The sequence below is a fragment of the Kitasatospora acidiphila genome, assembly GCF_006636205.1.
GTDB lineage: Bacteria > Actinomycetota > Actinomycetes > Streptomycetales > Streptomycetaceae > Kitasatospora > Kitasatospora acidiphila.
In genome coordinates, this window is record NZ_VIGB01000003.1 from 2,746,791 (window position 1) to 2,804,461 (window position 57,671).

The following is a 57,671-nucleotide window of genomic DNA, read 5'->3' on the forward strand; positions in this document are numbered from 1 at the left end:
GTGACCGCGTCGAGGGCCGAGCCCGCGCCGACCACGCCACCCCCGACCACCAGCACGTCGAGCTCGCGCCCAGCCATCCGGGTGAGCGCCTCGGCCCGGGCCTGCGGGGAAAGCGGCACTGGCTTCGCCATGGCCTAGCCCTTCCTTCTCTCGTTGAGGTGCTGCTTGCTCTCGTTGAGGTGCTGCTCGGCGTACTACTTGACGTCGACCCAGTCGAGGGTGCGCTGCACGGCCTTCTGCCACCCCGCGTACCCCTCGGCCCGCCGCTCCTCGGTCCACGAGGGCTCCCAGCGTTTCGACTCCTGCCAGTGCAAGCGCAGTTCGTCCTCGTCCCGCCAGAAGCCGGTGGCCAGGCCGGCCGCGTACGCGGCGCCGAGCGCGGTGGTCTCGGCGACCACCGGACGGCTGACCGGGACGCCGAGCACGTCGGCCTGGGTCTGCATGCACAGGTCGTTGGCGGTCACCCCGCCGTCCACCTTGAGCACGTCGAGGTGGACGCCGGAGTCCTGCTCCATCGCCTCGACCACGTCCCTGCTCTGGTAGCAGATCGCCTCCAGCGTGGCCCGGGCCAGGTGCCCGTTCGTGTGGTACCGGGCCAGGCCGACGATCGCGCCGCGGGCGTCGGAGCGCCAGTAGGGCGCGAAGAGCCCGGAGAAGGCGGGCACGAAGTAGACGCCCTCGCTGTCGTCGACCGTGCGGGCGAGCCGCTCGACCTCCGGGGCACTGTCGATGATCTTCAGCTGGTCCCGCAGCCACTGGACGGCCGAGCCGGTGACCGCGATCGACCCCTCCAGCGCGTACACCGCCGGGCTGTCGCCGAACTGGTAGGCCACCGTGCTGAGCAGGCCGTGCCGTGAACGGACCAGCGTGGTACCGGTGTTGAGCACCAAGAAGTTGCCGGTGCCGTAGGTGTTCTTCGCCTCGCCGGGCGCGAAGCAGACCTGCCCGACGGTCGCCGCGTGCTGGTCACCGAGCACCCCCGTGATCGGTACGGCTGTGCGCAGCGGCCCCGAGGTGCGGGCGGTGCCGTACGCCCCGGCGTGCGAGGACGGGCTGATCACCGGCAGCATCGCGCGCGGAATGCCGAACAGCGCCAGCAGTTCGTCGTCCCAGTCCAGCGTCTCCAGGTTCATCAGCATGGTGCGGCTGGCGTTGGTCACGTCGGTCGCGTGGATCCCGCCGTCCGGGCCGCCGGTGAGGTTCCACAGCACCCAGCAGTCGGTGGTACCGAAGATCGCGTGGCCCTGCTCCGCGTCCGCCCGGACGCCCTCGACGTTCTCCAGGATCCATTTGATCTTGCCGCCGGAGAAGTACGTGGCCGGCGGCAGCCCGGCCTTGCGGCGGATCACCTCGCCGTGCCCGTCGCGCTCCAGCGCGGCCGCGATCGAGTCGGTGCGGGTGTCCTGCCAGACGATCGCGTTGTAGTACGGTCGGCCGGTGCGCCGGTCCCAGACGACCGTCGTCTCACGCTGGTTGGTGATCCCGATCGCCACCAGGTCGGCCGGCGACAGGCCGCCCTGCCGGAAGGCGTTCTGCATCACCGAGTCGGTCCGCTCCCAGATCTCCACCGGGTCGTGCTCCACCCAACCGGGGCGGGGCAGGATCTGGGTGTGCTCCAACTGGTGCATCGCCACCTGGTTGCCGGCGTGGTCGAAGATCATGAATCGCGAGCTCGTGGTCCCCTGGTCCACCGCTCCGACGAACTCTGGCATGGCTGCCGCCTCTGCTTCTGTGCTTCCGTCTGTGCTTCCGCTTCCGGTTTCGCGTCCGCCGGGTGGGGCTGGCACTGCCGGCCGGTACGAGTACGACTCAGTCGATCGGCTTGATCGGCTCGATCGGGGCCCGGCCGGGCTCTGCGGGCCCCTCGGCCCCGAGATGGGGAGTGACCAGGTAGCGGTACGCGACACCGCCGACCAGACAGCCGATCAGCGGGCCGACGATCGGTACCCAGAAGTACAGATGGCCGTACTGGTCCCGCCAGGCATGCGAGTATCCGGTGAGGTAACTGGCCAGGCGCGGTCCGAAGTCGCGGGCCGGGTTGATCGCGTAGCCCGCGTCGGTGCCCCAGGCCATGCCGATCCCCACCACGATGAGGCCGACGATGAACGGGCCCATGTTCGCTTCGGGCGGCGTGTTGAGCACGTCGGTCACCGCGAGCACCAGGAAGACCAGGATGGCGGTGCCGATGATCTGGTCGCGCAGCGCACCCCAGTCGCTGACCGGAAGCGTGCCGTTGCCCGGGAGGGTGGAGAAGACGCCCTGGGTCTTGAGGGTGTGGCCGGGATCGACCTTGTTCAGCACCTCGGTGTAGTTCCAGCGCACCAGCAGCGCCGCGACGAACGCCCCGGCGATCTGTGCCAGCACGTACGGCAGCACCTTGCGCCACTCGAATCCCTTGAACACGGCGAGCGCGACGGTGACCGCCGGGTTGAGGTGGGCTCCGCTGATCCGAGCGGCCGTGTAGATGCCGAACGTGACACCGAGGCCCCAGGCCCAGGCGATGCTGTCGTGGTTGCCGATGCCGCCGGCGACCACCTGGGCCACCACGCCGACACCGAAGAGGATCAGGATCATCGTGCCGGCGAACTCCGCGCTGAGTTCGCCGAGCAGTCTTCGGGTGGAACTGTGCGTGGCTCTGCTCGCGCTCGGCGTCTTGCCCGTGTTCTCCGTCATGGAATCCGATTCCCGTCGACCGGGGTCACCCGTGAATGCTGTACGGGACCCAGCCTCTGCGAGAACCGGCACAGTGGCCTGCGGAGACGGCCGTTCGAGCCACAGACGCCGCTCGGGGTTGCAGGGATTGCTCGGCGTCGGTCAGACGGTGGCGGCCGTATCCGGCTCGGCAACCCGGACCCCACCCTCCACTGCCGCGCCCGCCAGACCGATCGCCACCGCACCGCACACTGGCTCTGGTTCAGTTCATAGGTATTGGCCTCGCCACGTACAGTGCATGGCGGACTGTGAAGATCGCGTGATCGTCCATTGTGGACGGTCGATCGGAACTACTCTGTGAGCCGCTGCTTGGAGGGGGCCGAGGTGGAACTGCTCGGGGCCGGTGATCCGCGACGGATCGGGCCGTATGCGTTGATGGGTCGTCTGGGGGCCGGCGGCATGGGGGCGGTGTACCTCGGCCGGTCGGCCGGCGGGCGCACCGTCGCAGTCAAGGTGGTGCGGACCGGGCTGTCGCAGGACCCTGGGTTCCGCGACCGGTTCCGCCGCGAAGTGCAGGCTGCCCGGCGGGTGTCGGGTGCGTTCACCGCCCCAGTGGTGGACGCCGATCCGGAGGCGGAGACGCCGTGGATGGCGACGGCGTTCGTGGTCGGCGTATCGCTGCACCAGACGGTGGCGCGGCACGGTCCGCTGCCCGAGGGGACAACACGGACCCTGGCCGCCGGGCTGGCCGAGGCGCTGGTCGAGGTGCACAGCGCCGGGTTGATCCACCGTGACCTGAAGCCTGCCAACGTGCTGCTGGCGCTGGACGGCCCGCACGTCATCGACTTCGGGATCTCGCAGGCGGCCGACGGCACGGCGCTGACCACGGGCGGGGCGGTGATCGGTTCGGCGCCGTACATGTCGCCCGAGCAAGCGCTCGGTCACGAACTCACGGCGGCCAGTGACGTGTTCTCGCTCGGCGCTACCCTGGCGTACGCGAGTTCGGGCCGAAACCTGTTCGGTGACGGTGCGTCTGCTGCGGTGCTGTTCCGCGTGGTGAACACCGCTCCGGACCTGACCGCGATACCGGGATCCCTGCGCGAGCTGGTCGCCTCGTGCCTGGCCAAGGATCCGGCGCACCGCCCGACGCCGCGTCAGGTCATCGAGTTCGTGTCGCGGGACGGCCGCACCGGCCCGACGGCGAACTGGCTGCCCCCGGCGGTAGCCGGCGACGTGGCGGCGCTGCGTTCGGTACTGACCTCGCTGCCCGAGCCGCCGGCCAACGACGGACTGACGGTCCCGCATCCCTCCGGGGACACCGTACGGCCCCCGCGGGTGCCTTGCCTGCCCGCGGCCCGCGTAGGCGGACGGTGCTGTTAGGCCTTGGAGGCGTGGTGCTGGCCGCGGCCGGGGCCGGGACCGCCGTCACCCTGTCGGCCGGTCGCGGCACGGCGGGCACGGGTGATGCCAAGAGCGGGTCCCAGGCGGTCCCGGGTCCTGTGGCCACCACGCGCCCGACCTGGTCGGACGTCCGCGAAGGGGTGCTGTCCTGGAAGGTGAGCCCGAGTCAGGCACAGGGCGACGGGCCGCGCCAAGTGCTTGCGGCCGGCGGTCTGGTGCTGGTCGTCTCGTTCCAGCATGTCCGGGCACTGGATTCCCAGGGAAACACCAAGTGGACGGTGCGGGCCGCCGACCACGGCGTGGGGTTCACGAGTACCGACGGGCCGCAGCAACTCGCAGCGGTCGACAACGGCGTGGTGTACGTCGGCGCCACCGCCTGGCCGCCGGTAGCCATCCCCATGCCGACCCCGGCGCCCGGCATGCAGAATGGCGGGCTCGTCCTGCTCGCCATCGACCTGGCCGACGGCACCGTGCGCTGGAGCGCCGTCTGCGACCAGCAGGGCCTCATGGGCGCGTACCGCATGATCGGCGTCATCGGGAACCGGGCCCAGCTGGTCGGCCTCGGCGACGGTCAGGTGCACCCCGGGCCGGTGGCGGTCGGTAGCAGCACCAATGTCTGGGCGGTGGATCTTTCCTCCCGGCAGGGCGCCTGGTTCCACGGCGACCCCGAGACGCTGGTCTACGAAGCGCTGCAGCAGGGCGGCGACCACTCGGTGGTTGCCAGCGGCGGCCACTGTCTGGCCCTGGATGCGAACGGCAAGGTCGTCTGGACGAAGAACCAGGCCGCGAGCGTGGTCGCCGCCATCGGCAAATACTTCCTGCTCGCCGACCAGAACGGCGCGCCCGTCGCGGTCGACCCGCTGACCGGCAACCAGGTCTGGTCGGCACCCGGCCCGCTGCGCCAGTCCATCTACAACGACGCGATCGCAGTGAGCCCTGACGGCAGCACCTTCTACGGACTCTGGAAGGACAAGGACAACGGGCAGTCGCTCGCCGCCGTCGACAGCGCGACCGGCCACGACCGCTGGCGCACGCCCCTGCCCGCGGACGCACCGGACACCAAGAACAGCTCCGGTGCCCGCCTCCTCCAGGCCGACGGGAACCTCTACTGGATGGCCGACGACGCGGTGGTGTGGGCCTTCGACCCCGCTGCCGGCAAGCCCCGCTGGCGGTTCTCCGGCTTCAAGGGCACCAATCCGGCCGCTCTCGGGTGGTCGGCCGGCGACAGCCGGCTCTGCATCGTCGACCCCAACGGCATGGCGGTCGCCGTGCTGCCGTCGAACGGAGTGTGACGTGAAACCGCTGGAGCCGGGGGACCCGCTGCGGCTGGGCCCCTACACGCTGCAGGGCCGGCTGGGCACGGGCGGCATGGGGGCGGTGTACCTCGGCCGGTCGGCCGGCGGGCGCACGGTCGCGGTGAAGCTGGTACGGCCCGACCTGGCCGGTGACAGTGGATTCCGGGCCCGGTTCCGGGCCGAGGTGTCGGCGGCGCGCGCGGCGTCCTCGGCTTTCACCGCACCGGTGGTGGACGCCGACCCGGACGGGCCGGTGCCGTGGCTGGCGACCGCCTTCGTCCCGGGTGTCTCGCTCCAGCAGGCACTGGACCGGTCAGGGCCACTGCCCGAGACGACACTGCGGGCGCTGACCGCGGGAGTCGCCGAGGAATTGAAGAACATTCACGCGGCCCGGCTGACGCACCGTGACCTGAAGCCCAGTAACGTGTTGCTCGCGCTGGACGGCCCGCACGTCATCGACTTCGGGATCGCCCGGGCTGCCGACGGCACCGCGCTCACCACGGCCGGGGTGGTCCTCGGCACGCCCGCGTTCATGTCGCCCGAACAGGCCCTGGACGAGGAGGTCGGCCCGCCCGCCGACGTGTTCGCGCTGGGCGCCACCGTCGCCTGCGCCGCGAGCGGTGCGAGCCCGTTCAGCGGCGGCACGGCGCTGGAGATCATGCAGCGCGTGGTGGACACGGAACCCGAACTGGGCAGCGTGCCGGCCAGTCTGCGGCTGCTGGTGGCGGCCTGCCTGGCGAAACGGCCGCAGGACAGGCCGACGCCGGCCGAGATCGTCGCGGCCGTCGAGCGATCGGGCGGCGCCGCCGCCTACGGCAACTGGCTGCCGCCGGTCCTGATCGCCGCCGTCGAGGAGGCCGCAGCGGTGATCGGCCCGCTGCCACTGCCTGCCCCCGACCTCATCACCTCCTCGACCGGTCTCACCGAGCCGCTCGCCGCAGCAGGCGGGCCACCGCCGGCCGGCCCGGGGGCCACGCTCGGCCCCACCGTCGATCTGCGCCCGGCAGCGGGCCGAACAGAGCCGCTCAGCCGGCGTCGGCTCCTGCTCGGCATCGGCGGCGGGCTGCTGCTGGCCGGGGCCGCAGGGTCGGCGGCCGCGCTGGTGCTGCGCCACGGTCCGACGACGGCGACCACTCCGTCCGCCGCTCCCGCTGCCACCGACCCGAGCCGGTCACTCGACACCAAGGTGACCGCCACCCCGATCTGGACGGTCCCCAGCGAGCCGCCGGCCCAGATCCTGACCACGAAGGACAAGGTCATCGCGGTCGGTGAGAAGCAGATCTGGGCATACGACCGTTCGGGCAAACGAGTCTGGGGGCCGATCGCCAACACCATCAACGACGCGAAGTTGGGAACGGGCGGTCTGTCGGCGCTGGTGACCGGTGACCTGCTGTTCACGGCGAGCCACCTGACCGACCACGCGCTCAGCGCCATCGCCCTGGACACCGGCAAGACAGCCTGGACCGTCGGCAAGCCCGGCCGGCCCGTCCAGGTGGCCTGGCTCCCGGGAGCCCTCAACGGCATCGTCTACGTCACCGGCAGTCTCGATGCTGCGATACCCACCTCCGGCTCGGGGACGTACACCCCGCCGTCCGACTTCCTCTGGGCGGTGGACCCGTCGACGCGTCAGATCCTCTGGGAGACCCCGCTCGGTTCCCAGTCCTGGCTCACCCGGCGGATCCTGGTGCCGTCCTCCGGCACCCGCCTGCTACTGACCAGCTCCAACACCGACCGGACCGCCCCCAAGCTGACCGACATCGACACCACCGGGGGCGGCAGGAGCAACTGGACGCAGAACGCCCCGGGCGCCAGCACCATCGCCGACATGTCCGACTTCCTCGTCCCCTTCAACGATGGACCGCACTGCTCGGCCAACGGCCTCTTCCTCTACGCCTCGGACCACCTCTACGCGGTCGATCCGGCGAGCGGGAACCTGGTCTGGCACACGCGTCAGCAGACCATGTTCACCTCCGTGGTCGCGGCCCCGGACGGCAAGACCGCCTACGCGGCCTGCACGGACGGCAAAGGCAACACCCAGGTCCACGCCGTCGACACCAGCAACGGAGAGATCCGGTGGGCCGGTTCGGTCCCCGTGTCGCTGCTCGCGCCGATCGCCGCCCTGCAGTACGCGGACGGCACCCTCTATCTGTGGGTGAGCGGCAAACTGTGGGCACTCGATCCCGCTACCGGAAACGGCCGCTGGACCTACGAGTTCGGCGGTGCCGACCAGTACGCCGTGTCCATTCCGCTCGGCACCGGTGGCGGCCGGGTCTACGCGATGGGCGACAACGGCCTGGTGGCACTGAACGCGACCGGCAAAGCAGGCTGAGGCTCGTACGCATCGATCCGACAGAATTCACGGGCGGGAAGTCCGGGCCCTCTCGGCCTGCCGGCTGGGCCAGCTCTCCACGATCTACGGAAGACGCCAATCCACCGGCGCGGCCCCCTGGCCCACCAGCAGCTCGTTGGCCAACCACCAGCTGGTGATGGGCCGTCGGCCGATCAACGGCTGGCGGCCCATCGGCGTCATCAGCTGTGACAGTCTGCGTCAGTCGGGCCTTTCGAAGGCATGGGCGCAGGCTGTGCGCTGCGCATGCGATCACCAGTCCAGTACGAGGCGGCTGCTGACGGATCCTCCGTCACAAGATGGCTTGTCGCGGCACCGGGACCGGAGGCGCTCGTGACAGCGGACGAACGGCAGGCGGTTGCGTGGCCGGCAGCGAGGTGACCGCACGCGGAGGTCGCGAGCACTGCGATCGAGGCTCCTGCCAAGGCGATCACCCGGACCGCGGCTGAAGCATTCGCAGGCTGGAGTGACATCCGGATACCCCCTGCGGTTCAGGCGTAGACGTTGCCTTGGATCCCACCGTAGAGGCTGCTCACCGCAGAGGTGAAGGGCGGACTGTACATCGTCGACCCGTCGCTGGACTCGCCGCCCGTCAGCGAGCAGGGCATGCCCAGGGTGTAGTCGCTGGTATCCAGAGATCCAGCGATGCAGAAGGGTCCAACGGTCGCCACGAGGCGACTCCGGCCGCGTGGAATCGGACGCCGTACGGCTCAGTCCTCGTGGACCGCAGCCCGGCCGGACTCTGTGAACCGGCGACGGGCTCTGAACTGCGACGATTCCTAACCTCTGGCTGTCCGACAGGTGGCGTTCGGGACTTGCGCCGTGGCTGTCGTTGAAGCAGAGTTTCGGTCGTGATCATCCTGGGCTTCGCGTTCCCCCTTGTGTGCTGGGCATTGGCGGCCCGAACGGCCAGGGTGGGCTGGATCACCGCGACCGTGCTTGTGCTGTGCGCGGCGGCCGGGATCGCGCTGGCGGAGGAGTGGATTTTCGTCGGCGCGAAGGTCACGCTGCTGCTGGTGTTCGCGTTGGCGACCGTGGCGGTCCTCATCGCGGGCATCGTTGTCGAGGGGCGTCGCGTCGGAGTGCGCAAGCTGAGATCGTCCGGGGTTCGGGGCGTCCTCGGCCTGATCCTCTCGACCCTCTACTGCGTCATCGGCCTCGGCTACATCCTGCTGACCGCCTTCCTGCTCGTGGTCAACGGGCCGTTGGCCTCCACCCCTTCCAGTGCGGAGGTACTGCCCCTGCCCGCCGGGCTGGCCGTCACGGAAAACCGCGAGGGCTGCGACTCCGGTTCGCAGACGATCTGCTCGCGGGAAATCCAGGTGCGGAGCACGACAGGACTCCCTGATGACGCGGTGGTCCGACAGCTCCAAGACCACTTGACGCAGACGGGCTGGCAGTTGGCCCCGGACACCCCGGCCGGCAGCTGGAACGGCTGCCGCGCCGAAGGCTGGCTGCTCGACCGGCAGCAGGTGTGCGTCGACGTCCAGGACGGTCAGCGCGGGGTGTCCGTGCTCGTGGAGACCACCGATTCCTGGTAGACCCCGTCGGTCCCCTTCGAACCGGATCGGGCCGTTGCGGACGACCCGATCCGGCCTGCGGACGCCGGGCCGGCAGCCGACTCAGTAGCCGACGGTGAACCGGCGTTGGACGAAGCGAGGCAGCTCCGTCTCGTCCAGCAGGGCGACTGCGGCGTCCTCCGCCGAGATCCGGTTCAGGCCGCCGGCGTCCCGTACGGGCTGGTCGCCGCCGATGCGGAAGCGACCGGTGCGCTCGCCGGGGGCGATCTGCTCGGCGGGGCTGAAGTAGGTCCACAGCCGGTTCGATGTGCGCAGGACGTTCAGCGCTTCTCGGTGGCGGCGTACGGCTGCGGCGTACTGGCGGGGCAGGCCGGGCCTGGTCACGCTGGAGATCTACGGCCACCTGCGCGCCCAGACACTCTCGCCGGACAAGCTCTTCCAGGCCGAACTCGGCCATTTGGTGAGATCGTTGGGTCTCGACCCCAGTGCTCCGGTGTGACCTCGCGATCTCGCGCCGGTCGCTTCCCCGGTCCCGCCGGATCCCCGCACAACAGGTCCGAGCCAAAACCATCGTCGGCCGGCACCGCGGCGCCTGAGGTTGCGAAGGTCCGACCGGCTATGCCCGGGCGGCGTGACCACCCACCGGCGCTCAAGTCAGGCTTCCTGTTGGGCTACCGGAAGTGAGAATCTCACTTTGGGCCGGGCTTGGGCCCCCGCGCGGTGGTAGAAGCGGATGGCGTCGGTGTTCCAGTCGGGCGTCTGCCACTGTATTCGTGCGGCGCCGCGGGCTGCTGCCGCGTCCCTCACGGTGTTGAGCAGGGCGTGCCCCCAGCCCTCACCCCGGTGTGGTTCGGTGACGAACAGGCAGTCCAGATGGACGTGGTCGCTTGCCTGCCAGGTGGAGAACTCCCGGGAGTAGGTGGCGTAACCGATCAGTTCGCCTCCGTGGTCGACTACGAGGCACCAGGCTCTCGGGTCTGCCGAGAACAGCACGGGTTCCAGGCGGGTGGCGAGATCAGCGGGCACGGGGTCGGCGCGTTCGAAGGCTGCGTGGGCGGCGCACAGGCGGGCTATCGCCGGCAGGTCGGCCGCGGTGGCCGGACGGATCACGCCGCCCGGCCGTACGTCGTCCCTCAGCATGCGCAGGAGATGCCCGAGCGCGGGGCGGTCAGGTCGTCGACAGGGCGCTGCTCGGCACCGGTGGCGCAGTCGTAGGCGAAGCCCTCGCGTGCCCAGTACTCGAAGCCGCCGAGCATTTCCTTGACCTGGTAGCCGAGGCGGGCGAAGGCCAGCGCCGCGCGGGTCGCGCCGTTGCAGCCGGGGCCCCAGCAGTAGGTGACCACGGTCTGGACCGGGTCGATCAACTGCGGGGCCAGGTCGGCGATCTGTGCGGTGGGAATGTGGAGGGCGCCGGGGATGTGACCCTGGTCCCAGGCGACCCGGCTGCGGGTGTCGACCACCACGACGCCGGGTGCGCCGGATGCCAGATCGGCGTGGACGTCGGAGACATCCGCCTCGAAGGCGAGACGGGCGGCGTAGTGGGCGGCGGCCTCAGCCGGTGCAGCGGCGGGCACGCTCAGGACGGCGCTGGTGATCTCGGCGGAAGCGGTGGCAGACATGCGGGGTACCTCTTGTTCTTGCTGGTCGGAACGGGGTCCTGTGGGCCGTACCGGGTGTCCCCGGCTGGCGATGGCTCCATCCTCCGATCCCCGGGGCCGCCCCAACGAGTGGCGTAAACGCCTCAGGTCGTCAAGATTCCGCCAGCCGTTCCGCCAGCCGTACGGAGCAACCTCATGAGTAAGCGGGGACGTTGGTGAACGTCTTGCGGTAAGCCGTGGGCGTCGTACGCATCTGGCGGGTGAAGTGGTGCCGGTACGTCGCGGCGCTGTCGAAACCGACCGCGGCGGCAACCTCGTCCACGGTGCCCTCAGCGGACTCGAGCAGTGGCAGGCTGGCAGCCACCCGCTGGGCGATGACCCAGCGCATCGGGCTCACGCCGTTGCGGCGGGTGAAGTGCCTCAAGTACGAGCGTTCCGACATGCACGCGACCCGGGCCAGGGCGGGCACGGACAGCGGTGTGTGCAGATGGCTCAGCGCCCAGTTCATGCTCTTCGTGACGCCGTCGTCTTCGGGGCCGATCTCTCCCACCGCCGCCTCGATGTACTGGGCCTGCCCGCCCTCGCGGTGCGGCGCAACGACGAAGCGGCGCGCCACCGCGTTGGCGACGGCCGCACCGTGATCGGCCCGGACCAGGTAGAGGCACAGGTCGATGCCGGCCGCGCTGCCCGCGCTGGTGAGGACATCGCCGTTGTCGACGTACAGCACGTCGGGGTCGACCTCGATCCCGGGATGCCGTTCGGCAAGCGCACGGGCGTAGCGCCAGTGGGTGGTGGCGCGCCGCCCCTCCAGCAGGCCGGTCGCGGCCAGCGCGAACGCCCCCGAACAGATCGATACCAGGCGCGCCCCCTCGCATGGGCCCGCAGCAGCGCTTCCACCAGGGTGGGCGAGACCTCCGCCCCGGCCTCGGCCACCCCCGGCACGATTACCGTGTCCGCCGCGGCCAGCGCATCGAGCCCGTGCTCGGCGCGCAGCGTGAACCCGCCAACCGCCCGCAGATCCCGGCCGGGGTCCTCGGCGCATACCCTCAGCTCGTACCAGGGCAGGTCTCCCAACTCGGGCCGGGACAGGCCGAAAACCTCCACCACCACGCCCAGCTCGAACGGCGCCATTCCATCGAAGGCCAGTACAGCCACCACATGTGTCTTCGGCATGGCTGGACCCTAACCAACACCAAGATCCATCCGTCCCAGGCGCGGGCAGCAAGACGCCGTCCTGGCCTGCGGTACCCGGCGGTGGTCAGCGCCCGCCCAGGGCGGCGACCACCGTGACGAGGGCTGGCTGGTCCTGGAGACCGGCCGGCGGCTCGCCGGTACCGGCTGCCCGCGACCCAGGGGCGGCGAATCAGCGCCCCTGCCCGGCCCGCTGGTCCGGGACGGGCTTCATGCCCTTCCCACGCAACCCGGACCTGGCCGTGCCGCGAACCTGCAGCTCAGGGCCGATCCGATCTACGGGAGCCGCCAGTCCACCGGCTGCGCGCCCTGCTTGACCAGCAGGTCGTTCGCGCGGCTGAACGGACGGGAGCCGAAGAAGCCGTAGCTCGCCGACATCGGGCTCGGGTGCGCCGACTCCACCGCCGGCACCTGCCCCAGCAGCGGGCGCAGGTTGCGGGCGTCGCGGCCCCAGAGGATCGCCACCAGCGGGCCGCCCCGAGCCACCAGGGCGCGGATCGCCTGCTCGGTGACCTCTTCCCAGCCCTTGCCCCGGTGCGCCGCCGGCTTACCGGGCGCCGTCGTCAGCGCCCGGTTCAGCAGCAGCACGCCCTGCTGCGTCCACGGCGTCAGGTCCCCGTTGCCGGGCGGCGGGCAGCCGAGGTCCTCGCCCATCTCCCGGTAGATGTTGATCAGACTGCCGGGCAGCGGCCGCACCTCGGGCGCCACCGAGAAGCTCAGGCCCACCGCGTGACCGGAGAACGGGTGCGGGAGAGGGAGTTGTGGGTGCTTACGCGTGCTGGCGTGCGAATCCGGGGGCGAGCTGGTCGGCGGTGGTGTAACCGAGTGTGAGGCCAGCTGCGATGGCCAGGCCGATGGCCGCGGCTTGGCCGATGGTCAGCAGGCCGGGGGCGAGTTGGCCGTGGCTGAGGTAGAGCATGCCCTGGTAGATGGTGTAGCCGGGGGCGAGCGGTGCGATGCCCGCGACGGTGAGCAGCAGTGCCGGGGTGTTGGTGCGGTGTGCGAGGGCCTGGGTGCCGAGGCCGACGAGGGTGGCCGCGACCGCTGCGGCCAGGGGCGGCGGGAGGTGGTACTCCTGCCAGAGCACCAGGTAGACGGTCCAGGACAGGGCACCGGCCAGGCCCGCGGTGAGTAGGTTCCACCGGGTCGCCTGGAGGCAGAAGGCTAGGCAGACGCAGACCATCATCGCCGCCGGGGCCTCCAGGGCGAGTGCGGTCCAGCCGTGCAGGGGGAAGTCGCCCGGCTGGACCTGTGGGGCCCGCAGCCCGGAGCGCACCGCTGTGTAGAGGACCGCTCCCACTCCGGCGACGATCGCGGCGACGGTCATCGCCGCTTCCATGGCGCGTGCTGCGGCGGTGACCAGGTACCCGGCCATGGCGTCCTGCACTCCGCTGACGAAAGCCAGGCCCGGCAGCAGCATCGCGATGCCGCCCGCGACGACGAGCGGTGCCTGGGTGGTCGCGTCGGTGAGGAAGAGCGCCGTTGCGGTGGCGGTGGCCACGGCTCCTCCCAGGACCACCTGGTGGAATCCGGGCACGCGGCGGTGCGACAGGTACTGGTTGGCGCGATCGATGAAGGCGGCCACTACGGCGGCAGCGACGAACGCAGTCGGCCCGCCGCCCAGCATCACGGTGAAGAAGCCACCCAGGGCCGCCCAGGCCAGGGTGACCTGCCAGGCGGGGTGGGCCGGTCGGGCAGCCTCGATCTGCGCCAGGCGGGACCGCGCGCCGTGGACGTCCAGGGAGCCCCACCCGACCTGTTCGACGAAGTGGTGGACGGCATCGATGCGCGAGTAGTCGAGGGCAGTGGTGCGCACAACCCGGACCTCGGTCATGGGTACCGCTCGCGGCCCGCTGCGGTAGGACAGCGAGAGGGTGCCGGCGGTGACGTCCGCCGCACAGCCGTGCAGTCCCAGGGCAGCCGCCATCGCGGTCGTCGTCGCCACGACGTCGGCCGCCGGCGCGCCGCTGGCCAGCAGCAGTTCGCCGGTGCGCAGGGCGAGTAGCAGAAGTTCGCCGGCCTCCTCGTGCACCGGGGTGGTGCGGCGAACGAACTGGCGGACGGTCAGGGGCTCGTACATGGTGGTCATCGGGTCGTGTTCTCGTCGAGCAGCCGCTCGAGCGGCTGGAATCCGTTGTCGGCGCTCTGCCGGTCGCCGGTCACAAAATCGACTCACTGGTTCAGCGAGCTCATGGGAAGCCTTACGAGCAGTTCCGGCAGGAGGTTCAACGTGATGTGCGTCTCGGCGCACGATCACGCACGAAGCTTCCTGGCGTTTGACGGCCTCACGCCTCCGTTCGCAGCATCGCCGCCACTGCGAGTTCGACGCGCGAGGACTTGCCGAGCTTGGCCATGACACGCGACACGTGGGTCTGCGCCGTTCGGCGGGAAACGTACAGTCGCTCGGCGATCTGTGGATTCGAGCAGCCTTCGGCGACCATCGACAGGACGAGTTGCTCCGTCTTCGTCAGAGCGTCCCAACCGGTCGCCGCTTTGGACGGTGCTCTTCGACTTTCGAGCGTGAGCCCTTCGAGCGAAAGCCGTCCCTCCGCCCTGCGGACATCCCAGTCAGCGCCGAGCATGGCATATGTCCGCACGGCTTGGGACATGAGAGTGCCGGCTTGGTTCGGCTGGCCCGCACGGGCTCGAAGCACTGCTTCGTTCTCCTGAGCAAACGCCATGAACAGCGGGCGCCCTGCGGATCGGTAGGCATCGGCGGATTCTGTCAGCAGCGAGCAGTCCGCTTCAGCGAGCCCACGGCAGAGAGCCGCGGTCCCACGCTTGTTCGGGCTGGGCTGGAAGGCGGCGATCTCGCGCGCGGACGCTTCCAGCGCCGCGAGCCGGTCCGTGCGCCCCAGGCAGAAGGCGAGCCGCGCAGCGTCCGGGAAGACGTGGTCGAGCATCAGCACCTCCGTCAGGCGGTCCGAATCCCACAGGAACGACTCGAGCAGCTGGAAAGCACCCGCGGAGTCACCGTCCGCGTCCCGGGCCATGGCCCGTGCCCACCTGTGGAGATACTCGGTATACGAATACGCCCGGAGATCCAGCGGTGCGGTACTGACGAAGTCCGTGTGCTCCGTCCGCTGACCCCTGCGGATGTTGATCATCGCCGCGAGCGCCCGGAGATCAGGCCCGACGTCGAGCGGGTCACTTGCGTCCAGACCGGTCTGGACCGCTGTCTGCGCATCGTCCCAGTTTCCACGCAGGAACTCGAGGTTGGCGATGGCCGACTGGTGCCAGGTCAGGAAGGCTCCCCCAGCACTCTCACTCTGGCGTACACCTTCACGGAAGTCCTCGTACGCCTCGGTCGCCCGATCGAGGTCGGCCAGACAGAATCCACGTGCCATGTGCGGGGAGAGCTGGACATCGGGCTGGGTCTCGCGGCCGCCCAATGCGACGAACGCCTCGTCGACGAGGTCGAGGGCCTCTTCGACGCGTCTCGTGACCAGCAGGACGGCCGCGCGCGTGGTGAGACCGTACGCGGTGGCGTAGGCATCGCCGCTCTGCCGTCCGCCAGTCACTGCGAGGCCGGCAGCGCGCTCGGCCTCGTCCAGCCGAACCATGAGATGCAGCGCCTGTGCCTCAAGGGCGCGGAACCGTGCAGCCTGCGCACGCGAAATGCCCTCCCGTTCCGCTGCTGCGCGTACGACCGCCACCGTCTCCAGCACTCGCCCCTGCTGCAGGACCGCCTGGGCGAGCCACCATCGCACCACCCCCTCCTGTTCGACCGGCAACGGCCGGGCGAGGAGTAGTTGAGCGGCCCGCTCGGCCTCGGGAAGTCGTCCGGCCCACATCAGGGCGCGGACGAGCTCGAAGTCCAGCTCGTCCGACGGCGAGCGGTCCCGTGCGCGGTGCAACAGCTCGACAGCGAGTCTGGGCGCGCGGACCAGAAGCGAGTCCAGCGCGCCGCGCAGCCACTCCACGTCCCGCTCGCTGAGCTGCGAGGTTTCCAGGAGGTGCTCGGCGACGCGCTCGACGGGAGCGTTCATCGCAGCCAGTGCGACACCGATCTGCTGGTGCAGAGCCGTACGGACGGCGTGCGAGTAGCTCTGCACCACGACGCGGCGGATCAGGTCGTGCCGGAATGCCAGCAGACCACCGCGTTCCTCCAACACGCCCGCCGCGATCGCCTCTGCCACTGGCGTCAGCAGCTCGGTCACCGGACGCTGGAGGACGGCGGTCATCTCAGCCGCGCTGAAGGCACGGCCGAGTAGTGCCACGATCTTCAGCATCTCGCGGGTGCCGGCGCTGAGGGACCCGAGCCGTTGGAATATCGCCGCGTTGAGTGGGCCCGGCACCGATGAGTCCCCGCCGTCGACCTCCTCGACGGGACTCCCGGCATCGAAGCCGTCGGCACCGGCCCGTGCCGAGATCAGCTCGATCACGTAGAGGGGATTGCCTGCCGCGCCCGCCACCAGCTCTCGCAGACGGTCCCCCGGACGCACGCCCGTGAGCTCCGCGACCAGCTCGGCGACCTTGTCCTCGTCCAAGGGTCCGAGGGTGACGGTCGGCACCTTGTGCTCTTCCAGGCTCAGCAGGAGTCGGCTGACCGGACCGGGTTCCGGAGCGGGACGGCTGGTCAGCAGGACGAGGAGCGGCAGCTGGTCCAGAGCCCTGGCGAGGCGGTGGATGACGGCCAGACTCGCCGCGTCCGCCCAGTGCACGTCGTCCACCAACAGGGCGACCGGCCCCGCCGAGCACCAGTCGTCCAGCGAGGAGAGGATGGCCTCGGCGATCAGAAACTCCTGACCAGCGGCTCCGGCCAGTGCGCCCACCCGCTCGTCACCTCGCATCAGACTCCGGATCCGTGCAAGACCCGGACGCTCCGCTGTGTCCGTACCAAGGCAGTCACTCAGCGCGGCGAACGGCAGCCAATGATCCATCTCACTGGCCTGCCCACGCAGCACGGAGATCCCGGCCCCGCGGCAGAGGGTCTCGGCCACGTCGAGCATGGCGGACTTCCCGATCCCAGGCTCACCCCGAAGCACCATCGCCCGGCCCTGCCCTGCGGCCACCTGTTGAACCAGCAGATCCAACCGGGCCTGCTCGTCGTCACGGCCGCACAAAGCCGTCGCCATCGATGTCTCCGTTGTCTTCCTGTCATCCGACCATCACGGAGCTCGCCGTGAGCCGCCCCGGCAGGCGATCCCTGCAGCGGCCCGAATATGGCACCCCATCGACGCCCAGTCCCCAGGACGACAAATCGGGTCAGAACGCGCCATGCTACTACTCCCGCGCGTCGCCAAGACGACGCACTCGCGCTACAGCCGGTGAGGTACCTTCTCCGGATGGGAACCAGCAGGTCGGCAGCAACTCTGGTCGGCCGGGCGGCCGAGTCAGCACAGCTCGGTACGGTGTTGTCCACCGCCCTGACTGGTTCCGGCCGAGCAGTGATGGTGTGCGGGGAAGCCGGGATCGGGAAATCCGCGCTTCTGACGGCGTGCGCTGATCAAGCGGAGCGGGCGGGTTTCACGGTGCTCTGGGGCTCGGCGAATGAAATTGAGCAGCAGTTCCCGCTGTGGCCATTTCTGGAGCTGCTCAGGACCGGCAATTCATCCGCCGGCCGGTTGCGCCAGGAGTATCGAGCGGCCGTAGCAGCGCTACGACAGCACAGCGCCGGCGCGATGGCGGATCCGGTACCGGCCGTGGCAGAACGACTGTTTCAGGCAGTGGAGCGCCAATGCGCCAGCGGTCCGGTGCTCTTGGTCCTGGATGACTTTCAGTGGGCGGACGAGATGTCAGCGGCGCTCTGGATACGACTGGCGCGCCAAGCGGAGCAGTTGCCGCTGGTCATGGCAGCGGCTGTGCGCTCCGGCGCCGGCGAGGGTGAAGTGAGCGCCGTCCTTCGCGGATTGGAACGCACTAGCGGCCTGACCATCCGTCTTGGGCCCCTGTCCGACTGCGCGGCGATGGCGCTCGCAGACAACCAGCTGACAGGTCCTGCTGCTCCGTCGCTGGTACGGGAGCTCAGCCGGGCCGGCGGTAATCCCCTGCACCTCACCGAGTTGCTGACGCTGCTCCGTGAGAACGACGCGTTGGCCAAGGGCCCGCACGGGCTCGAAGTCAGGCCGGGACACCGTGGCCTGCCGCTGGGAGCGACGATTGCCGATCGCATCCAGCACCTCTCCGCGGAGCTTCGCGAGGTACTCGGAATCGCGGCTGTGCTGGGGGCCGAGTTCCAGCTCATGGACCTTTCGACCGTCTCAGGCCGGCCGCTGATCGCTCTTCTGCCCCTCGTGGACGAAGCCCTGGCTGCGGCACTGCTCGTTCCCGCGAGCGAGCGGCTGAGCTTTCGGCACCATCTGATCTGGCAGGCATTCGCGGACACCATCCCAGCCACGCTGCGTGGGGTTCTGCACAGGCAGGCGGCCGAGGCGCTCGCCCGGACCGGCGCGCCACGTGAGCAAGTGGCGTCGCAACTGCTCCAAGCCGACGATGCGGGCAGCGATGCGTGGGCGGTCGGTTGGACCGCAGACCATGCCCGGGAGCTGGTCGATCGCTCTCCCGCGGTCGCAGTGGGGTTGCTGGCGCGTGCCGTCACTGCGGGATTGCCGGCAGTGGACCTCACGGCGCTGCGACTGCGTACGGTCGAGGCCCTCGTCTCCTCGGCCAGGCTCGTAGAGGCCGAGGCGCTTGCGCGAGAGGTCCTGGCCGAAGGCTCCATCGAGCCTGACCACGCGGCCGAAGCGTCCTGGCTGCTCGCTCGTGCACTCCACGCGCAGGCCCCGAGCGGCGGCGGCTTGAATGACGCGGCCGAAGTCGTCGCCGCCACCAAGATCGATGGCATGAGCGAGCGGTGCACGGCTCGGCTGCTCGCCGAGAGCGCTTTCCATCTGTTCCGGTCGGGCCGGCCCGGCGAGGCGATCGAAGCAGCCGCCCAGGCCGTGATCAGCGGCGAACGCTCTGGCGAGAGCTTCGCCCTGGCCTACGCACGCTGGATGCAGGCGGTGATAGCTCGGGTCCATGATGACAACCCTGCTGCTGCGCTGGAACTCAGCACACGGGGACTGGCGCTGTGCGCAGACGGTACTCAACCACGGATCGAGCGGTTGATCCGGACCCAACGGGTCATCATCATGGGCGTCCTGGACGAGCTCGTTGAAGCCGAACACGAAATCACGGAGATCCGTCTGGTCAGCGACCGGCTGGCGGTCCCGGACTTGGGGGCGACCACAGCCATCGCCGCTCACCGCTTCAGGAGGGGGCAGTGGGATGACGCCCTGGTCGAGCTTGATCACCTGAATGGGAACGGACACGGACAGGTGGCTGTCCTGTCACGTGGCCTGACCGCGCTGGTGGCTGCCCATCGCGACGACAGGACAACCTCCGAGGCGCAGCTGCGCCTGATGCGCGATCACCGTTTGGAAACTCCGGCCGACCATGAGACCGCACAGTGGTTGCTGATGGCACGCTCCGTCGCTGCCGAACGATCCGGGCTCGCGGATCAGGCGCTTGCGGCGCTGCGTCCCGTCCTCGACCCGCAGATCGCGGCCTTCCTGGCGGACCCCTGCGACTGGCTTCCGATCATTGTGCGGCTGGCTCTGGCAAGCGGCGATCGCGCTACGGCCGAAGCTGCCGCGGCTGTCCGGCCGCCGGGCCCGCCCGAGCCGAGCACCGCCTACCGGCACCACACGGCCGTGCACTGCGCCGGCCTTCTGGCAGGTGACCCTGCCGCACTCGTCACCGCCGCGGACTACTACGCGTCCTCCTCCCGCCCGTTGCGGCAGGCCAACGCGCTGGAGGATGCGGCGGAACTGTTGGCCGCCCAAGGATCGCCGATCGAAGCCAAGCGCCGACTGGACGATGCCGTGGCCGCGTACACGGGTCTTGGTGCAGTCTGGGACGTCCGGCGTGCCCGAGCAAGGCTGCGCGCCCGTGGGATTCGGCAAGGGGCCCGTGGCCCCCGCGTAAGGGCAACCTCCGGCTGGGCCAGCCTGACAGCGACCGAGCTGCGGGTCGCCCACCTGGTCGCCGTCGGCCGGTCCAATCCGGAGATCGCCGCCGAACTGCTGCTTTCCGCCCGCACCGTCCAGAGCCATGTCTCGCGCATCCTGGCCAAGCTCTCGTTCAGGTCAAGGGTGGAGATCGCCGGCGAGGCCGCGAAACGGGGGCTCACCGCAGGGGGGATGACTCCCTGACGGTGTTGGCTCGCGCATCCGTGCCATCGGGGTGTGTCTGCAGGCAGGCCTCGGCAATGGCGAAGTGACGGAGGGCCTCGAAGCCTTCAGGCAGGTCGAGGTGGCCTTCGGCAATTCCTCTGGGACGTTTGGCGACGAGGCGACGTGCGTGGGCGAGGTAGCCCGCCAGGGCCTCCTCACCGTGGCGGGCAGGTGTGTTGGCGTTCCAGTCAGGGCCGTCCAGGGTGTAGAAGCGGAAGTCGGCCAGGCTCAACGGGGCTTCCACCGGGCCGCCCTCGTGACGCCAGAGGCCGGTGCCCGGAGCGAAGCGATAGTCGGGAAGCAGGCGATAGCCGTCCGTGGCTATGAAATCGACCGCCTCGATGATGAAGTCCCGGACGGTGTCGGACATGAAGTACGGAAAGCTGACTCGCGTCCAGCCGGGCTTGATGCCTTCGTGCCCGTGTGTCACGATCTCGTCACGCAGCGCCGCCGAATGGTCTCCGTCGATGTTCAGCAGACGGTGCCCGTACGGGCCGGCGCAGGAGCAGCCGCCGCGGGCCTGGATGCCGAACAGGTCGTTGAGCAGGGCGACCACGAAGTTGTGGTGGAGATAGCGGTCGCCGTGTCGGATCAGGAACGAGACGACTGGCAGGCGTGGCACGTGGGTGGCGCCGAGGATGACGATGTTCGGGTTGTTCTGCCAGCGGGCCAGGACCGCGTTCCAGGATCGCTCCTCCCTGGTGTGGATCAGCTCGGTACCGACCATCTCCTTGACCCCGAAGGCGAGGCCGGCGCGGATCGACTCGACGATGGCTGGAGTGCCGCCTTCTTCCCGGGCGACCACGTCGTCGAGGTAGTACTGGTGCTGGGGGTCGACGAAGGCCACGGTGCCGCCGCCCGGCATGGTGGGTACCCGATTGCGGACGAGGCTCCGCCGAACGATGAGCACTCCCGGAGACTGCGGGCCTCCGACGAACTTGTGGGGCGACAGGAAGACGGCGTCCTTGTGATCGATGCGGCCTGGTGCCGACTCGGTGACACGGATCGGCACGTACGGCCCAGCCGTGGCGAAGTCCCAGAAGGACAGCGCCCCGTGAGCGTGCAACAGGGAGGCGATGCGGTCGGTGTCGGTGAGGATGCCGGTCACATTGGAAGCTGCCGAGAAGCTGCCGATGCGTAGTGGCCGGTCCGCGTAGCGGCCGAGTTGGGTGCGCAGATCGTCCTCGTCGATCTGACCGTTCGAATCCATCTTGATGACCACGACATCGGCGATCGACTCCCGCCAGGGCAGTTCGTTCGAGTGATGTTCGTAGGGGCCGACGAAGACGACCGGCCGCTGGTGCTCTGCGATGGCGTGCGCCGGACCGTGCTGTTCGGCCAGCCCGACCGGGCTCTGCAGCTCCAGAAGGCCGACGAGCTTGTTCACGGCGGCTGTGGTCCCCGAACCGCAGAAGAGCACGACGTGGTCGTCGGTGCCGCCGACCGCGCGGTGGATGAGCTGGCGAGCATCCTCGCGCAAGCGGGATGTCTGCAGCCCGGTGGCGGAGCTCTCCGTATGTGTGTTGGCGTACTGGGGGAGGACCGTCGTGCGGAGCCAGTCCTCGATGAAGTCCAGCGAACGCCCGGAGGCCGTGTAGTCGGCATAGGTGATGCGCCGCGGCCCGTAGGGACCCGGCAGCACGTCGCCGTCACCGATGAGGCCGCGCCGGATCCGGGCCAGCCGCGCCGTGGCAGCGCCCGATTGCGCCTGCGCGTCCGACCGGCCGGAAGCTGCGGACTCTGCCGCTCGTTTCCCGCCCGAGGCGTCCGGGACCGTGGCCGACATGCTTCGGCGGGACTGGCGGAGCAGCCGCAACGGTTTCCTGAGGGTCGCAAGCACAGCATTCTCTTTCGCGGGAGGCTTTGGGAAGGTTTTCGGTCGAAGGTTCACGTGGTCGTGCGATTGCGCACAGTCCGCGCGGCGCCGCGGCGTTCGGCGGTGGTCCTGACGAATGCCGGCTTGCCGGGCAACGACGGTGCGGCGCCGAAGGTCCGGGGTGCCTCGGCGTCAGTCGTGGGAGAACCGGAGGGTCGGCAGGAGCCTGCTGAGCCAGGCCGGAGTCCACCAAGCGGCGCGTCCGGTCAGCCGGAGCAGGACGGGCAGCAGGACCAGGCGGACCAGGGTCGCGTCGAGCAGGACTGCCAGACCCAGGACGATGCCCATCTCCTTGGGGGGCAGCGGGCCGGAGAGCGCGAAGGTGAAGAAGACCGCGACCATCACGGCGGCGGCCGCGAAGACGACCCGGCCCGAGTGTGCCAGGGCGCCGATCACGGCCTCGCGCGGGTTACCGGTGCGTTCGTAGTGCTCCTTGGCCGAGGCGAGGAGGAAGACGGTGTAGTCCATCGCGATCGCGAAGATCATGGCGAAGAAGAAGACCGGTGCCCACCCGTCAAGGAAACCCTGTGCGGTGAACCCGATCAGCCCTGCCCCGTGCCCGTCCTGGAAGACGAGGCGGGCAGCACCGAAGGCGGCCGCCGTGGCGAGCAGGTTGGTGACTGTGCCGATCAGGGCAACCAGCGGCGCCTGCAGCGCAAGCAGGAGCAGGACGAAACCGAGCGCCAGAATGACTCCGACGACCAGCGGGGTCTTGGCGTCCAGGACGGCCTGCAGGTCGAGGTTCTCGACGACGGCGCCACCGACCAGTGCCTGCCCGGGAAGATGCCTGCGCAGTTCGGCAACGGTCGTCTTCAGGGCGGGGTCTGAGGGATCGACGGCTGCAACGGCCTGGACGAGCGCGAAGCCGGACCGGTCGGCCGCGTTCGCCGTCGGCATCACGGCGGCGATCCCCGGGGTGCTCCTGAGGACGGCGACGGCAGCCTCGGCCTGGGCGAGGGGCACCACGATCTGAAGGGCGCCGGGAGCCCCGGCACCGAAGGCCTTCTGGACGGCAACGTAGCCCGTTCGAGCGGAGGAGTCCGTGGGGATGACGGTGATGGACGGCATGGCGGTCCGGAGCCCGACCACCGGAACGGCGAGTGCCAGCAGAACCATCACGGCGGGGACGCCGTACCGCAGCGGGTGTCGCCACAGACGTTCGGCCCAGCCGGCGAAGCGGGGCGAGCCTGCGGCGTCCTGGGGACGGGCGAACGGCAGAGCCGCCGCGTTGACCCGGACTCCGAGGCTTCCGAGAACGGCGGGCAGCAGCGTGAGGGTCGCAGCCAGGACGAACGTGACCGCGATCATGATGCCCAGCGCCATGGACCGAAAGGCGGGTGCCGGGACGAGCAGGACCGCGGAAAGGCTGACCAGGACCGTGGCACCGGACAGCGCGACGGCCTTACCCGCAGTGTCCATGGTTTCGCCGACGGCGCGCCGGGCGTCGCCGTGGCGAGCGAGCGCCCCACGGAACCGTACGACGATGAACAGGGCGTAGTCGATGCCCAGGGCGAGGGCGAACATCATCGCGAAGTTCATCGCCCAGATGGACGTCGGCGTCAGGTGATTGAGCAGCACCAGTGCACCGGCCGAGGCTGCCAGTCCTGCCATGGTCAGCAGCAGCGGGAGCCCGGCGGCGATCAGCGAGCCGAAAGCAAGCACCAGGATTGCGAGGGTCACCGGCCACGACAACATCTCCGACTGCATCATCGCATCGTGGTTGGCGGCGTTGAAGTCGCTCCACAGGACGGACGCGCCTGTGGCGCTCACCTCGATACCCGCCCCGGACAGTGCCCTGAGCGGACCCTTCAGGTCGTCTGCCGCACGGACCATGGCGTTGGTGTCGGCCTTCGCGCCGGCCAACACGACTGCGGTGCGCCCGTCACGACTGATCGTGGCGCCGGGCTGAGGCGATACCACCTCGCCGATTCGCGGGTCGGTCTTCAGAAGCGCTGTCGCCCGGTCGACGACCTGCTGAACGGCGGGGTCGGTCACCGGTCGGTCAGCGGCGATGACGATCTGAAGAGCCGAGGAGGCGTTGCCGTCGAAGTGCTGCTGAGCGAGCTCGCGGACGCGAACCGACTCCGAACCGTTGGCCTGCCAGCCGGCGCCGGCCAGCGAGGAGGTCACCTGCGGGGCGAAGGAGCCGAGCCCGGCGACCACGACGAGCCAGAGCACGCTCACCAGCCGCAGGCGGCCCGCAGCCCAGAGGCCGAGCCGACCCAAAAGGCCTGACGGTTCGCCTTGTTCGGGATGACGGCTCGCCCGCCCGCCCTCCGTCGTACGAGGAGAGGGGTTCGCCCGGCCGTCGTGCGGAACCAGACTGTGATCGGTTTTCGTCATGGGGGACCTCGGTTGATGGCAGCCGGAAGCAGCTGCGGGCAGGCGTAGTTCTTGTCGCGACCTCGGGCGTCCCTGATGTCCAGTGGCACCGGACGCATCGCGTCGGCTACTTGACCAGCTGGTGCTCTCGCAGGGTCGACCGAAGCGAGCGGAGCGCGTAGTGGCACCGGGATTTGACGGTGCCGGGGGGCACACCGAGGATCTCGGCGGCGGCGTTGACGGAATGCTCCTCGAAGTAGATCTGGGTTACCACGGCGCGATGCTGATCGCTCAAGGACGCCAGCGCCGAGCGAACCGACCAGCTCGTCAGGAGCAGGTCGATCTCGTTTGCGGCCGCGCTCTCGTTGAAGACCATGTCGAGGTCGTCGGAGCCGACCTCGACAGGTCTGTGCCTGCGTGAGCGCAGGTGGTCGATGAGCAGGTTCCTGGCCACCCGGTAGAGCCACGGCAGTGCCGATTGGCGGTCGGCGGACAGGATCTCAGGATGGTGCAACGCCCGTAGAAAGGTCTCCTGCGTGAGGTCCTCGGCCAGCTGCGGATCCCCGAACGTTCGCTTGGCGAGGTAGGACAGGACCGCAGTGCGGTGCATGGCGCTCAGCCTGCGGAACTGGACCTCGGACATCCGGCCATGGTCGGTCGGGGAGTCGTTCACCGGAGTCGGCCCGCTCGTAATGAGCGTTCTCATGCGCATCCTTGCGAGTTCGATGAGGGACAGCTGTGCCGGTCGGGCCGACCATCGAAGTTTGCAGGGATGGAAAGAAGGGAACATCCGCCGACTAAGCACGTTTGGACAGCCCGTCGGCGGGCGGGTTGGGACGCGTAGTCAGCGGTCCGACTCGAAACCGGTCACGGTGGCAGCGCTACTCAAGACCGACGGATGACAAACAGGGGAACGCCACTCCCGGTCGGCGTGAGCCGAGCGTTGCAGCACGTGTCGACCTCCCTCGGGCGAGCCCCTGACCTGCAGATATGTGGCAGACGGCGGATATCTCACACGCGAAGGCGGCTGAAACGGGCGGCTGAATCCCGTTGAGTGCGGCGGGGCGGCTCTCCGCCGGGATGCTGCCCCCGCTGTCGGCGGCAGGCACAGGCCCGCGAGCCGGCCCTCGTAGCGGTTTCCGATCTTGTCGGCAATGCCTCCGGACGGTGGCATGCGAGGGCCGCGGCTCTCTCGGTCGGTGAGGCGCCCACAACCCCGGCTGCCTGCTCCGGATCGGTGAGGACGTGTCGTCAGGGCAGTCGCCAGTCCACGGGCTGCGCGCCCTGCTTGACCAGCAGGTCGTTCGCCCGGCTGAACGGCCGGGAGCCGAAGAACCCGCGGTGAGGGGACATCGGGCTCGGCTGAGCCGACTCGATCGCCGGCACCTGCCCGAGCAGCGGGCGCAGGTTGCGAGCGTCGCGGCCCCAGAGGATCGCCACCAGCGGGCCGCCCCGGGCGCACCAGAGCGCGGATCGCCTGCTCGGTGACCTCCTCCCAACCCTTGCCCCGGTGCGCTGTCGGCTTGCCGGGCGTGGTGGTGAGCAGCAGCACCCCCTGCGGGGTCCAGGGGGTGAGGTCACCGTTGCTGGGCGGCGGACACCCGAGGTCCTGGCCCATCTCCCGGTAGATGTTGACCAGCCTGCCAGGAAGGTTCCGCACCTGCGGGTCGACCGCGAGGCTCAAACCAATCGCCATCCCCGGAGTGGGTACGGATCCTGACCAACCAGCAGGACCCGCACCTCGTCGAACGGCTGCTGGAACGCCCGCAGAATATTCGCCCCGACAGGCAGGTACGTCCGCCCCGCGGCAACCTCCGCACGCACTATCCGGATCCACCTGCGGCTGGCAGAGCTGATCGCCACCCGCGACGCCCAGGCCGAGCAGGTGGCTCGCGAAATGCTCAGCCACACCGTGACCGCCATGACCTACGCCGCCACCGACCAGGAGCAGAAGGTGGCCTCGTGATAGCCACCGTCCTCTACGCGGTACCCGTGTTCCTCCTGCTGCTGATCCTCGAAGTGATGTCCTACCACTTCCTGCCCGACGACGAACGTGGCTACGAGGCCCGCGACACCGCCACCAGCCTGTCCATGGGCATCGGAAGCCTGCGCGGGGCTACGGACCGGCAGTGGAAACGGCCGAGCTAGGGCAGTCGCCAGTCCACGGGCTGGCTGCCCTGCTTGACCAGCAGGTCGTTCGCGCGGCTGAACGGCCGGGAGCCGAAGAAGCCGTAGCTCGCCGACATCGGGCTCGGGTGCGCCGACTCGACCGCCGGCACCTGCCCCAGCAGCGGGCGCAGGTTGCGGGCGTCCCGGCCCCACAGGATCGCCACCAGCGGGCCGCCCCGGGCCACCAGGGCGCGGATCGCCTGCTCGGTGACCTCTTCCCAGCCCTTGCCCCGGTGCGCCGCCGGCTTACCGGGCGCCGTCGTCAGCGCCCGGTTCAGCAGCAGCACGCCCTGCTGCGTCCACGGCGTCAGGTCCCCGTTGCCGGGCGGCGGGCAGCCGAGGTCCTCGCCCATCTCCCGGTAGATGTTGATCAGACTGCCGGGCAGCGGCCGCACCTCGGGCGCCACCGAGAAGCTCAGGCCCACCGCGTGACCGGGCGTCGGGTACGGGTCCTGACCGACGATCAGTACCCGGACGTCGGCGAACGGCTGCTGGAACGCCCGCAGCACGTTCGGCCCGGCCGGCAGGTACGTCCGGCCTGCGGCGATCTCCGCGCGCAGGAAGTCACCCATGGCGGCGATCCGCCCGGCCACTGGTGCCAGGGCCTCGGCCCAGCCGGGTTCGACGATCTCATGCAACGGACGCGGTGCCATGAAGTCACCCTATCGGCCCAGGCCGACAGTCCTCACCCCACCGGCCGCCCGCGCAGCACCACCAGCTGCGGGTCGGCCAGCACCCCGATGTCGGCGCGCGGGTCGGCGGCGTAGACCACCAGGTCGGCGGGAGCGCCCTCGGTCAGCCCGTCCCGGCCGAGCCAGGCCCGGGCTCCCCAACTCGCGGCGCTGAGCGCCTCGGTGGCGGTGAGGCCGGCCTTGACCAGTTCGGCGGCCTCGGCGGCGACCAGGCCGTGGGCGAGTGAGCCGCCCGCGTCGGTGCCGACGTAGATCGGGATGCCGGCCTCGTGCGCGGCGCCGACGGTCTGGTAGCGGCGCTCGTGCAGTCGGCGCATGTGGGCCGACCAGGCCGGGAACTTGGCCTCGCCGCCGTCGGCCAGCTTGGGGAAGGTGGCGATGTTGACCAGGGTCGGCACGATCGCCACGCCGCGTTCGGCGAAGACCGGGATCAACTCCTCGGTCAGGCCGGTGGCGTGCTCCACGCAGTCGATCCCGGCGGCCAATAGGTCGGGCAGCGACTCGGCGGCGAAGCAGTGCGCGGTGACCCGCGCGCCCTCGGCGTGCGCCGCCGCGATGGCCTCGCGCAGTGCGTCGCCCGGCCAGCAGGCCGTCAGGTCGCCGCGCTCCCGGTCGATCCAGTCACCGACCAGCTTGACCCAGCCGTCACCGCGCCGGGCCTCCTGCACCACGTAGGCGGTGAGGTCGCCGGGCTCGATCTCATGGGCGTAGTTGCGGATGTAGCGCTTGGTCCGGGCGATGTGCCGGCCGGCCCGGATGATCTTCGGCAGGTCCTCGCGGTCGTCGACCCAGCGGGTGTCGGCCGCCGAGCCGGCGTCGCGGATCAGCAGGGTGCCGGCATCCCGGTCGGTGAGCGCCTGCTTCTCGCTGGTGGCCTCGTCGACCGCGCCGTGCGCGTCCAGGCCGACGTGGCAGTGCGCGTCGACCAGGCCGGGCAGCACCCAGCCGGTGACGGTGCGCACATCACGCGCGCCGGCCGGCGGCGAGAAGCTCACCCGCCCGTCCAGCACCCAGAGTTCGTCCCGGACCTCGTCCGGACCGACCAGGATCCGTCCCTTGATGTGCAGCACCGCGCCTTCCGTCATGTCCGGCACTCTACGACGCGAACGGCCTTGATAGGTCCCACGATTCGATCTTGACTGAACCATTGACTCGACATGACAAGACTGATTGACTACATGGCAGGCCCACCCCGTTGGAGCCGCCCGAGGTCGACCGTCCGCCCGGTCCGCCTCCCGGCCGCTCCCCGGCTCACCGCCCGCCGACGAGCCTGTTGCCGTCGCCAACCGGTGAGCCCGGCGCCCGGGCTCGGCGCGGCACCCCCCGTTCCCGCCGAGCCCGGGCGCACCCATGCCGTGGCGCGGAGTTCACGATCCCGTCAGCCGCCGGCCCGATTCCGCTCACCCGCCTTCGGCAGGGTCCTGGCAATCGGCCAAAGTTGGCTATACAACTTTGGGCCCACGGATCCTCCGTCGAAGGGCTCGCCATGCCTGACCCCACCGCCGCCGGCCCCGCCTACTGGCTGCGCGACAACTGCCCGTGCGCCGACTGCCGCGATCCGCGCAGCGGCCAGAAGCTGTTCCAGATCACCGACCTGCCCGCCGATCTGGCGGTCGCGGCCGCCACCGAGGCGGCCGACGGCCGGCTCGAGGTGCTCTGGTCGGACGGCCACCGCTCAACCTACCCGCCGGGCCGACGCACGGCGGATGACGGCGGCGACCGCCGTACCGAGTCCGGCAAACGGCTCTGGCGGGCCGCCGACTTCGTAGCCGGAATCCCGGAGGCCGACTGGTCGGCCCACCTCGCCGACCCCGCCGAGCGGGCGGCGGTGCTGCGCGCCGTGCAGCGGCTGGGCTTCGCGGTGCTGCGCGGGGTGCCGGCCGAGGAGCGGCAGGTGCTGGCGGTCGCGGAGAGCTTCGGCTTCGTGCGCCGCACCAACTACGGCGAGCTGTTCGACGTCCGGGTCGAGCCGAACCCCACCAACCTGGCCTTCTCCGCCGCCGCGATCGCACCGCACACCGACAACCCGTACCGCGACCCGGTGCCCACCGTGCAGTTGCTGCACTGCCTGGCCAACGAGGCCGAAGGTGGTGACTCCGCGCTGGTGGACGGCTTCCAGGCGGCCGCGTTGCTGCGCGCCGAGGCGCCGGACGACTTCGCGGTGCTCACCCGCACCCCGGTGCCGTTCGTCTACCGCGACCGGCACACCGAACTGCGGGCCGATCGGCCGCTGATCACCACCGATGGGTTGGGGCGGATCCGCGAAGTCCGGCTCAACAACCGCTCGATCGGCCAACTCGACTTGCCTGAGCATGAGTTGGAGAAGTTCTACGCCGCCTACCGACGGTTCGCCGAGATCACCCTGCGACCCGAACTGCAGCTGGCCTTCCGGCTGGCGCCCGGCGACTGCCTGGTCTTCGACAACACCCGGCTGCTGCACGCCCGCACCGCCTTCGAACGGGAGGGGCGACGCCATCTCCAGGGCTGCTACGCCGACTTGGACGCACTGGCGTCCACCCTGGCGGTGCTGGACCGGCGCACCGCCGCGCTGGACGAGCTGGCGGAACTGTTCGAGGGCGAGGGCGCCGGGGAGTACCTCGGCGAGGCGGTCACCCAGGCCGAGCACATGCTGCAGGCGGCCGCGCTGGCGCAGCAGGCGGGCGCGCCGGACGCCCTGGTGGCGGCGGCGCTGCTGCATGATGTCGGGCACTTCACAAGCGCCGTGACGGGCCGTCAGCTGATGGCGGGCCAGGACAACCGCCACAGCGAGACCGGTGCCGACTGGCTGGCGCAGTGGTTCCCGACGTCCGTCACCGAGCCGATCCGACTGCACGTGGCGGCCAAGCGCTACCTCTGCACGGTCGAACCGGCGTACCGGGCGCGGCTTTCCGAGGCGTCCGAGTACACCCTCCAGGTGCAGGGCGGCCCGCTGACCGAGGACCAGGCGGCCGCCTTCGCCGCGCTGCCCGGTGCGGCCGACGCCGTCGCGGTGCGCCGCTGGGACGACGCGGCCAAGACCGCGGGCACCGGCACTCCGTGCTTCGACGACTACCGGCCACTGCTGGCCCGGCTGATGGCCGAGCGGTGAGCCCTGCCGACGCACCCGCCCGGGCGCCGGCCCACCCGAGCGCTCAGTCGCCAGCCCAGTCGCCAGCTCGGCCGCCCGCTCAGTCGTCCGCTCGGGCGTGCCGCGAAAGCGCCGAGGTGGCAAGGGAGTTGTGCACGCTGAAGGCCACCATGCCGGGCAGGTAGCGGTCTTGGGACCACTCGACCGGGCGCCCGGTGGGGTCGGTGGTGCGGCGGCGCTCGCGCAGCAGCGGGGCGCCGCGCCGGCAGCCGAGCAGCCGGGCGTCGTCGCCGTTGGCGGTGACCACGTCGATGGTGTGGTCGGCGTCGGTGAACAGGATGCCGTGCTCCCGCAGGTGTTCGGTGTGCGAGACCACGTCGGCCGGCAACTGGGCCACCAGCACGCCGACATGCGGCGGGTAGATGGTGCGCTCCACCATCACCGGGGTGCCGGAGAGGGTGCGCAGCCGCAGCGTCACATAGACCTCGGCGCCCGGCTCCAGGCGCAGTTGCTCGCGCTCGGCGGCATCGGCCGGCCGGCGCAGCAGCGACTCCAGGCGGCCGCCCGGCTCCTCGCCCATCGAGCGCGCCCAGTGGGTGAAGCTGAGCAGTTCGGAGAAGCTCTGCACCCGGGCGTTGCCGAGCACCACCCGCCGGGTGCCGCGCCGCGAGGTGACCAGCCCGTCGGCCCGCAGCACCGCCAGTGCCTGACGGACGGTCCCCCGGGAGACGCCGTACCGCTCGGCCAGGGCCCCTCGGCGGGCAGCCGGCCGGCCTCGCCGTACGCGCCGGTGCTGATCGCCTCCCGCAGGTCGGCGGCGACCCGGCGGTAGAGCGCGCCGCTGGCCTCGGCCACCGTGGCGTGCTCCTCCGGGTTGCCGGGCTCGTCCTGTTGCATCGCGTTCTCCGTGAAGCTGTCTGTCACCGGGTCCCCCCAACTCATTGTCCTGCGTGCTGGGTGCGGCCGAGGACGATCCGACCTTATCGGCTCCCGGTGGACCGTTCGTGGTCCGCTTGGGCGGTTATGGCCCGAGCGAGCGCGACCGTTCCCGCAGCCGACCCCTGTTCTGGGGCGCCCGTTCACCTTCTGGTCACCGAGATCCGGCGTACTTGGCGGCGTCGGGCGAAGTTGGCTGACCAACTTGGCTCCCCGGCACTCCTCCCTGACGCAGCCAGCGCACCTGACGTGCGACCCTGCCGCACCTCGATCCAGGAGATCCTCCCGTGACCGTGCACCGCGCCCGTGCCGCCGCAGCTGCGGCCGTACTGACCGCCGCCGCGTTCTCCCTCACCGCCTGCGGCTCCGCGGGCTCGTCGTCGGCCACCACGGCCGGCGGCAAGAACATCACGACCGCCACCTCGGCCGCCGACCTCGGCGGGATGGACGCGCTGGTCGCGGCCGCGAAGAAGGAGGGCAACCTCCACGTCATCACGCTGCCGCGCGACTGGGCCAACTACGGCACGCTGATGGACAACTTCACCAAGAAGTACGGCATCAAGATCGAGGACGAGAACCCGGACGGCTCCAGCCAGGACGAGATCAACGCGATCACCTCCCGCAAGGGCCAGGACCGCGGCCCCGACGTGGTCGACGTGGGCACCGCGTTCGCCATCTCCGGCGCCCAGCAGGGCCTGTTCGCCCCGTACAAGGTGGCCGGCTACGACAGCATCCCGGCGACCATGAAGGCCGCCGACGCCACCTCGTACAACGACTACGGCGGCTACGTCTCGATCGGCTGCAACGCCAAGAAGGTCGCCGTCTGCCCGCAGACCTTCGCCGACCTGATGAAGCCCGACTACAAGGGCATGGTCGCGCTGAACGGCAACCCGACCAAGGCCAACGCCGCGCTCAACGCCGTCTGGGCCGCCTCCGTGGCCAACGGTGGCGGTCTGGACAACATCCAGCCCGGCATCGACTTCTTCGGCAAGCTGAAGGCGGCCGGCAACTTCAACCCGGTCGAGGCCACCTCCGCCACCGTGGAGAGCGGCGAGACCCCGATCACCATCGACTGGTCGTACCTGAACACCGGCTACACCAGCAAGCTGGCCCCGAAGGGCATCGACTGGAAGGTCGCCATTCCGTCGGACGGCATCTGGGCGAACTTCTACAACCAGGCCATCAGCAAGTACGCGCCGCACCCGGCCGCCGCCCGCCTGTGGGAGGAGTACCTCTACAGCGCCGAGGGCCAGAACGGCTTCCTGGGCGGCTTCGCCACCCCGGCGGAGTTCGACGCCATGAAGTCGGCCAACACGCTGGACGCCGCCCTGGCCGCCAAGGTGCCGGCCCCCGCCAAGCCGTTCACCACCTTCCCGACCCAGGCGCAGCAGGACACCGCCAAGGCCGCGGTGACCGCCAACTGGGCGAAGGCCATCGGGGGCTGAACCAAGCAATGACTACGGCTCCCACCCCGGTGCCGACTCCCGCCGCCGTTGACACCAACGGCGGCGGGGGTACCCCCGGTACCGCAACTCCCGCAACTCCGGCCGCCCCCACGGCCATCCGCCGTCGTCGCGGCGGCCGCGCCTGGCTCGGCGCGCTGCCCCTGCTGGTGTTCTTCGCCATCGGCTTCGGGCTGCCCGCCGTCGCGATCGCCATCGGCGCCTTCACCACCTCATCCGACGCCCCGGGCGGCGGCGGCCACTTCACCATGGCCAACCTCAGCGACTCGCTGCAGGGCGCCTACCTGACGGCGCTGCTCGGCAGTGTGAAGCTCTCCGCGCTGACCGCGCTGATCGGCACCGCGATCGGGCTCCCGCTGGCCCAGGCGGTGGCCACCTCCCGCTTCAAGTTCGTCCGCGAGACGGTGCTGGCCGGCTCCGGCGTGCTCGCCAACTTCGGCGGTGTGCCGCTGGCGTTCATGTTCGTCGCCACCCTCGGCAACGCGGGTGAGGTCACCACGTCGCTGGGCCTGAAGGACTACGGCTGGAGCCTGTACACCTTCAACGGGCTGGCGGTCGTCTACCTCTACTTCCTCATCCCGCTGATGATCCTCACCATCACCCCGGCCCTGGAGGGGCTGCGGGTGCAGTGGCGTGAGGCCGCGTACAACAACGGGGCGACGGTCTTCCAGTACTGGCGGCACGTCGCGCTGCCGGTGCTGCTGCCCTCCCTGCTCGGCGGCTACGTGCTGCTGTTCGGCGCCTCGTTCGCCGCGTACGCCACCGCCGAGGCCATGGTCGGCAGTTCGATCCCGCTGATCTCGATGCAGATCGGCGACGCGCTCTCCGGCAACGTGCTGGTCGGCCAGGGCAACCTGGCCCTCGCGCTCGGTCTCGACATGATCGTGGTCGCCTGCCTGGTGATGGCGATCTACCTGCCCCTCCAGCGCCGGAGTGCCAAGTGGCTCAGTTCCTGAACCGGCTGCGGCTCGGCCGCGGCCTCGTCCTGTTGCTCTGCGGCGTCTACTTCTTCGTGCCGCTCGGTGCGTCGCTCTACTTCAGCATCGACGACCATCACGGCAACGTCGCCTTCAACGCCTACACCAGCTTGCTCTCGGCGCCCGGGTTCCTCGACGCGCTCTACCTGAGCCTGGAGCTGGCAGCCGCGACCGTGGTGCTGCTGCTGGTGCTGCTGGTGCCGGCGCTGCTGGCGGCCCGGTTGGGCGCGCCCAAGCTGCGTCCGGTGATCGAGGTGGTCTGCTCGATGCCGCTGGTGGTTCCGGTGGTCGCGCTCACCACCGGCATCGTCGGGGTGCTGCGCTGGGGGCCGGACTACCTGGCCAACACGCCGATCTTCCAGACCTTCGTGGCGATCCAGAACCCGAACTTCCCGGTGGTGCTGCTGATCGCGTACGTGCTGATGGCGCTGCCGTTCGCCTACCGCGCGCTGGACGGCGGGCTGCGCAGCGTGGACGTGGTCACGCTGGTCGAGGCCGCCCGCAGCTGCGGGGCGAGCTGGCCGCGGGCCGTGTTCTCGGTCGTGCTGCCCAACCTGCGCAGCGCACTGCTCAGCGCCTCGGTGCTCACCGTGGCGCTGGTGCTCGGCGAGTTCACCACCGCCTCGATCCTCGGCTTCCAGCCCTTCTCGGTGTGGATCAACGCCTACGGCAAGACCGACGGGCAGATGTCCGTCGCGGTCTCGATCCTCAGCCTGCTGATCGTCTGGGTCGTCCTGCTGCTGCTCTCCGTGCTCGGCGGCCGCACCCGCAAGGCCGCGCGTTCCTGACGCTCCGTCAGATTTCCGCGCGTTGCCGATCCACCAAGTGATTCCCAGGAGTTCACCGCCATGACCACCTCCGCCACCCCCGCACCGCCCACCGGCGTGCCGCTGCACCCCGGCAGCGCCACCGTCGAATTCCGCTCGTTGCGCCGGGCGTTCGGCGCCACCGTGGCGCTCGACGGCCTCGACCTGACGGTCCACCCGGGCGAACTGCTGGCGCTGCTCGGCCCGTCCGGCTGCGGCAAGACCACCGCGCTGCGGATCCTGGCCGGCTTCGAGACCCATGACTCGGGCGAGGTGCTGGTCGACGGGCAGGACGTCACCCGGATCCCCGCGCACAAGCGGGACGCCGGCATGGTGTTCCAGTCCTACAGCCTCTTCCCCCACCTGACCGCGCTCGACAACGTCTCCTTCGGACTGAAGATGCGCGGCGTCGGCAAGGTCGAACGCCGGGCCCGGGCACAGGAGTTGCTGGAGCTGGTCGGCCTGCCGCAGCGCGCCGGGCACTACCCGCACCAGATGTCCGGCGGCCAGCAGCAGCGGATCGCGCTGGCCCGGGCGCTCGCCCTGCAGCCGCGGGTGCTGCTGCTGGACGAGCCGCTCTCCGCGCTGGACGCCAAGGTCCGGCTCAACCTGCGCGAGGAGATCCGCCGCCTCCAGCAGGAGCTCGGCATCACCACCTTGTTCGTCACCCACGACCAGGAGGAGGCGCTGTCGATGGCCGACCGGGTCGCGGTGCTGCGGGCCGGCCGGCTGGAGCAGTGCGCCACCCCGAGCGAGCTCTACGCCCGCCCGACCACCGCCTTCGTCGCGGAGTTCGTCGGCACCATGAGCCGGATCCCGGCGCAGCGCTCCGGCGACGGCGTCGAGGTGCTGGGCCGCCGGCACGAGGTGGACGGCACGGTGCCCGCCGACGGCGAGGTGGAGGTGCTGGTCCGCCCGGAGAACGTGGCGGTCACCGCCGGCGGCGACGCGGTCGTCACCGGCGCCAGCTTCCTGGGGGCGGTCACCCGGCTGACCGTCAAGCTGGCCGACGGCACCGACATCAAGGCCGACCTGCCCACCGACGAGGCGGCCAAGCTGCCGGTCGGCGGCGGTGCCACGGTCTCGCTGCCCGACCGTCCGGTCCTGGTGGACCGCCGCGTTACGGTCGGGCAGTGAACACGCCGATGACCTCACCGCTGCAGAAGCCCGCCGCCGTCCTCTTCGACATGGACGGCACCCTGGTCGACACCGAGCACCTGTGGTGGGAGGCGACCAGCGAGATCGCCGCCGAACTCGGCCACCAGCTGGGCGAGTCGGACGTACCGGAGGTGCTCGGCCGGGCCGTGGAGCACACCGCGGCCCATCTGGCGGCCGTGCTCGGCGACTCCTCGCCGGGTGCCGCGGTCATCGGGGAGCGGCTGAACGCCGCGTTCACCGTCCGGGTCGCCGCCCGGGTGGTGCCCCGCCCCGGCGCGCTGGCCCTGCTGGAGCAGTTGCGGGCCGCCGCGGTGCCGACCGCGCTGGTCTCCGCCTCGCCGCGGCAGGTGGTCGACCTGGTGCTGACCCACCTGGGCCGGGACTGGTTCGCCGTGACCCTGGCCGCCGAGGACACCGAGGTGACCAAGCCCGACCCCGCGCCCTACCTCGCCGCGGCCGCCCGCCTCGGCCTGGACCCGGCCGCCTGCGTGGCGGTCGAGGACACCCCGACCGGCGTCACCTCGGCGCACGCGGCGGGCTGCGCGGTGCTCGCCGTGCCGTCCTCCGACGTGGCGATGCCGAGCGCTCCCGGGATCACCCTGCTCAGCAGCCTCACCGAGGCCGATCTGCCCCTGCTGGCCGCCCTGACCAGCCGCAACGCAGAATAGCCAGATGCCCTACGTCCTCCTCGTCCTCGCCATAGCCAGCGAGGTCTGCGCCACCAGCTGCCTCAAACTCACCGACGGCTTCAGCAAGTTGTGGCCCAGCGTCGGTGTCGGAATCGGCTACGTGCTCTCCTTCGCCCTGCTCGGCCAGGCCCTGAAGAAGATCCCCGTCTCGGTCGCCTACGCCGTCTGGTCCGGCGCCGGCACGGCGGCGGTGGCCGCCATCGGCGTCGCCGCCTTCGGTGAGCAGCTGGGCAAGGTGCAGCTGGCGGGGATCGCGCTGATCATCGTGGGTGTGGTCCTGCTCAATCTGCGGGCCGGCCACTGAGGTGCGTCACACACAGGCACCGGGGTGCCACAGTCGCGGGTAAAGGTTTCCCCATGGATCCAACAAACTAGCGATTCATCGGAACCTAACGCGGTGTCATGGGCGGCAGCCGTCGTCGACGGGACCTACCACCCCTCCAGGGACACCCATGCGACGTTCCACCCGTCACCTCACCGTGTCGACCCTCGCGGCCACCGCACTGGTCGTCGGCACCGCCCTCACCGGGGCGGTGCCGGCGGCCGGGGCACTGGCCGCGCCCGCGCACCGGCTCCCGCGCCGGTGCCGGCCACCGCGCACCACCGGCTGCTCGGCCCGTTCCCGACGCCGTACACGATCGCCGACTGCCAGGCCCAGTTCCAGCGCTCCTGCTACGGCGCCAACCAGCTGCAGCAGGCCTATGACGAGAAGCCGCTCTTCGACCGCGGCATCACCGGGGCCGGCCGCACCATCGTGATCGTCGACTCGTTCGGCTCCCCCACCATCCAGCACGACCTGGACGTGTACAGCGCCCACTACGGCATCCCCAGCACCAGCGTGAAGGTCGTCCAGTGGGGCAACGTGCCCGCCTTCGACCCCAACAACTCGGACATGACCGGCTGGGCCGAGGAAACCACCATCGACGTCGACATGGCGCACGCGATGGCCCCCGGCGCCAAGATCGTGCTGATGGAGACCGGCGTCTCGGAGACCACCGGCACCACCGGGTTCCCGGAGATGATGGGCGGCGAGGACTCGCTGATCAAGCAGGGCATCGGCGATGTGATCTCGCAGAGCTTCGGCACCGCCGAGAACACCTTCCCCGGCTTCGACCAGGGCGACTACTCCAGCCTGCTGAACCTGCGCGGCGCCTACAAGGACGCCCAGTCGCGCGGCGTCACCGTGCTGGCGTCCTCCGGCGACAGCGGCGTCACCGACTCGGCGCCCGACGGCTCCACCTACACCTACCCGACCACCGAGTGGCCGGGCTCCGACCCGCTGATCACCGGCGTCGGCGGCACCTCGGTGCACCTGGACACCCAGGGCAACCGGCTCTCGCCCGACACCGTCTGGGACGACCCGGCGCCCAACGACCACGGCGCCAGCGGCGGCGGCAAGTCCAAGGTCTTCCCGCGGCCGCTGTTCCAGTTCGGCGTGCAGAACACCGTGGGCAGCAGCCGCGGCGTGCCGGACGTCAGCATGCTGGGCGACCCGCTGACCGGCGTGTGGACCTACAACAGCTTCGGCCCGCAGGACAACGGCTGGGAGCTGTGGGGTGGCACCAGCGTCGCGGCCCCGATCTTCTCCGGCGTGGTGGCCCTCGCCGACCAGGCGGCCGGCCACCGCCTCGGCAACATCAACTACGGCCTCTACGGCCTGAGCGCCCTGCAGCAGGCCGGCGCGCCCGACACCGGCCTGACCGACGTCGTCGGCGGCAGCAACACCTACGCCGGCGTCACCGGCTGGCCGGTCACCCCCGGCTACGACCTGGCCACCGGCGTCGGCACGGTCGACGTCGCCAAGTTCGTCCCGAAGCTGGCCCTGCTCGGCTGACGAGCGCCGGCGACACCCAGCGTCACCTGGCAACACCTGCAACACCGCTTCGAAGGGGCGCCCGTCACAACGGGCGCCCCTTCGCCGTGCGATATCTTGATGTCAAGACGTTGTAGACACGGTAGACGTGAAGGCGGAGTACCGGTGACTGACTCAACCATCATTTACACGCACACTGACGAGGCTCCGGCCCTGGCGACGTACTCGTTCCTGCCGGTGATCCAGGCCTACGCCTCGACGGCGGGCGTCAAGGTGGAGACCCGCGACATCTCGCTGGCGGGGCGCATCATCGCGCACTTCCCCGAGCGTCTGGAGGAGGGCCAGCGGATCTCCGACGCCCTCGCCGAGCTGGGTGAGCTGGCCAAGACCCCCGGCGCCAACATCATCAAGCTGCCGAACATCTCGGCCTCGGTGCCGCAGCTGAAGGCCGCGATCGCCGAGCTGCAGGCCCAGGGCTACGCGCTGCCGGACTACCCGGACGACCCGAAGACCGACGAGGAGCGCGACATCCGCGCCCGCTACGACAAGGTCAAGGGCAGCGCCGTCAACCCGGTGCTGCGGGAGGGCAACTCGGACCGCCGCGCCCCGCTGTCGGTCAAGAAGTACGCCCAGACCCACCCGCACCGGATGGGCGCCTGGACGGCCGACTCCAAGACCAACGTCGCCACCATGGGTGCCGACGACTACCGCTCGACCGAGAAGTCCGCGGTGATCGCCGAGGCCGGCTCGCTGAAGATCGAGCTGGTCGCCGCCGACGGCAGCACCACCGTGCTGCGCGAGTCGGTCCCGGTGCTGGCCGGCGAGGTCGTCGACGCCGCCGTGATGCGGGCCGCCGCGCTGCGCACCTTCCTGGCCGCCCAGGTGGCCCGGGCCAAGGCCGAGGACGTGCTGTTCTCGGTGCACCTCAAGGCCACCATGATGAAGGTCTCCGACCCGATCTTCTTCGGCCACGTGGTCCGCGCCTTCTTCCCGAAGACCTTCGCCCAGTACGGCGAGGTGCTGGCGGCGGCCGGCCTCAACCCGAACAACGGCCTCGGCGGCATCCTGGCCGGCCTGGACGCGCTCCCGCAGGGCGCGGAGATCAAGGCCTCGTTCGACGCCGAGCTGGCCGAGGGCCCGGCCCTGGCCATGGTCGACTCCGACCGCGGCATCACCAACCTGCACGTGCCGTCCGACGTCATCGTCGACGCCTCGATGCCGGCCATGATCCGCACCTCCGGCCACATGTGGGGCCCGGACGGCCAGGAGGCCGACACCCTCGCCGTCATCCCGGACAGCAGCTACGCGGGCGTCTACCAGACCGTCATCGACGACTGCCGCGCCCACGGTGCCTTCGACCCGGCCACCATGGGCTCGGTGCCGAACGTCGGCCTGATGGCCCAGGCCGCCGAGGAGTACGGCAGCCACGACAAGACCTTCGAGATCCCGGCCGACGGCACCGTCCGCGTGGTCGACGCCTCCGGCGCCGTGGTGCTGGAGCAGCCGGTCGCCGCCGGTGACGTCTTCCGGATGTGCCAGACCAAGGACATCCCGATCCGCGACTGGGTGAAGCTGGCCGTCAACCGCGCCCGCGCCACCGGCGACCCGGCCGTCTTCTGGCTGGACGAGGACCGCGCGCACGACGCCAACCTGATCGCCAAGGTCAAGCAGTACCTGCCGGAGCACGACACCGCGGGCCTGCAGATCGAGATCATGGCCCCCGAGAAGGCCACCGCCTTCTCGCTGGAGCGGATCCGCCGCGGCGAGAACACCATCTCGGTCACCGGCAACGTGCTGCGCGACTACCTGACCGACCTGTTCCCGATCCTGGAGCTGGGCACCAGCGCCAAGATGCTGTCGGTCGTCCCGCTGATCAACGGCGGCGGCCTGTTCGAGACCGGCGCCGGCGGCTCCGCCCCGAAGCACGTCCAGCAGCTGGTCAAGGAGAACTACCTGCGCTGGGACAGCCTGGGCGAGTTCTTCGCGCTGGCCGCCAGCTTCGAGCACCTGGCGCAGACCACGGACAACGCCCGCGCCCAGATCCTGGCCGACACCCTGGACCGGGCCACCGGCACCTTCCTGGAGAACGACAAGTCGCCGGCCCGCCGCGTCGGCCAGATCGACAACCGCGGCAGCCACTTCTACCTGGCCCTGTACTGGGCCCAGGAGCTGGCCAAGCAGACCGCCGACGCCAAGCTCGCCGAGGCCTTCGCCCCGCTCGCGAAGACCCTCTCCGAGCAGGAGCAGACCATCGTCGACGAGCTGATCGCCGTCCAGGGCTCCCCGGTGGACCTCGGCGGCTACTACCAGCCCGTCGTGGAGAAGGCGTCCGCCGTGATGCGTCCGTCGAAGACCCTCAACGAGGCGCTGGCTTCGCTGAGCTGACGCCACGGGTGACCGTCGGGGCTCTGCCCCCGCGGACCGGATTCCGGTTCGCGGGGCAGGGCCCTTCGGCGTTTCCCCTTCGCCCGGGTGGGCCCGGGGCGCCATCGGCCCCGACCGACCCGGGCCCTAGGATGCGGCGTCTGACACATGGTCGACGAGCAACGAAGGCGTGAGGCGTGAACATCACAGGGACCTACCAGCTGACGTCTGAGCAGATGTACCGGGGCCTGAAGGACGGGCTGCCGGGGCGTTTCATGAGAGTGCGGATCATCCTGGGGCTGCTCGCCCTCTGCGGGGTGCTGTCGATCGTCGCAAGCGGGACGCCGTTCGGGGTCGGGCTGCTGGTCGGAGCGGTTTTCCTGGCGATCTGGCAGCCCATCGCCGCCAAGCGCAGCCTGACCCGTGCCCTGGAACGCGACCCGAGCCCGGTCCAGGCCGCCTTCACCGTCGACGGCTGCTCCTTCACCAAGGCGCAGAGCCGCTCGGAGTTCAGCTGGGCGCGCTTCCAGAAGATCACCCAGAGCCAGGAGTTCCTGCTGCTCCAGCCGAGCAAGGTCCTGGTGATACCGGTCCCGAAGGCCGCCTTCACCCCGCAGCAGGGTGCCGAACTGACGGCGTTCCTGCAGCAGTTGCCCAACTACAGCGCGTCCTGAGGCGATTGGCACCCGTCAGCGGACCTCCAGGTCGGCCGGGTGCACGGCGAAGCCTCCGTCGACGACCGGTGCGAACGGCGCCGGCGCCATGCAGGTGCCGACCACCGGCTGCACGGGCTTCCCATCGGCGTCCACATCGAGGTTGCCGACACCCCAGGAGAAGCCCAGGCGGTCGTTGCCGTGGCCCGGGCCGTGGTAGATGCTCAGGCCGACCCGCTGGCCGACCGGCATGACGTCCGACTTGGTGATGACCGCGGTCACGGTGGCGACCCGGTCCCCGGTGACCAGGCAGTCCACGGCGGCGTCGGCGGTGTGGACCTCACTGCTCCCGACGACCCGGTGCGAGAAGTGGACGGTGCCGCGCGCGTCGGTGGGCAGGCCGTCCTTGATCTGGGTGCCCGGGAAGCCCCGGGTGTACGGCGCCGCCTGGGCGTCGACGGTGAACCGGATCTCGTCATTGGGACGGAACGCGTAGAAGATCCGGGCCGACCCGCTGACGCTCGCGAGGCGCGCCGGGTGGTCGGCGCCCGTCACCCCGGCATCCGCCGCCGGAGCGGCGGCGGTCAGCGCCGTGAGCGCGACGGCGGCGGCGGCGAGGGTGACGGCGAGGCGGGACGTGCCGGTGCGGACCATGACGGGCTCCCTTCGTCGACGGCCGCCCCGATGGCCGCCGTCCTGATGCCCCACCAGCTTCGCCGCCACCACGCCTCCCGGACCATGTGCCGATCGGCAGGTCCTGCCCGGGCACGCGCACCGGGGGTGTGCCGATCGGCACAGCCGGATCGGAGCTCGGAGCGTGTCCACCCTGGAGTAACCGGCCCGGCGCCTGGGCAGCAGCGTGCCATGACCATCCGTCCCCCACACCACCCCCACCACCCCCTGGAGCTGCACGAGCTGAAGGTGGCCGACCACGGGGTACTGCCGTTCGCCATCGGATCGTTCGACAGCTTCGGGCCGCTGGCCCGGGCGTCGTTCCCGCATCGGCACGGCTTCTACGAGATCGTCCTGGTCACCGGCGGCAGCGGCGCGCATGTCGTGGACCTGGAGCGGTTGCCACTGTCGCCACCGCAGCTGTTCATGATCGCACCGGGCCAGGTGCACCACTGGGAGGCCACCGGACTCGCCGGCTGGCTGATGCTCTTCAACGAGGACTTCCTGCTCCCGCATCCCGAGGACGCCGAGGCACTGCGCACCTTGGCCGCCCGCAGCCGGCTGCCCCTGCACCGGGAGGACTGCGAGCGGTTCGAGGCGCTGTTGACCGCGATGCTGGAGGAGTACCAAGGCGTCGAGCCCGGTTTCGTCAGCGTCCTGGCCTCCTACCTGCACATCCTGGTGCTCCGGGCACTGCGGCTGCCCGGGGCAGAGCCGACCAGGGCTCCGGCCGGAACCGCGGACCGGGCCGGGGAGTTGGCGGCCCGGTTCGCCCGGCTGATCGCCTCGCCCGGCGCCCGGGACCGCTCGGTGGGCGCGCTGGCACGGGAGTTGGGCGTCTCGGCCGGGCATCTGCATGAGGCGGTGAAGCAGGCCACCGGGCGCACGCCCGGCCGACTGGTCCGCGAGCAGCAGACCTTGGAGGCCAAACGGCTGCTCATAGCAAGCGCCTTGACGGTCAGTCAGGTAGCCGAGCGGGTCGGGTTCGGTGATCCGTCGTACTTCTGCCGGTTCTTCCGACGGGAGAGCGGGGTGAGCCCGGGCGCGTTCCGCCGGACCATGCGGGAGGCTCGTGACCAGCAGCCCATCCCGGGGTACCCGCCCTGCTCGGACGAAGGTGACCGCAAAGAATCACCACGTTCCCCGAGTCCGGTCCATCGTCGCTGACGGGACACCCGCATACCTTGGCTGTCATGGCGTAGCCACTCCCCGATGAGCTACCTGTGCCTCCAGGCGCACACCGCCACGACGGGCCGGGAGCTCCCCGCACCCCCGGCCCGCCGGCAGCGCCTGTAGGGTGCGCGGGGCCGTCGGCACCCCCATGGCCGACGGCCCCGCACCATTGGAGCTCGGCACCGTCAACTCGCCCCCGCCGAGCCGCACCACGGTTGAGCGCCTACCAGGGCAGCGTCCCCGAGACGTCGAAGTACCCGCCCGTCGGCCCGTCCGGGCCCACCAGCGCCATCCGCACGATGATCTCCGCCCCCTCCTCCACCGTCTGGTGGCCCGAGTGGTCGTTGAGGTCCGTCGCGGTGTAGCCCGGCTCGACGGCGTTGATCCGCATGCCCGGGAACGCCTTCGCGTACTGCACGGTGAGCATGTTCACCGTGGTCTTCGACGCCGGGTACGCGACGCCCGGGTACCCGCTGGCGAGGTCGGCCGGGTCGGACATCCGGGCCAGCGAGGCCAGGCCGCTGCTGACGTTGACCACCACGGGGGCGGCGGACTTCTGGAGCAGCGGCAGGAAGGCGTGGGTGACGCGCACCATGCCGAAGACATTGGTGTCGAACACCTCGCGGATCGCGTCCGCCGTCAGCTCCGCCGCGCCGATGATGCCGCCGTCCGGCAGCCGCTGCTCGATGCCGGCGTTGTTGACCAGCACGTCCAGGCCGCCGTCGGCCTCGATGGCGCGGGCCGCCGCGGTGACGGAGGCGTCGTCGGTGACGTCGAGCTGCACCGGGCGGGCGCCCAGCTGCTCGGCGGCGCGGCGGCCCCGATCGGCGTCCCGGCTGCCGAGGTACACGGTGTGTCCGGCCGCGATCAGCCGGCGGGCGGTTTCGTGGCCGAGGCCCTTGTTGGCTCCGGTGATGAGTGTTGTCGTCATGCCTCAAGCTTCCGCGCCGGGTCGGCGGGCGGCCAGTACCCCCGGCTTCCTGGGACTGCGGGTACCAGGAAGCCCGACGGGCCGCGAGGCAGACTGGTGGGCATGGCGACCACGGAGTTCGGGCAGGCGGTGCGGCGCTGGCGGGATCGGGTGCCGCCGGACGCGGTCGGGCTGCCCATGGGCGGGCAGCGGCGGGCGGCGGGGCTGCGGCGCGAGGAGCTGGCGCTGCTGGCCGGGATCTCCGTGGACTACGTGACCCGGCTGGAGCAGGGCCGGGCCGCACACCCGTCGGCGCAGGTGGTCGAGGCGCTGGCACGGGCGCTGCGGTTGGCGGAGGCCGAGCGTGCGCACATGTTCCGGCTGGCCGGGCTGGCACCGCCCGGGCCGGACACCGTGCCCGCGCACCTCACCCCGAGCGTGCAGCGGATCCTGGACCGGCTCACCGGGACGCCCGCCGCGGTCTATGACGCGGCCTGGACGCTGCTGATGGCCAACCCGGGCTACGCGGCGCTGATGGGCGATCCGTCCGGCTGGCGGGGCAAGATGCGCAACGGGGTCTGGCGGCAGTTCCTGGGCCCCGGCATCCGGGCCCGGCGCACCCCGGAGGCCCAGGCGGCGTTCGAGGCCGCGTTGGTCGCCGATCTGCGCACGGCGGCCGAACGCTACCCGGCAGACCAGCGCTTGCGCGCCCTGGTGGCCGAACTGCGGGCCGGCAGCGGGCGGTTCGTGGAGCTGTGGGACTCCGGCGCGGTCGGCCGCCATGAGACGTCCGCCAAGACCATCGACCATCCGCAGGTGGGCGCGATCACGCTGGACTGCGACATGCTCACGGTCGCCGGCAGCGACATGCACATCATGGTCTACACCGCCGAGCCGGGCACCGAGGACGCCGAACGCCTCGCCCTGGCCATGGTGTTGGGCACGCAGTCGCTGGTGGACCAGGTAGAGCCGTAGTCGGCGTTGCCGGCGCCCCGGATGCTCAGGGGTTCAGCGGGCCACCCCGGCGGAGCGCCGCGGCCAGGGCCGTGACGTCCACCGGGCCGCTGGTGTCCACCCGGTGCACCTCCCCCAGCGCGAGCGGCCGGGCGCCCTGCTCCCAGAACTCCCAGTCGCCGGGGTGGCCGCCCTCGCGCTCGGGGTGGATCGGGTGCCGCTCGGCCATCCGGCCCAGGAACCTGCGGCGCGCCAGTGCCGGCTGGACGTCGCACCAGACCTCATGCACCGTACGGGCGTTGGCGCGGCGCAGGCCGGCCACGACGATCGGACGCAGGTGGGCGAGGAACGGGGCCTCCAGCACGGCGCCGGCGGGGGCGTCGGCGAGCAGCGTCCAGAGGGTATCGCCGGCCGCCGCGCCGAGCGAACGGCTCCATTCGTGATCGGTGGCACCCGGCGGCCGGGCGGGGGCGAGGCTGTCGGCGAGGGTCTCCTTGACGGCGTCCTTGCTGAACAGCGGCAGCCCGAGCTCGGCTGCCAACTGGCGTGCCAGCGTGGTCTTTCCGGCGCCGGGCAGGCCGTTGACCAGGACGGTGAGCACGTGGTGACCCCCATGGCAGTACGTGCGGCCCCGCAGGTCGACCGCCCTGCGGGGCCGCACCTGCGGACATACCGTGGTAGTCAACCACGCGGCACTCGCCGCCACTCCGGCAGGACGGAACGGAGATCGGGTGATGGGCCGCTGGAAGGCATTGGCCGTGCTGGGCACGGCCCAGTTCCTGATGGTGCTCGACACGGCAGTGATGAACGTGTCGATCAGCCAACTGGTGCACGACTTCCACACCGACGTCACCACGATCCAGGCCGTCATCACGCTCTATGCCCTGGTGATGGCCGCTTTCATGATCACCGGAGGCAAGCTCGGCGACGTGCTGGGACGCCGTCGCGCCTTCGGCATCGGCCTGGTGGTCTACGGGGTCGGCTCGCTGCTGACCGCGGTCGCGCCGGTCCTGTGGGTGCTGGCACTCGGGTGGTCGGTGATCGAGGGGCTCGGCGCGGCCGTCGTGCTGCCGGCCCTGGCCGCCCTGGTGGCCGGCTGCTACCAGGGGCGGGACCGGGCCATCGCCTACGGCGTGATCGGCGGGATGTCGGGGTCGGCATCGCGGTCGGCCCGCTGCTCGGCGGCTGGGTGACCACGTACCTCACCTGGCGCCTGGTGTTCGCCGGCGAGGTGGTGGTGGTCGTGGTGCTGCTGTCGCTGCTGCGCTGGATCGCGGTGCCGGCGGAGACCGGACGCCGGATCCAGCTGGACGGCGTGGGAGCCGGCCTGTCCGCGGCCGGGCTCGCCCTGGTGGTGCTGGGCGTCCTGCAGAGCAGCAGCTGGGGGGTGCTGCATCCGCGCAACTCACCGTTCACCGTCTTCGGGTTCTCGCCGACCCTGTTCGTCATCGCGGCCGGCGGGGTGCTCCTCGCCCTGTTCGCCGGCTGGGAGCGGCGCCGGGAGAGGCACGGGCTGATGCCGCTGGTCCGGCTGTCGCTGCTGCGGATCGCACCGCTGCGCGCCGGACTGGTCATGCTGCTGACGCAGAGCGTGATCCTGCTCGGGCTGTTCTTCGTGATCCCGCTGTACCTGCAGGTGGTGCAGGGGTTCAATGCGTTCCAGACCGGGCTGCGACTGCTGCCCGTCTCGATCACCATGCTGGTCGCAGCGCTGGGCGGCTCGTCGCTGGGCAAGGTCGCCTCGCCGCGGCGGCTGGTGCGCTGCGGGCTGGTGGTCATGCTGGGCGCGATCTGCTGGCTGCTGGCGACCATCCGACCGCAGATCGTCGACGTCCAGTTCGCGCTGGCGATGGCGCTGCTCGGCCTGGGGATGGGGTTGCTGGCCTCCCAGCTGGGCAACGTCGTGCAGTCCAGTGTCGGCGAGGAGGCCCGCAGCGAGGCCGGTGGGCTGCAGAACACGGCACAGCAGTTCGGCTCCTCGCTGGGCACGGCGCTGATCGGGGCGATCCTGATCGGAGCCCTCGCCGGCGCCTTCAACCGGAACATCGCCGCCAACCCGCAGATCTCCGACGCGGTGCGCCAGCAGGTCGGGGTGGCGGTGGAGAGCGGGGTGAACTTCGTGCCCACGGACCAGGTCAGCGCCGGGCTCGCCAAGGCGGGTGTCCCGGCCGACCAGGCCCAGCACGTGGTGGACGCGTATGCGGCAGCGCAGATCGGCGGCCTGAAGGTCGCCATCCTGACGGCGGGCGGGATCACCCTCGGTGGCCTGGCATTCACCCGGCGACTGCCCTCGGAACGCCTCCGGGCCGGCTGAGACGCCTCCGGACCGACTGGGACGCGCCTACGGCACGATCGGCACTCGTCGCTCGACCGCTCGACCGCTCAGGAATCGGGCGGTTGCTGGGGCGGGCGCCGGCGGGTCTTCTGCCGCGCCGCCTGCCAGTGGTCCTTCATCTGGTCCTGCAGGACGGCCCACTGGTGTCGGACCTCGTCGTCCGGCGGCCGCCGGCCCTGGCGGATGCGCTCCAGCTCGTCCTGCACCTCACGGCCCAACACGGACGAGCCGACCAGCACGAACATGGTGCCGAACAGGAAAGTGATCATCGCGAAGACCGCACCGACCGGCCCGTAGCGGGTGGCATAGGAGTTGAACAGGTGCGGCAGGTAGAAGGACGCACCCACCGAGTAGACCGTCCCAAGCACGGCCGCGACCACGCCGAACGGCACCAGGTCCCGCCGCTCGATCCGCCCGGCCGACAGGAGGGTCCCGCTCCAGATCAGGAAAACCGCCGTGAGCGGGGCCAGGCAGATGTTCGCCGCCAGCTCGAAGGGCCGACGGCCGAGGACCGCGTGCACCGAGCTCGAGACCGCGATGTAGACCGTCAGCGTCAGGATCCACCACAGCCCCTTCCTGGTGTTGCGCACACCGAGCGGTGCCAGCTCCCAGGTCTGTTCGAAGAGGCGCTGCGCCGCCCGCTCGAAGCCCAGCGCCGAGAGCACCAGGAAGAAGACGCTGAGCAGGTCGATGCCCGCATCCACACCGCCGCCGAAGAGGCTCCGGACGGCTTCGGCTCCCCCGCCGCTCAGGCCGTAGCGGTTGATGAGGCGCTGCGCCACGTCCGGCCCGCCGAGGTGCCGCAGGAACGAGGCCAGCAGCACCGCCAGCGGAATCAGCGCCGTGAGTCCGCTGGACGCCAGGGCCATCGAGCGGTCGAAGCCGACGATCCGCTGGAACCGGTTCAGCACGCGCAAGGCGAACGCGGGGCGCAGCCAGAACGTCAGCGTCCGCACCACGTACTCGCGACTGAACAGGCTCGTCTGCATCTCCGTTCCTGCGGCCCGGCTCCTCACCAACGGCCGGAGCTTGACTTCCGCTCCCCGCGCTAAAGCACGGGGATGGTCCATGCGCGGACGCTGAGGGGCTTGGGGCCGTCCTTGATCCCGCAGGCCGAGCACACCTGGGACGTGGGCTCGAACCGACCGATCCTGACCAGCGTGCGGCCGAACTTCACGGCCTTGTACTCCAGCATGGCCACGAACGCCGACCAGCCGGCGTCGTGCACGGACTTGGCCATCCGGGTACGGGCGAGCGCCTTGACCGCCAGGTCTTCCACGGCCACGGCTTGGTTCTCGCGCAGGAGCCAGGTGGAGAGCTGGTGGTGGAACTCGCGCCGCGCATCGGCCACCCGCGCGTGAGCGCGGGCTACTTTGACACGGGCCTTGTCACGGTTCCTTGACCCCTTGGCCTTGCGGGACAGGTCCCGCTGGGCCTTCTTGAGCCGCTTCTCGGCACGTCGCAGGAAACGGGGACTGTCGATCTTCGTCCCGTCCGAGAGGACGGCGAAATGCGTCAGTCCTAGGTCGATCCCCACCACGCCAGTGGCTTCGGGGAGGAGATCGGCGCCGGGATCGGAATCCACCACGAACGACGCGAAATACCCCCCGGCGGCATCCTTGATCACCGTCACCGTGGAGGGGACCGACGGCAGCGATCGGGACCACTTGACGCGCACGTCGCCGATCTTCGGCAACGACAGGTCACCGCCCGCGGTGACCTTCCATCGGGCGTTCGCGGTGAACCTGACGGCCTGCCGATTGTCCTTGCGACTCTTGAACCGGGGAGCCCCCATACGCGGGCGCTTACCCGTCAAGCCGTCGAAGAAGTTCCGATACGCGGTGTCCAGATCCCGCAGCGACTGCTGCAGCACCACGGCCGAGACTTCCGCAAGCCAAGCCCGTTCCATGGTCTTCTTCGCCTCGGTGATCAGCGCCTTCGACAGGTCACCGATCTTCGGGAACGCCTCACCCGCCGCCCGGGCGTCCTCGCGCGTCCGGAGAGCATCGTTGTACACCACGCGCGCACACCCGAACGCACGGGCCAGCGCTGAACGCTGCGGCCCGTTCGGGTAGAGCCGGAAGGAGTACCGAAGCTGCACGAAGGCCACCGTACCAGTTGGTTTATAACTGTGTGTCAGGATACCCGGACTGACTGTCGCCGCGCATACGCCCTGCACGCGCACTCGGTTTTCGTGACGAAACACCGGCACAAGGTGTTCGCCGACCGACACCTGACCCGGCTGGAGGAGATCGCGCGGAGTGTCCGTGAGGACTTCGAAGCGGAGATGATGGAGTTCAAAGGCAAGGACAACCACGTGCACCTGCTGGTGAACTTCCCGCCGAAGGTCGCCCTTGTCCAAGCTGGTCAACGGCCTCAAGGGCATCAGCTCACGCCGGCTGCGCCAGGAGTACCCGGAACTGGTCCAGCACTACTGGCGGGCACAGCGCCGTCGGACGCCAGGCTCTTAGGCCGGCTCGGCCGCGAACACGGCCGGCACGTCGGCGTCGGCCACCACGGCCCTGCTGCGCCCGATCGGAGCGCTCAGTCCGACGGTCCGGCCGCGGACCGCGTGCACCCGGAAGACCGCGGCGTCCGGCCTTAGCCCCTGCGCCTCGATCTCGCCGTCCAGCAACGGGGTTATGCTCCACAACTCGTAGGCCGGGAAGACCGGAGGCTCACTCGGCACCACGATCAGCGCCCGCACGGCGATCGGCGTCATGCCGTCGCCGACGGGCAGCACCCACCCACCGCTCCGGTCCTGCGCCTCGATGGTGTAGCGGCCCAGGTGTTCCTGGTAGTTGAAGAGCCAGACCGCCGGATCGGCGAGCGGATCGCCGCTCACCGCCGCCATGTTGTCGACCACCACCACGGGCCGGTCCCCAATCCACAAGCGGTAGCGTCCACTTGAGAGCGCCATCTGATCCCTCCCGGTTCGACTGCCGGCCACGCCGACCGGCGGCAACCAGACTCCAGGGCGCGCGCGTCGGGGGCAACAGGAAGCGGAATGACATCATCCTTTCGTGTGCTCTTAGTGAAAACCTATGTAAGAGCACTTGGGCGCAACGCCAACTCACTTGGCCAGGTGCATCGGTGACCTCACATCAGATCTGTCCCTCACCCTCCCTGTGCAGCAACCCACTTGGCCCACTCCAGCCCTGCCTGAGCTCGACCGTGTCCGGGTCGCCCGGCCCGAGGTGGCGTTCGGCGTCCGCGACGATCGCCGTGAACAGGGCGACGGCCTGCGCCGGGCGGCCCGGGCGGTCGGCGCGGGCGGTACGGACGGCGAAGCGGGCTCGGGCACGCAGGCCTTCGCGGGTGTGGGCGGTGCCATGGGCGGGATTGCGGGCCAGGGCGAGGTCGGCGCTGGTGTGGGTGACGCGGTGGCAGGGGTTGGGCGCGCTGGTGCGGCGGGGCATGCCGGGCGGCACCTGGCCCAGCGCGATCTCGGTGTGCCGGTGGAGCAGCGGCAGATCGAGGTGGGCGGGACCGTCCGGCACCCCGTCGCGCAGCAGGGCGAGAAGGGCGTCGGTGAAGAGCGTGGTGCGCAGGGCGGGCGGCGCGAGCGCCTTGCGCGTACGGTCGGCGGCCGTCAGCACGCTGACGTCCCCGGCGGCCGGCAGGTCCAGGGCGAGACCGGCGAAGCAGCAGTCGAGCCAGGCGAGCCGGTGCCTGGCCCGGCTCTGCTGCAGCAACTCCAGTACCTGCTGGGCGGGCAGGGCGGTGGTCGCGGCGTGCGCCTGGTCGGTATCGGGCAGCGCGAAGTGCACCCTGCCGCCGTCCAGCACGCCGTGGCCCGCGTAGTAGAAGAGCAGCAGGTCGGTGGTGTCGGCGGCGGCCTCGCGCAGCGGCCCGAGCACCTCGTTGGCATCACGCGGATCGTGGATCCGGGTGATCCGGTCCCAGCGGAGCAGGCCGCGCGGGGCACTCAGTGCGTCGGCCAACTCGTCCACCGAGGGCTGGGCTTGGGGCAGCGCATCGAGACCGGGATCGTGGAACTCGGCGACCGAGACCAGCACCGCGCGCGAGCGCAGCGGATCGGGCAGCAGGGCGGGCCAGCTCACCCCTGCTCGTCAGGGTCCAGGAAGCCTTCGAGGCGGTCCAGCAGGGTGTTGGCGTCGGCGACGCTGTCGGTGTCCAGCTTGAGTTCGGCGCCGTCCGGGCGGTGCAGGGTCAGCGACACCTTGCCGCCCTTGCGCAGCCGGGCGGTGAGCCAGAGCGTGAGCGGGGACAGCACCAGCGGGCCGAGCTCGGTGGCGTAGCGGACGGCGTCGGCCACGCCACCCTGCTCGCCCGGCGCGGGCGGGACCAGCCGGAGCTCGGTCCGGCCGCGCAGTGCGGCGTCCTGGCTGAGGAAGTCGCGCAGGTCGCGGACGTCGGCGTCGAACTCCTCGGGGTCGCCGTCGAAGGCGATGGTGTACTGGTCCATGGGTGTCTCCAAACGGTTCCGACGATGCATCAGATGCGTGATGCGACAGGAACCGATGCGTCAGAAGGCGGGCAGATGCGGCTCGGGGCTGGTCGGGGTCGGCGTCGGACCGCCACTCGCGGCGGGGGCGGCAGCGGCCAGGAAGCGGTCGTCGAAGAGCCGGCGATGGGTCGGCACCTGGTACGGCAGCCGCAGCAGGGCGACGGCCCGATCCGGGGCGGCGAGCGAGCTGACGGTCTGCTCGACCCAGCCGTAGTGGCCGGCGGGCAGGCCCTGGTGGTGGGTGGCCGGGAGCGGGGTGAGGTTGAGGCCGGCCACATTGGCGTGCACGACCGGCAGTTCGGCAGGTGGCACGGGCAGCGCGACGGCCCCGGCCGCACCCGCGAGCAGGCCGGCGGGAACGGCCGGGCCGGTGCCGAGCAGGGTGGCGCGCAGGCGGAAGGCCGGGGCGCTGAGCCGGGGCAGCGCAGCCTCCAGGGCGGCCGCCGCCCGGGCGGCGGCGGGGTCGCCGGGCAGGACCTGCGGCCAGGGCGGGGCGGTGTGGCCGGGCGTGGCAAGTCGGCGGTATTCGGCTGCGTAGCGCGCGAGTTCGGCGATTTCGGCGGGGCCGAGCTGGACCGGTTCGAGGGCGACGGAGAGGACCACCGGCTGGTCGGCGCCGGCCAGGGCTGCCCAGAGCGGTTCCCAACTGACGGACGACGGCTCCAGGTCGGCGGCGAGGACGGCGTAGCGGCGGTCGGTGTCGGGGCGTTGCAGGGCGAGGGCGGTGAGTCGGGGCCGGACTTCGGCGGCCTCGATCGTGGCGGGCCGGGCTGCGGGCCCCGTGGCGGGCCGGGCGGCGACGGGCCCAGCGCCGTGTGCGGCTGCCAGGCCAGCGGTGGACGCGGTCACCGGCGCGAGCGGCGGGTTGAGCACCGCCAGCAGCTCGGCCTGGTCGGTGATCGGGCGGGCCGCGACATGGCCGGGCAGCGCGGCCAGCCGCTCGCGCAGCGCCAGGGCGGCGGCATGCGCGGCGGCCGGGGTGGCTGCGGCGGCCTGGCCGAGCAGCACGCACCGCAGGAGTCCGCTGCCCGGCTCGCTCAGGTAGCGCAGGTCAAGGCGGCTCGCCTCACCGGGGCGGCACTGGCGGTGCAGCCAGGCGAGCTCGGCCCGCACCGCTTCGGCGATGCGCTGCTCCTCGCTGACGTCCGCATAGCCGCGGTGCTCGGCCAGCCCCTGGGCGGGGGCCAGCCGGAGCCCGACCCAGGCCCAGCTGCCTGCGTCGGTGGAGTGCAGCAGCACGCCGTCAGGGCCTGACGAGGCGTCGACCATCCGTTGTGCTCCCGTCAGCCGTTGTGGCCGTGGTGGTGCGAGTCGTGGCTCTGCGGCGACGACGCGGGCGGCTCGGGGGCGGGGGCAGGAGAAGGAGCGGGGGCGGCGGGCGGCTGATCCTGGGGGAGGTGCTGCTGACCGTGGTGCGGATCGGCATGCCCGCCGTGGTGCGGCGCGACCGGGCCCGGGATCGGGGCCTGGGCGGGGGCCTGGAACGACGGCGGGGTGGCCGGGCCGTCCGCGCCCGGCACCGTGAACGCCGCGGGCGCGTCCAGTGACGGGTCCTGCCAGGTGGCCTGGCCCGGGTACTGGCCCCGGGTCTGCCCCGGGATCGGCGCGGCGGTGGCCCGGAGGAGCGGCCCGGCGGCGGGGCCGCTGTCGGTGATGACGGAGCTGGCCTGCCGGTACTCGGCCTGCGGCGGCAGGCCGCTGCCGAAGCCGAACTCGACGCCGACCACCTGCTGCTCCAGCGCGGTCACCAGGCCCTCGCGGCAGAGCGCGTGCACCGCCTCGCGCATCGCCCGCACGTTCTCGGTGCGCAGCATCGCCCACGCCAGGTCGGCCTTTCCGAAGATGCTGCCGAGGGCGTCGCCGAGGAAGCGCGCGATCAGCCGCCAGCCGCGCCGGCTGCGCCACATCTGCCAGCCCAGGTAGAGGCTGGTGCCGTAGCGGAAGACCGAGATCACGGCCTCGCAGTCGCCGTTGCTGAGCGCCAGCCGGCTGTTGAGCTGGCCATTGGCGTGACCGGTCGCCAGGCGCCGGTAGTTGACGCCCAGCGGGAAGCCGCGCTGGGCCGCCACTCCGCAGATCTTGTGATAGGTGGACTGGACGTCCTGCTCACTGCGGTCGTGCAGCAGGACCCGCCACTCGGCGATCGGCTCGGTGAGCTTGGAGCAGAGCAGCACCACCCAGAAGACCAGCGGTACGTCGAAGAGCATCACGAACAGGAACGTCGGGTCGGGCCCGCTGCTACTGCCCTCCCCGTACATCGAGCTTCCGTACGTCGGCCCGGGACCGGAGCCGCTGAACAATGTGAAGAGCAGGATCGGGAACTGGACCAGGGCCGCGATGAAGGCGACCAGGGCCGCGCGGCTCCAGAGCCTGAGGACGGTCTGTCCGGAGACCCGGTCGTCGAGGACCGTCTCGACGGGCTCGTGCCGAAGGGTCTTGTCCAGGTAGGCGCTGTTGCCGTCGCCACCCACCCAACCGGGGATGGGTAGGGCTCCGCCGTTGAGCATCGGTCTCCCCCGCGTTGTTGTCGAACCATGCCGGCCGGCACTGCCGACCGCCGACTGCGCTGAGCATCGTGGCACAACACTGAGGGTGTGTCACTTCCAGTGACGAAAGCCGACGATGACGTTGTGCCGGGCGGCGGCACGGCTCGCTGCCACCGCCCAGCACCGCGACTCAGCGCGCGCCCGGCACCTCGGCCCAGCGGCTCAGCGCGCGCCCAGCAGCCCGGGCAGCTCGGCGATCGAGGCCAGCACATGGGTGGCACCGTCGGCCCGCAGCCGCTCGGCGCCGTGCGCACCGGTGAGCACCCCGGCGACCACGGCGGCGCCGGCGCGGGTGCCGGTGAGCATGTCGTAGCCGGTGTCGCCGACCACCGCGACCTCGCGCACCGAATCGGTCTCGGTGCGCAGCAGCGCGGTGAGGGCGAGGTCGGGGTAGGGGCGGCCGCGACCGGCGTCGGCGGGGCAGAGGGTCAGGTCGGCGATCTGCTGCCAGCCGAGCGCGGCCAGGATGCGGTCCTGGGTGGCGCGCGAGAAGCCGGTGGTGAGGACCACCTTGCGACCCTGGGCGCGCAGCTCGGCGATGGCCTCGGCGGCGCCGGGGATCGGCGCGCAGTGCCCGGCCTCGACCAGGTCGTGGTAGGCCTGCTCGAACGCCTGGTTGGCGCGCTGGGCCCGCTCCTCGTCGCCGAAGAGGTGCCGGAAGACGGAGATCTTGGACTCCCCCATGGTGGCCCGGACGTGGGCGAGCATCGGCTCGTGCTCGGGGCTGCCGGGCTCGACGCCGAGGGCCAGCGCGGCCGCGTTGAAGGCCTGCTCGACCAAGCCGTCGTCGGCCACGGTGGTCCCGGCCATGTCCAGTACGACCAGGCGAATGTCGGAGATGCTCATCTGTGGGGTGCCTTTGCGGGTTGGTAGTGCCGGAGTACAGGTCGAACCGACGCCCACCCGCACGGCGACAACGCTGCGCGGCCCAGGTGACGGCAGGGTTGCCGGACGGCGACCAGCACAGTAACAATCACCAAGTTGTACAGACAACCACTCCACTCGGCATGGACAACTGGACTACCGCACCACCTCCGCCCGCAGGTAGTTGCGGCGGCCGAAGTGCGGCTCGTCCACCGCGGTGAGCTCCGCGACCTCGAAGCGGTAGAGCGCCGCCGCCCCGCCGCCCGCCAGGAACTGCTCGCGTATCTCCGGCGTCCGGGCGAAGCTCGGATAGCGCTTCTGATAGGCCGTCAGCGCGGCCTCGGCATGGTGCCCCCAGGCCTCGCCGGCCCGCCCGGCGAGCTGCAACCCGCGCAGCTGCTCACCGAAGGCCGGCGGGGGCAGGAAGACCGTCGCGGCGGCCCGGGCCTGCTCGGACAGGTGGATGCTGTGCCTGGTGGAGCGCTCACTGACGAAATAGAGCACCAAGTCGTCGTCGTACGCGTAGAAGGCGAGATTGGCGTGCGGCCCGTGCTCGGGCCCGGCGGTGGCCAGGGTGAGCACCATGGACTCGGCCAGCAGACCTTCCACTCCCTGGCGCAGCTCTTCGGCGGGCCAGTCTCCCTGGAGGACATCGAGACGGTACGGCATGGCGTTTGTCCCTTCGACACACGATGCGCACCCGAGCCGATGCGCAACCGCTGGAGGCGGTTTCATGCTGCTCCTGCCGCCAGGGCCGCACAAGGGGACTTCCATGCCTGTGGATAACCCACCGGTTGTGGACGAATCCGCAGGCGCCGAAAGCAGCGCGAGGCCGGACCGACCATGTGGTCGATCCGGCCTCGCGCCCGAGAACTCGTGGAGAACTCGCAGAGAACTCGCGCCTGAGAAGCAGGCGATCAAGGCAGAGAAGGCGAAGGGCCCGAGAGCGTCAGGCCGCCGCCGGCCCCGCCCCCAGGAACGGCCCCAGCGCACCGCCCCGCAGCCGCTCCACCAGCGGCGCCAGCCGTCCGGCGAACGCCCCCAGCACCGCACCGGCCACGATGCCGACCACCAGGCCGACCGCCACGTCATGCGGGTAGTGCACGCCGATCCAGACCCGGGACGCCCCCATCAGCACGGCGAACAGCATCGCCACCCAGCCGAGCCGCCGGTAGGCGAAGATCAGCGCGGTCGCGGCCGCGAAGGCGATCACCGAGTGGTTGCTCGGGAACGACCAGTCCCCGGCCCCGGGCAGGTCTCCACAGTGACCGTGCTCGGCAGCTGCTGGCACGGCCGCACCTCGTGGACCAGGCTCTTCAGCACCGAGTTGGCCAGGTAGGCGACCACCACGATGACCGGCGAGGCGAGCACCCGGGCCATCACCACCGAGTCGGCCCGCCGCGCCTGCCACCAGGCCCAGAGCATGAACAGGGCGAAGAGGCCGAGGCCGAGGTTCGACCAGACGTCGATCGTCTTGTCGAGCCAGTGCGGGGTGTCCTGGGCCCAGCCCGTGACGGTGGTGTAGAAGCCGCCGTCGATGCCGCTGCCGTCATAGGCGAGGAGTTCGGTCATCAGGCGTCACCACCCTGGCGGGCGGCCTTGCGGGCGCGGAGCATTTCGAGAGCAATCGGGATCACGGAGACAACTACTACCAGACCAATGATCGGCAACAAGTACTTGTCGATACTGGGAACGGACGATCCGAGCGCGTACCCGGCGAGCACCACACCGACCGACCAGACCAGGCCGCCGACCACCTGCCAGAGGGTGAAGGTGCGCTGCGGCACCTCCAGCACGCCGGCCATCGGATTGAGCACGGTGCGCACCACGGGGATGAACCGGGCCAGCACGATGGCCTTGGCGTGCCCGTACTGCGCCAGCAGCTCCTCGGCCCGCGCGACGCCCTGCTTCAGCGCCTTGCGCTCGCTGCGGGCCAGCAGCGCCCGGCCGCCCCGCTTGCCGATCAGATAGCCGACCTGCGCACCGGCCAGCGCACCGACCACCGCGGACAGCAGCACCTGCCAGAGCACCAGGTGCGGACCGCTGTGCGTACCGGAGACGCAGAGCAGGCCGGCGGTGAAGAGCAGCGAGTCGCCGGGCAGCATGAACCCGACCAGCAGGCCGGTCTCGGCGAACAGGACGACGGCGATCCCGAGGGCCCCGAATGCGGACAACACCGACGAGGCGTCGAGGATGTTGACCGCTAGCACGGAGGAGGCAGCGAGCACGGTTGGCGGACCTCTCATACTGGTGGAGGCGGTCCTGCGGAACGCGCCCCAACCGTCTACAGTGACGTAGACGGACTACACGACTGTAGACGAAGACTGGAGGTCACGTCGACATGCCGGAACTGCCAGCCGTGCGCCGCCCGTCGGGGGAACTGGAGGCGCAGGTGCTCGCCGCACTCTGGGCCGCCGACCGACCCCTCACCCCGCAGGACGTCCAGCTGGCCCTCGGCGGCGACCTGGCCCGGACCACCATCGCCACGATCCTGGCCCGGCTGCACGACAAGGGCACCGTGGAGCGCACCCGGGCCGGCCGCGCCTACGCCTACACCCCCACCGTGCAGGACCCGGCCGGCCTGGCGGCCCGCCGGAT

The 57,671-nt window shown here is 70.8% G+C and carries 49 protein-coding genes and 5 pseudogenes (2 of these 54 cut by a window edge); 21 read left to right on the forward strand and 33 right to left on the reverse strand.

The window, feature by feature from the left end:
- The 3 genes from E6W39_RS13110 to E6W39_RS13120 form a co-directional block, all read right to left on the reverse strand.
- Positions 1-131: the beginning of a glycerol-3-phosphate dehydrogenase/oxidase gene (locus E6W39_RS13110; protein ID WP_141633706.1), read on the reverse strand. The gene continues 1,582 nt to the left of window position 1, outside the view; the window shows 131 of its 1,713 coding nt (coding positions 1-131); it begins with the start codon at positions 129-131; its stop codon lies off the left edge, out of view.
- Positions 132-194: 63 nt separating this feature from the next.
- Positions 195-1,712: a glycerol kinase GlpK gene (gene glpK / locus E6W39_RS13115; protein ID WP_141633707.1), complete on the reverse strand. Its 1,518-nt coding sequence runs from the start codon at positions 1,710-1,712 to the stop codon at positions 195-197.
- A gap of 97 nt (positions 1,713-1,809) precedes the next feature.
- Positions 1,810-2,673 carry an MIP/aquaporin family protein gene (locus E6W39_RS13120; RefSeq protein WP_141633708.1) on the reverse strand — a complete coding sequence of 288 codons (864 nt, stop codon included), beginning with the start codon at positions 2,671-2,673 and terminating at the stop codon, positions 1,810-1,812.
- A 363-nt stretch (positions 2,674-3,036) separates the two neighbouring features.
- On the opposite strand from E6W39_RS13120, the gene E6W39_RS13125 reads away from it, so the two are divergent.
- The 4 genes from E6W39_RS13125 to E6W39_RS13140 all read left to right on the forward strand — a co-directional run bounded on the left by E6W39_RS13125 (position 3,037) and on the right by E6W39_RS13140 (position 9,236).
- Complete coding sequence (locus E6W39_RS13125) at positions 3,037-4,032, forward strand: serine/threonine-protein kinase (RefSeq protein ID WP_323809015.1); 996 nt, start codon at positions 3,037-3,039, stop codon at positions 4,030-4,032.
- 11 nt (positions 4,033-4,043) lie between these two features.
- Positions 4,044-5,345, forward strand: a complete 1,302-nt coding sequence (locus E6W39_RS13130) for an outer membrane protein assembly factor BamB family protein (protein ID WP_220140211.1) — start codon at positions 4,044-4,046, stop codon at positions 5,343-5,345.
- A 1-nt stretch (position 5,346) separates the two neighbouring features.
- A complete protein-coding gene (locus tag E6W39_RS13135; protein ID WP_141633710.1) occupies positions 5,347-7,677 on the forward strand; it encodes a serine/threonine-protein kinase in 2,331 nt (776 codons plus the stop codon).
- Positions 7,678-8,546: 869 nt separating this feature from the next.
- Positions 8,547-9,236: a hypothetical protein gene (locus tag E6W39_RS13140; RefSeq protein ID WP_141633711.1), complete on the forward strand. Its 690-nt coding sequence runs from the start codon at positions 8,547-8,549 to the stop codon at positions 9,234-9,236.
- A gap of 81 nt (positions 9,237-9,317) precedes the next feature.
- Here the strand turns inward: E6W39_RS13140 and E6W39_RS13145 are convergent, their stop codons facing one another.
- The 7 genes and pseudogenes from E6W39_RS13145 to E6W39_RS13180 all read right to left on the reverse strand — a co-directional run bounded on the left by E6W39_RS13145 (position 9,318) and on the right by E6W39_RS13180 (position 17,082).
- A complete protein-coding gene (locus tag E6W39_RS13145) occupies positions 9,318-9,599 on the reverse strand; it encodes an NAD(P)-dependent oxidoreductase (protein ID WP_228718132.1) in 282 nt (93 codons plus the stop codon).
- A 270-nt stretch (positions 9,600-9,869) separates the two neighbouring features.
- Entirely contained in the window at positions 9,870-10,355 is a 486-nt protein-coding gene (locus E6W39_RS13155) for a GNAT family N-acetyltransferase (RefSeq protein ID WP_141633712.1), read from the reverse strand.
- The gene (locus E6W39_RS13160; RefSeq protein WP_141633713.1) at positions 10,349-10,834 is read right to left on the reverse strand and encodes a rhodanese-like domain-containing protein; all 486 of its coding nucleotides are present in this window, start codon (positions 10,832-10,834) and stop codon (positions 10,349-10,351) included. The genes E6W39_RS13155 and E6W39_RS13160 overlap by 7 nt, the downstream gene beginning before the upstream one ends.
- 172 nt (positions 10,835-11,006) lie before the next feature.
- Complete coding sequence (locus E6W39_RS13165; RefSeq protein WP_323809016.1) at positions 11,007-11,855, reverse strand: helix-turn-helix domain-containing protein; 849 nt, start codon at positions 11,853-11,855, stop codon at positions 11,007-11,009.
- 425 nt (positions 11,856-12,280) lie between these two features.
- Positions 12,281-12,754, reverse strand: a pseudogene (locus tag E6W39_RS13170) (uracil-DNA glycosylase); the annotation flags it as partial.
- Positions 12,755-12,773: 19 nt separating this feature from the next.
- Complete coding sequence (locus E6W39_RS13175) at positions 12,774-14,084, reverse strand: threonine/serine exporter family protein (RefSeq protein WP_181799253.1); 1,311 nt, start codon at positions 14,082-14,084, stop codon at positions 12,774-12,776.
- Positions 14,085-14,289: 205 nt separating this feature from the next.
- Entirely contained in the window at positions 14,290-17,082 is a 2,793-nt protein-coding gene (locus E6W39_RS13180) for an ATP-binding protein (protein ID WP_141633715.1), read from the reverse strand.
- A 210-nt stretch (positions 17,083-17,292) separates the two neighbouring features.
- Between E6W39_RS13180 and E6W39_RS43490 the strand changes: the two genes are divergently transcribed.
- Positions 17,293-20,142: an ATP-binding protein gene (locus E6W39_RS43490; RefSeq protein WP_181799254.1), complete on the forward strand. Its 2,850-nt coding sequence runs from the start codon at positions 17,293-17,295 to the stop codon at positions 20,140-20,142.
- On the opposite strand, the gene E6W39_RS13190 is transcribed toward E6W39_RS43490, so the two are convergent.
- From E6W39_RS13190 to E6W39_RS13205, 4 genes and pseudogenes are all read right to left on the reverse strand, one after another.
- The gene (locus E6W39_RS13190; RefSeq protein ID WP_141633717.1) at positions 20,117-21,949 is read right to left on the reverse strand and encodes an aminotransferase class V-fold PLP-dependent enzyme; all 1,833 of its coding nucleotides are present in this window, start codon (positions 21,947-21,949) and stop codon (positions 20,117-20,119) included. The two genes, E6W39_RS43490 and E6W39_RS13190, sit on opposite strands and share 26 nt — an antisense overlap.
- 222 nt (positions 21,950-22,171) lie before the next feature.
- Positions 22,172-24,223, reverse strand: a complete 2,052-nt coding sequence (locus tag E6W39_RS13195) for an MMPL family transporter (protein WP_228718133.1) — start codon at positions 24,221-24,223, stop codon at positions 22,172-22,174.
- Positions 24,224-24,488: 265 nt separating this feature from the next.
- Entirely contained in the window at positions 24,489-25,004 is a 516-nt protein-coding gene (locus E6W39_RS13200) for a sigma-70 family RNA polymerase sigma factor (RefSeq protein WP_141633719.1), read from the reverse strand.
- 608 nt (positions 25,005-25,612) lie between these two features.
- Positions 25,613-26,185: pseudogene (locus tag E6W39_RS13205) on the reverse strand (uracil-DNA glycosylase); the annotation flags it as partial.
- A gap of 138 nt (positions 26,186-26,323) precedes the next feature.
- Between E6W39_RS13205 and E6W39_RS13210 the strand changes: the two are divergent.
- A complete protein-coding gene (locus E6W39_RS13210) occupies positions 26,324-26,509 on the forward strand; it encodes a hypothetical protein (RefSeq protein ID WP_220140212.1) in 186 nt (61 codons plus the stop codon).
- Here E6W39_RS13210 and E6W39_RS13215 read toward each other — a convergent pair.
- Positions 26,506-27,183, reverse strand: a complete 678-nt coding sequence (locus E6W39_RS13215) for a uracil-DNA glycosylase (protein ID WP_141633720.1) — start codon at positions 27,181-27,183, stop codon at positions 26,506-26,508. The genes E6W39_RS13210 and E6W39_RS13215 overlap by 4 nt on opposite strands.
- 32 nt (positions 27,184-27,215) lie before the next feature.
- On the reverse strand, positions 27,216-28,307 hold the full coding sequence (locus tag E6W39_RS13220; RefSeq protein WP_141633721.1) for an amidohydrolase family protein: 1,092 nt from the start codon (positions 28,305-28,307) through the stop codon (positions 27,216-27,218).
- A 401-nt stretch (positions 28,308-28,708) separates the two neighbouring features.
- On the opposite strand from E6W39_RS13220, the gene tmpA reads away from it, so the two are divergent.
- On the forward strand, positions 28,709-30,310 hold the full coding sequence (tmpA, locus tag E6W39_RS13225) for a 2-trimethylaminoethylphosphonate dioxygenase (protein WP_141633722.1): 1,602 nt from the start codon (positions 28,709-28,711) through the stop codon (positions 30,308-30,310).
- Positions 30,311-30,389: 79 nt separating this feature from the next.
- Here the strand turns inward: tmpA and E6W39_RS13230 are convergent, their stop codons facing one another.
- Both E6W39_RS13230 and E6W39_RS42930 read right to left on the reverse strand, forming a co-directional pair.
- Entirely contained in the window at positions 30,390-30,986 is a 597-nt protein-coding gene (locus E6W39_RS13230) for a GntR family transcriptional regulator (RefSeq protein WP_267286751.1), read from the reverse strand.
- 3 nt (positions 30,987-30,989) lie between these two features.
- Positions 30,990-31,226, reverse strand: a pseudogene (locus tag E6W39_RS42930) (hypothetical protein); the annotation flags it as partial.
- Positions 31,227-31,512: 286 nt separating this feature from the next.
- Between E6W39_RS42930 and E6W39_RS13235 the strand changes: the two are divergent.
- From E6W39_RS13235 to E6W39_RS13275, 9 genes are all read left to right on the forward strand, one after another.
- Positions 31,513-32,670 (forward strand): ABC transporter substrate-binding protein, encoded by a 1,158-nt coding sequence (locus E6W39_RS13235; RefSeq protein WP_141633723.1) that lies wholly within the window; start codon positions 31,513-31,515, stop codon positions 32,668-32,670.
- Positions 32,671-32,678: 8 nt separating this feature from the next.
- On the forward strand, positions 32,679-33,644 hold the full coding sequence (locus tag E6W39_RS13240; RefSeq protein ID WP_141633724.1) for an ABC transporter permease: 966 nt from the start codon (positions 32,679-32,681) through the stop codon (positions 33,642-33,644).
- Positions 33,641-34,453 (forward strand): ABC transporter permease, encoded by an 813-nt coding sequence (locus tag E6W39_RS13245; protein ID WP_141637713.1) that lies wholly within the window; start codon positions 33,641-33,643, stop codon positions 34,451-34,453. The genes E6W39_RS13240 and E6W39_RS13245 overlap by 4 nt, the downstream gene beginning before the upstream one ends.
- Positions 34,454-34,513: 60 nt before the next feature.
- A complete protein-coding gene (locus tag E6W39_RS13250; protein ID WP_141633725.1) occupies positions 34,514-35,608 on the forward strand; it encodes an ABC transporter ATP-binding protein in 1,095 nt (364 codons plus the stop codon).
- The gene (locus E6W39_RS13255) at positions 35,605-36,297 is read left to right on the forward strand and encodes an HAD family hydrolase (protein WP_323809017.1); all 693 of its coding nucleotides are present in this window, start codon (positions 35,605-35,607) and stop codon (positions 36,295-36,297) included. Before E6W39_RS13250 ends, E6W39_RS13255 begins: the two co-directional genes overlap by 4 nt.
- 4 nt (positions 36,298-36,301) lie before the next feature.
- Positions 36,302-36,622, forward strand: coding sequence for a DMT family transporter (locus tag E6W39_RS13260; protein WP_141633726.1), 321 nt, complete (start codon positions 36,302-36,304; stop codon positions 36,620-36,622).
- A 279-nt stretch (positions 36,623-36,901) separates the two neighbouring features.
- Positions 36,902-38,152 carry a S53 family peptidase gene (locus tag E6W39_RS13265; RefSeq protein ID WP_141633727.1) on the forward strand — a complete coding sequence of 417 codons (1,251 nt, stop codon included), beginning with the start codon at positions 36,902-36,904 and terminating at the stop codon, positions 38,150-38,152.
- 144 nt (positions 38,153-38,296) lie between these two features.
- On the forward strand, positions 38,297-40,516 hold the full coding sequence (locus E6W39_RS13270; RefSeq protein ID WP_141633728.1) for an NADP-dependent isocitrate dehydrogenase: 2,220 nt from the start codon (positions 38,297-38,299) through the stop codon (positions 40,514-40,516).
- A 176-nt stretch (positions 40,517-40,692) separates the two neighbouring features.
- Entirely contained in the window at positions 40,693-41,169 is a 477-nt protein-coding gene (locus tag E6W39_RS13275; protein ID WP_101382764.1) for a YcxB family protein, read from the forward strand.
- Between the two features lie 15 nt (positions 41,170-41,184).
- Here the strand turns inward: E6W39_RS13275 and E6W39_RS13280 are convergent, their stop codons facing one another.
- Entirely contained in the window at positions 41,185-41,802 is a 618-nt protein-coding gene (locus E6W39_RS13280; protein WP_141633729.1) for a hypothetical protein, read from the reverse strand.
- A gap of 210 nt (positions 41,803-42,012) precedes the next feature.
- On the opposite strand from E6W39_RS13280, the gene E6W39_RS13285 reads away from it, so the two are divergent.
- Positions 42,013-42,987 carry a helix-turn-helix transcriptional regulator gene (locus E6W39_RS13285; protein WP_181799255.1) on the forward strand — a complete coding sequence of 325 codons (975 nt, stop codon included), beginning with the start codon at positions 42,013-42,015 and terminating at the stop codon, positions 42,985-42,987.
- A gap of 229 nt (positions 42,988-43,216) precedes the next feature.
- On the opposite strand, the gene E6W39_RS13290 is transcribed toward E6W39_RS13285, so the two are convergent.
- On the reverse strand, positions 43,217-43,924 hold the full coding sequence (locus tag E6W39_RS13290; RefSeq protein WP_141633730.1) for an SDR family NAD(P)-dependent oxidoreductase: 708 nt from the start codon (positions 43,922-43,924) through the stop codon (positions 43,217-43,219).
- Positions 43,925-44,026: 102 nt separating this feature from the next.
- Here E6W39_RS13290 and E6W39_RS13295 point away from each other — a divergent pair, with 102 nt between their 5' ends.
- Entirely contained in the window at positions 44,027-44,878 is an 852-nt protein-coding gene (locus tag E6W39_RS13295) for a helix-turn-helix transcriptional regulator (protein ID WP_141633731.1), read from the forward strand.
- Positions 44,879-44,903: 25 nt separating this feature from the next.
- Here the strand turns inward: E6W39_RS13295 and E6W39_RS42935 are convergent, their stop codons facing one another.
- Positions 44,904-45,458 carry an AAA family ATPase gene (locus E6W39_RS42935; RefSeq protein WP_141637716.1) on the reverse strand — a complete coding sequence of 185 codons (555 nt, stop codon included), beginning with the start codon at positions 45,456-45,458 and terminating at the stop codon, positions 44,904-44,906.
- 133 nt (positions 45,459-45,591) lie between these two features.
- Between E6W39_RS42935 and E6W39_RS13305 the strand changes: the two are divergent.
- Positions 45,592-47,171, forward strand: a pseudogene (locus E6W39_RS13305) (MFS transporter).
- A gap of 68 nt (positions 47,172-47,239) precedes the next feature.
- On the opposite strand, the gene E6W39_RS13310 reads toward E6W39_RS13305, so the two are convergent.
- Entirely contained in the window at positions 47,240-48,181 is a 942-nt protein-coding gene (locus E6W39_RS13310; RefSeq protein ID WP_141633732.1) for a YhjD/YihY/BrkB family envelope integrity protein, read from the reverse strand.
- 59 nt (positions 48,182-48,240) lie between these two features.
- Positions 48,241-49,293 carry an RNA-guided endonuclease InsQ/TnpB family protein gene (locus tag E6W39_RS13315; protein ID WP_141633733.1) on the reverse strand — a complete coding sequence of 351 codons (1,053 nt, stop codon included), beginning with the start codon at positions 49,291-49,293 and terminating at the stop codon, positions 48,241-48,243.
- Between the two features lie 24 nt (positions 49,294-49,317).
- On the opposite strand from E6W39_RS13315, the pseudogene tnpA reads away from it, so the two are divergent.
- A pseudogene (gene tnpA / locus E6W39_RS44530) lies at positions 49,318-49,627 on the forward strand (IS200/IS605 family transposase); the annotation flags it as partial.
- Positions 49,628-49,659: 32 nt separating this feature from the next.
- Here the strand turns inward: tnpA and E6W39_RS13325 are convergent.
- The 10 genes from E6W39_RS13325 to E6W39_RS13365 all read right to left on the reverse strand — a co-directional run bounded on the left by E6W39_RS13325 (position 49,660) and on the right by E6W39_RS13365 (position 57,319).
- Positions 49,660-50,112, reverse strand: a complete 453-nt coding sequence (locus E6W39_RS13325) for an I66 family serine proteinase inhibitor (protein ID WP_141633734.1) — start codon at positions 50,110-50,112, stop codon at positions 49,660-49,662.
- A 184-nt stretch (positions 50,113-50,296) separates the two neighbouring features.
- Positions 50,297-51,256 (reverse strand): caspase family protein, encoded by a 960-nt coding sequence (locus E6W39_RS13330; RefSeq protein WP_141633735.1) that lies wholly within the window; start codon positions 51,254-51,256, stop codon positions 50,297-50,299.
- Positions 51,253-51,621, reverse strand: coding sequence for an effector-associated constant component EACC1 (locus E6W39_RS13335; RefSeq protein WP_141633736.1), 369 nt, complete (start codon positions 51,619-51,621; stop codon positions 51,253-51,255). The genes E6W39_RS13330 and E6W39_RS13335 overlap by 4 nt, the downstream gene beginning before the upstream one ends.
- A 60-nt stretch (positions 51,622-51,681) precedes the next feature.
- Positions 51,682-52,932 carry a hypothetical protein gene (locus E6W39_RS13340; RefSeq protein WP_141633737.1) on the reverse strand — a complete coding sequence of 417 codons (1,251 nt, stop codon included), beginning with the start codon at positions 52,930-52,932 and terminating at the stop codon, positions 51,682-51,684.
- 14 nt (positions 52,933-52,946) lie between these two features.
- Positions 52,947-54,170, reverse strand: coding sequence for a hypothetical protein (locus E6W39_RS13345; protein WP_141633738.1), 1,224 nt, complete (start codon positions 54,168-54,170; stop codon positions 52,947-52,949).
- A gap of 201 nt (positions 54,171-54,371) precedes the next feature.
- Positions 54,372-55,055, reverse strand: coding sequence for a phosphonatase-like hydrolase (locus E6W39_RS13350; RefSeq protein ID WP_141633739.1), 684 nt, complete (start codon positions 55,053-55,055; stop codon positions 54,372-54,374).
- Positions 55,056-55,229: 174 nt separating this feature from the next.
- Positions 55,230-55,742 (reverse strand): pyridoxamine 5'-phosphate oxidase family protein, encoded by a 513-nt coding sequence (locus tag E6W39_RS13355; protein ID WP_181799257.1) that lies wholly within the window; start codon positions 55,740-55,742, stop codon positions 55,230-55,232.
- A 280-nt stretch (positions 55,743-56,022) separates the two neighbouring features.
- Positions 56,023-56,286, reverse strand: a complete 264-nt coding sequence (locus E6W39_RS43495) for a phosphatase PAP2 family protein (RefSeq protein ID WP_323809019.1) — start codon at positions 56,284-56,286, stop codon at positions 56,023-56,025.
- On the reverse strand, positions 56,283-56,645 hold the full coding sequence (locus E6W39_RS43500) for a hypothetical protein (RefSeq protein WP_323809020.1): 363 nt from the start codon (positions 56,643-56,645) through the stop codon (positions 56,283-56,285). The genes E6W39_RS43495 and E6W39_RS43500 overlap by 4 nt, the downstream gene beginning before the upstream one ends.
- Entirely contained in the window at positions 56,645-57,319 is a 675-nt protein-coding gene (locus tag E6W39_RS13365) for a DedA family protein (RefSeq protein WP_141633741.1), read from the reverse strand. The genes E6W39_RS43500 and E6W39_RS13365 overlap by 1 nt, the downstream gene beginning before the upstream one ends.
- A gap of 95 nt (positions 57,320-57,414) precedes the next feature.
- Between E6W39_RS13365 and E6W39_RS13370 the strand changes: the two genes are divergently transcribed.
- Positions 57,415-57,671, forward strand: the 5' portion of a protein-coding gene (locus E6W39_RS13370; RefSeq protein ID WP_141633742.1) for a BlaI/MecI/CopY family transcriptional regulator. 172 nt of this gene lie beyond the right edge of the window; 257 of the gene's 429 nt are visible here — the first part of the coding sequence; the start codon lies at positions 57,415-57,417; its stop codon lies beyond the right edge, outside the window.

Coding starts and splice junctions, on each gene's coding strand:
- glpK (WP_141633707.1), bottom strand. CDS start 1,712: ATGCCAGAGTTCGTCGGAGCGGTGGACCAGGGGACCACGAGCTCGCGA.
- E6W39_RS13120 (WP_141633708.1), bottom strand. CDS start 2,673: ATGACGGAGAACACGGGCAAGACGCCGAGCGCGAGCAGAGCCACGCAC.
- E6W39_RS13155 (WP_141633712.1), bottom strand. CDS start 10,355: ATGCTGAGGGACGACGTACGGCCGGGCGGCGTGATCCGTCCGGCCACC.
- E6W39_RS13160 (WP_141633713.1), bottom strand. CDS start 10,834: ATGTCTGCCACCGCTTCCGCCGAGATCACCAGCGCCGTCCTGAGCGTG.
- E6W39_RS13165 (WP_323809016.1), bottom strand. CDS start 11,855: ATGCGCCGAGGACCCCGGCCGGGATCTGCGGGCGGTTGGCGGGTTCAC.
- E6W39_RS13175 (WP_181799253.1), bottom strand. CDS start 14,084: ATGTACGAGCCCCTGACCGTCCGCCAGTTCGTTCGCCGCACCACCCCG.
- E6W39_RS13180 (WP_141633715.1), bottom strand. CDS start 17,082: ATGGCGACGGCTTTGTGCGGCCGTGACGACGAGCAGGCCCGGTTGGAT.
- E6W39_RS43490 (WP_181799254.1), top strand. CDS start 17,293: ATGGGAACCAGCAGGTCGGCAGCAACTCTGGTCGGCCGGGCGGCCGAG.
- E6W39_RS13190 (WP_141633717.1), bottom strand. CDS start 21,949: ATGTCGGCCACGGTCCCGGACGCCTCGGGCGGGAAACGAGCGGCAGAG.
- E6W39_RS13200 (WP_141633719.1), bottom strand. CDS start 25,004: ATGTCCGAGGTCCAGTTCCGCAGGCTGAGCGCCATGCACCGCACTGCG.
- E6W39_RS13215 (WP_141633720.1), bottom strand. CDS start 27,183: ATGGCACCGCGTCCGTTGCATGAGATCGTCGAACCCGGCTGGGCCGAG.
- E6W39_RS13220 (WP_141633721.1), bottom strand. CDS start 28,307: ATGACGGAAGGCGCGGTGCTGCACATCAAGGGACGGATCCTGGTCGGT.
- tmpA (WP_141633722.1), top strand. CDS start 28,709: ATGCCTGACCCCACCGCCGCCGGCCCCGCCTACTGGCTGCGCGACAAC.
- E6W39_RS13240 (WP_141633724.1), top strand. CDS start 32,679: ATGACTACGGCTCCCACCCCGGTGCCGACTCCCGCCGCCGTTGACACC.
- E6W39_RS13250 (WP_141633725.1), top strand. CDS start 34,514: ATGACCACCTCCGCCACCCCCGCACCGCCCACCGGCGTGCCGCTGCAC.
- E6W39_RS13260 (WP_141633726.1), top strand. CDS start 36,302: ATGCCCTACGTCCTCCTCGTCCTCGCCATAGCCAGCGAGGTCTGCGCC.
- E6W39_RS13280 (WP_141633729.1), bottom strand. CDS start 41,802: ATGGTCCGCACCGGCACGTCCCGCCTCGCCGTCACCCTCGCCGCCGCC.
- E6W39_RS13285 (WP_181799255.1), top strand. CDS start 42,013: ATGACCATCCGTCCCCCACACCACCCCCACCACCCCCTGGAGCTGCAC.
- E6W39_RS13290 (WP_141633730.1), bottom strand. CDS start 43,924: ATGACGACAACACTCATCACCGGAGCCAACAAGGGCCTCGGCCACGAA.
- E6W39_RS13295 (WP_141633731.1), top strand. CDS start 44,027: ATGGCGACCACGGAGTTCGGGCAGGCGGTGCGGCGCTGGCGGGATCGG.
- E6W39_RS13310 (WP_141633732.1), bottom strand. CDS start 48,181: ATGCAGACGAGCCTGTTCAGTCGCGAGTACGTGGTGCGGACGCTGACG.
- E6W39_RS13325 (WP_141633734.1), bottom strand. CDS start 50,112: ATGGCGCTCTCAAGTGGACGCTACCGCTTGTGGATTGGGGACCGGCCC.
- E6W39_RS13335 (WP_141633736.1), bottom strand. CDS start 51,621: ATGGACCAGTACACCATCGCCTTCGACGGCGACCCCGAGGAGTTCGAC.
- E6W39_RS13340 (WP_141633737.1), bottom strand. CDS start 52,932: ATGGTCGACGCCTCGTCAGGCCCTGACGGCGTGCTGCTGCACTCCACC.
- E6W39_RS13345 (WP_141633738.1), bottom strand. CDS start 54,170: ATGCTCAACGGCGGAGCCCTACCCATCCCCGGTTGGGTGGGTGGCGAC.
- E6W39_RS13350 (WP_141633739.1), bottom strand. CDS start 55,055: ATGAGCATCTCCGACATTCGCCTGGTCGTACTGGACATGGCCGGGACC.
- E6W39_RS13355 (WP_181799257.1), bottom strand. CDS start 55,742: ATGCCGTACCGTCTCGATGTCCTCCAGGGAGACTGGCCCGCCGAAGAG.
- E6W39_RS43500 (WP_323809020.1), bottom strand. CDS start 56,645: ATGACCGAACTCCTCGCCTATGACGGCAGCGGCATCGACGGCGGCTTC.
- E6W39_RS13365 (WP_141633741.1), bottom strand. CDS start 57,319: ATGAGAGGTCCGCCAACCGTGCTCGCTGCCTCCTCCGTGCTAGCGGTC.